At 44.2% G+C, this 57671-nt stretch carries 59 protein-coding genes (2 of these 59 cut by a window edge); 52 read left to right on the top strand and 7 right to left on the bottom strand.

Going from position 1 to position 57671, the window contains the following annotated elements; all coding sequences use genetic code 11:
* The 3 genes from DQM55_RS10880 to DQM55_RS11765 form a co-directional block, all read left to right on the top strand.
* On the top strand, nt 1–1210 hold the 3' portion of the coding sequence (locus tag DQM55_RS10880; protein WP_111676765.1) for a heavy metal translocating P-type ATPase. 1037 nt of this gene lie to the left of the window's left edge; the window shows 1210 of its 2247 coding nt (coding positions 1038–2247); its start codon lies off the left edge, out of view; it ends in the stop codon at nt 1208–1210.
* 20 nt (nt 1211–1230) lie between these two features.
* A complete protein-coding gene (locus DQM55_RS10875; protein ID WP_111676763.1) occupies nt 1231–1449 on the top strand; it encodes a heavy-metal-associated domain-containing protein in 219 nt (72 codons plus the stop codon).
* Nucleotides 1450–1534: 85 nt separating this feature from the next.
* On the top strand, nt 1535–2137 hold the full coding sequence (locus tag DQM55_RS11765) for a DUF6287 domain-containing protein (protein WP_172454773.1): 603 nt from the start codon (nt 1535–1537) through the stop codon (nt 2135–2137).
* Between the two features lie 142 nt (nt 2138–2279).
* Here the strand turns inward: DQM55_RS11765 and DQM55_RS10860 are convergent, their stop codons facing one another.
* Nucleotides 2280–2852 (bottom strand): TetR/AcrR family transcriptional regulator, encoded by a 573-nt coding sequence (locus DQM55_RS10860; RefSeq protein ID WP_023916683.1) that lies wholly within the window; start codon nt 2850–2852, stop codon nt 2280–2282.
* A 212-nt stretch (nt 2853–3064) separates the two neighbouring features.
* On the bottom strand, nt 3065–3667 hold the full coding sequence (locus tag DQM55_RS10855; RefSeq protein ID WP_002898690.1) for a TetR/AcrR family transcriptional regulator: 603 nt from the start codon (nt 3665–3667) through the stop codon (nt 3065–3067).
* 355 nt (nt 3668–4022) lie between these two features.
* Between DQM55_RS10855 and DQM55_RS10850 the strand changes: the two genes are divergently transcribed.
* Nucleotides 4023–6416, top strand: a complete 2394-nt coding sequence (locus tag DQM55_RS10850; protein WP_111676759.1) for an SIALI-17 repeat-containing surface protein — start codon at nt 4023–4025, stop codon at nt 6414–6416.
* A 177-nt stretch (nt 6417–6593) separates the two neighbouring features.
* The gene (locus DQM55_RS10845; protein ID WP_111676967.1) at nt 6594–7724 is read left to right on the top strand and encodes an ABC transporter ATP-binding protein; all 1131 of its coding nucleotides are present in this window, start codon (nt 6594–6596) and stop codon (nt 7722–7724) included.
* A gap of 83 nt (nt 7725–7807) precedes the next feature.
* Here DQM55_RS10845 and DQM55_RS10840 read toward each other — a convergent pair whose 3' ends face one another.
* Nucleotides 7808–8656 carry a methyltransferase domain-containing protein gene (locus DQM55_RS10840; protein WP_002903506.1) on the bottom strand — a complete coding sequence of 283 codons (849 nt, stop codon included), beginning with the start codon at nt 8654–8656 and terminating at the stop codon, nt 7808–7810.
* Nucleotides 8657–8749: 93 nt separating this feature from the next.
* Nucleotides 8750–10006, bottom strand: coding sequence for a tyrosine--tRNA ligase (gene tyrS, locus DQM55_RS10835; protein ID WP_111676757.1), 1257 nt, complete (start codon nt 10004–10006; stop codon nt 8750–8752).
* Between the two features lie 154 nt (nt 10007–10160).
* On the opposite strand from tyrS, the gene pbp1b reads away from it, so the two are divergent.
* The 32 genes from pbp1b to DQM55_RS10665 all read left to right on the top strand — a co-directional run bounded on the left by pbp1b (nt 10161) and on the right by DQM55_RS10665 (nt 43090).
* Entirely contained in the window at nt 10161–12575 is a 2415-nt protein-coding gene (gene pbp1b, locus DQM55_RS10830) for a penicillin-binding protein PBP1B (protein WP_111676755.1), read from the top strand.
* 393 nt (nt 12576–12968) lie between these two features.
* Nucleotides 12969–16535 carry a DNA-directed RNA polymerase subunit beta gene (gene rpoB, locus DQM55_RS10825; RefSeq protein ID WP_111676753.1) on the top strand — a complete coding sequence of 1189 codons (3567 nt, stop codon included), beginning with the start codon at nt 12969–12971 and terminating at the stop codon, nt 16533–16535.
* Nucleotides 16536–16575: 40 nt separating this feature from the next.
* A complete protein-coding gene (rpoC, locus tag DQM55_RS10820; RefSeq protein WP_111676751.1) occupies nt 16576–20223 on the top strand; it encodes a DNA-directed RNA polymerase subunit beta' in 3648 nt (1215 codons plus the stop codon).
* Between the two features lie 761 nt (nt 20224–20984).
* Entirely contained in the window at nt 20985–22142 is a 1158-nt protein-coding gene (wecB, locus tag DQM55_RS10815) for a non-hydrolyzing UDP-N-acetylglucosamine 2-epimerase (protein WP_002911057.1), read from the top strand.
* Nucleotides 22135–22923, top strand: coding sequence for a hypothetical protein (locus DQM55_RS10810; protein WP_002896779.1), 789 nt, complete (start codon nt 22135–22137; stop codon nt 22921–22923). Before wecB ends, DQM55_RS10810 begins: the two co-directional genes overlap by 8 nt.
* Nucleotides 22924–22934: 11 nt before the next feature.
* Nucleotides 22935–23078, top strand: a complete 144-nt coding sequence (locus tag DQM55_RS10805; RefSeq protein WP_002896778.1) for a hypothetical protein — start codon at nt 22935–22937, stop codon at nt 23076–23078.
* Complete coding sequence (locus DQM55_RS10800; RefSeq protein ID WP_002896777.1) at nt 23071–24381, top strand: glycosyltransferase family 2 protein; 1311 nt, start codon at nt 23071–23073, stop codon at nt 24379–24381. The genes DQM55_RS10805 and DQM55_RS10800 overlap by 8 nt, the downstream gene beginning before the upstream one ends.
* A gap of 8 nt (nt 24382–24389) precedes the next feature.
* A complete protein-coding gene (locus tag DQM55_RS10795; protein WP_172454772.1) occupies nt 24390–25496 on the top strand; it encodes a glycosyl hydrolase family 8 in 1107 nt (368 codons plus the stop codon).
* A gap of 376 nt (nt 25497–25872) precedes the next feature.
* Complete coding sequence (locus DQM55_RS10785) at nt 25873–26253, top strand: DUF1033 family protein (protein ID WP_002903497.1); 381 nt, start codon at nt 25873–25875, stop codon at nt 26251–26253.
* Between the two features lie 129 nt (nt 26254–26382).
* Entirely contained in the window at nt 26383–27324 is a 942-nt protein-coding gene (comGA, locus tag DQM55_RS10780) for a competence type IV pilus ATPase ComGA (protein WP_111676749.1), read from the top strand.
* On the top strand, nt 27254–28288 hold the full coding sequence (comGB, locus tag DQM55_RS10775; protein ID WP_269459928.1) for a competence type IV pilus assembly protein ComGB: 1035 nt from the start codon (nt 27254–27256) through the stop codon (nt 28286–28288). Before comGA ends, comGB begins: the two co-directional genes overlap by 71 nt.
* On the top strand, nt 28288–28605 hold the full coding sequence (gene comGC, locus DQM55_RS10770; protein ID WP_002896769.1) for a competence type IV pilus major pilin ComGC: 318 nt from the start codon (nt 28288–28290) through the stop codon (nt 28603–28605). Before comGB ends, comGC begins: the two co-directional genes overlap by 1 nt.
* Nucleotides 28565–28999, top strand: coding sequence for a competence type IV pilus minor pilin ComGD (gene comGD / locus DQM55_RS10765; protein WP_172454771.1), 435 nt, complete (start codon nt 28565–28567; stop codon nt 28997–28999). Before comGC ends, comGD begins: the two co-directional genes overlap by 41 nt.
* Nucleotides 28965–29258, top strand: coding sequence for a competence type IV pilus minor pilin ComGE (comGE, locus tag DQM55_RS10760; protein ID WP_111676743.1), 294 nt, complete (start codon nt 28965–28967; stop codon nt 29256–29258). The genes comGD and comGE overlap by 35 nt, the downstream gene beginning before the upstream one ends.
* Nucleotides 29242–29679, top strand: coding sequence for a competence type IV pilus minor pilin ComGF (gene comGF / locus DQM55_RS10755; protein ID WP_111676741.1), 438 nt, complete (start codon nt 29242–29244; stop codon nt 29677–29679). Before comGE ends, comGF begins: the two co-directional genes overlap by 17 nt.
* Nucleotides 29660–30052 (top strand): competence type IV pilus minor pilin ComGG, encoded by a 393-nt coding sequence (gene comGG, locus DQM55_RS10750; RefSeq protein ID WP_002907445.1) that lies wholly within the window; start codon nt 29660–29662, stop codon nt 30050–30052. The genes comGF and comGG overlap by 20 nt, the downstream gene beginning before the upstream one ends.
* A gap of 81 nt (nt 30053–30133) precedes the next feature.
* Entirely contained in the window at nt 30134–31099 is a 966-nt protein-coding gene (locus DQM55_RS10745; protein ID WP_111676739.1) for a class I SAM-dependent methyltransferase, read from the top strand.
* A 36-nt stretch (nt 31100–31135) separates the two neighbouring features.
* Nucleotides 31136–32329 carry an acetate kinase gene (locus tag DQM55_RS10740; RefSeq protein WP_111676737.1) on the top strand — a complete coding sequence of 398 codons (1194 nt, stop codon included), beginning with the start codon at nt 31136–31138 and terminating at the stop codon, nt 32327–32329.
* Between the two features lie 142 nt (nt 32330–32471).
* The gene (locus DQM55_RS10735) at nt 32472–33221 is read left to right on the top strand and encodes a CPBP family intramembrane glutamic endopeptidase (protein ID WP_172454770.1); all 750 of its coding nucleotides are present in this window, start codon (nt 32472–32474) and stop codon (nt 33219–33221) included.
* Nucleotides 33222–33338: 117 nt separating this feature from the next.
* Complete coding sequence (locus DQM55_RS10730; RefSeq protein ID WP_111676733.1) at nt 33339–33977, top strand: CPBP family glutamic-type intramembrane protease; 639 nt, start codon at nt 33339–33341, stop codon at nt 33975–33977.
* A 194-nt stretch (nt 33978–34171) separates the two neighbouring features.
* Nucleotides 34172–35125 carry a dihydropteroate synthase gene (gene folP / locus DQM55_RS10725; protein WP_111676731.1) on the top strand — a complete coding sequence of 318 codons (954 nt, stop codon included), beginning with the start codon at nt 34172–34174 and terminating at the stop codon, nt 35123–35125.
* A 1-nt stretch (nt 35126) separates the two neighbouring features.
* Complete coding sequence (locus tag DQM55_RS10720; protein ID WP_111676729.1) at nt 35127–36521, top strand: bifunctional folylpolyglutamate synthase/dihydrofolate synthase; 1395 nt, start codon at nt 35127–35129, stop codon at nt 36519–36521.
* Nucleotides 36502–37056, top strand: coding sequence for a GTP cyclohydrolase I FolE (gene folE / locus DQM55_RS10715; protein ID WP_002903492.1), 555 nt, complete (start codon nt 36502–36504; stop codon nt 37054–37056). The genes DQM55_RS10720 and folE overlap by 20 nt, the downstream gene beginning before the upstream one ends.
* An 87-nt stretch (nt 37057–37143) precedes the next feature.
* Nucleotides 37144–37956: a 2-amino-4-hydroxy-6-hydroxymethyldihydropteridine diphosphokinase gene (folK, locus tag DQM55_RS10710; RefSeq protein ID WP_111676727.1), complete on the top strand. Its 813-nt coding sequence runs from the start codon at nt 37144–37146 to the stop codon at nt 37954–37956.
* Between the two features lie 93 nt (nt 37957–38049).
* Nucleotides 38050–38757 carry an ABC transporter ATP-binding protein gene (locus DQM55_RS10705; protein ID WP_111676725.1) on the top strand — a complete coding sequence of 236 codons (708 nt, stop codon included), beginning with the start codon at nt 38050–38052 and terminating at the stop codon, nt 38755–38757.
* 1 nt (nt 38758) lies between these two features.
* Nucleotides 38759–39547, top strand: coding sequence for a lantibiotic ABC transporter permease (locus DQM55_RS10700; protein WP_111676723.1), 789 nt, complete (start codon nt 38759–38761; stop codon nt 39545–39547).
* Nucleotides 39547–40269, top strand: coding sequence for a hypothetical protein (locus tag DQM55_RS10695; RefSeq protein ID WP_004189042.1), 723 nt, complete (start codon nt 39547–39549; stop codon nt 40267–40269). The genes DQM55_RS10700 and DQM55_RS10695 overlap by 1 nt, the downstream gene beginning before the upstream one ends.
* Before the next feature lie 12 nt (nt 40270–40281).
* Entirely contained in the window at nt 40282–40980 is a 699-nt protein-coding gene (locus DQM55_RS10690; RefSeq protein WP_004189040.1) for a response regulator transcription factor, read from the top strand.
* On the top strand, nt 40947–41984 hold the full coding sequence (locus DQM55_RS10685; RefSeq protein WP_111676721.1) for a sensor histidine kinase: 1038 nt from the start codon (nt 40947–40949) through the stop codon (nt 41982–41984). Before DQM55_RS10690 ends, DQM55_RS10685 begins: the two co-directional genes overlap by 34 nt.
* A gap of 297 nt (nt 41985–42281) precedes the next feature.
* Complete coding sequence (locus DQM55_RS10675) at nt 42282–42485, top strand: helix-turn-helix transcriptional regulator (RefSeq protein WP_002896748.1); 204 nt, start codon at nt 42282–42284, stop codon at nt 42483–42485.
* The gene (locus tag DQM55_RS10670; RefSeq protein ID WP_111676719.1) at nt 42482–42646 is read left to right on the top strand and encodes a hypothetical protein; all 165 of its coding nucleotides are present in this window, start codon (nt 42482–42484) and stop codon (nt 42644–42646) included. The genes DQM55_RS10675 and DQM55_RS10670 overlap by 4 nt, the downstream gene beginning before the upstream one ends.
* A 9-nt stretch (nt 42647–42655) precedes the next feature.
* Nucleotides 42656–43090: a hypothetical protein gene (locus DQM55_RS10665; RefSeq protein ID WP_111676717.1), complete on the top strand. Its 435-nt coding sequence runs from the start codon at nt 42656–42658 to the stop codon at nt 43088–43090.
* Nucleotides 43091–43144: 54 nt separating this feature from the next.
* Here the strand turns inward: DQM55_RS10665 and DQM55_RS10660 are convergent, their stop codons facing one another.
* Together DQM55_RS10660 and pepA are read right to left on the bottom strand one after the other, a co-directional pair.
* Nucleotides 43145–44629, bottom strand: a complete 1485-nt coding sequence (locus DQM55_RS10660) for a DUF1846 domain-containing protein (protein WP_111676715.1) — start codon at nt 44627–44629, stop codon at nt 43145–43147.
* A 119-nt stretch (nt 44630–44748) separates the two neighbouring features.
* Nucleotides 44749–45813 (bottom strand): glutamyl aminopeptidase, encoded by a 1065-nt coding sequence (gene pepA, locus DQM55_RS10655; RefSeq protein WP_111676713.1) that lies wholly within the window; start codon nt 45811–45813, stop codon nt 44749–44751.
* Between the two features lie 170 nt (nt 45814–45983).
* Here pepA and DQM55_RS10650 point away from each other — a divergent pair, with 170 nt between their 5' ends.
* The 3 genes from DQM55_RS10650 to ytpR are packed head-to-tail and all read left to right on the top strand — an operon-like array spanning nt 45984 to nt 47226.
* The gene (locus tag DQM55_RS10650) at nt 45984–46271 is read left to right on the top strand and encodes a DUF4651 domain-containing protein (RefSeq protein WP_002903480.1); all 288 of its coding nucleotides are present in this window, start codon (nt 45984–45986) and stop codon (nt 46269–46271) included.
* Nucleotides 46268–46603 (top strand): thioredoxin family protein, encoded by a 336-nt coding sequence (locus tag DQM55_RS10645; protein ID WP_002903478.1) that lies wholly within the window; start codon nt 46268–46270, stop codon nt 46601–46603. The genes DQM55_RS10650 and DQM55_RS10645 overlap by 4 nt, the downstream gene beginning before the upstream one ends.
* The gene (gene ytpR, locus DQM55_RS10640) at nt 46600–47226 is read left to right on the top strand and encodes a YtpR family tRNA-binding protein (RefSeq protein WP_002903477.1); all 627 of its coding nucleotides are present in this window, start codon (nt 46600–46602) and stop codon (nt 47224–47226) included. Before DQM55_RS10645 ends, ytpR begins: the two co-directional genes overlap by 4 nt.
* 498 nt (nt 47227–47724) lie before the next feature.
* On the opposite strand, the gene DQM55_RS10630 is transcribed toward ytpR, so the two are convergent.
* Entirely contained in the window at nt 47725–48312 is a 588-nt protein-coding gene (locus DQM55_RS10630) for a hypothetical protein (RefSeq protein ID WP_002911087.1), read from the bottom strand.
* Nucleotides 48313–48441: 129 nt separating this feature from the next.
* Between DQM55_RS10630 and DQM55_RS10625 the strand changes: the two genes are divergently transcribed.
* The 12 genes from DQM55_RS10625 to groL form a co-directional block, all read left to right on the top strand.
* Nucleotides 48442–48837, top strand: coding sequence for a single-stranded DNA-binding protein (locus tag DQM55_RS10625; protein WP_002903597.1), 396 nt, complete (start codon nt 48442–48444; stop codon nt 48835–48837).
* A gap of 280 nt (nt 48838–49117) precedes the next feature.
* A complete protein-coding gene (locus DQM55_RS10620) occupies nt 49118–50104 on the top strand; it encodes a substrate-binding domain-containing protein (RefSeq protein ID WP_111676709.1) in 987 nt (328 codons plus the stop codon).
* Complete coding sequence (locus DQM55_RS10615) at nt 50104–51417, top strand: sensor histidine kinase (RefSeq protein WP_111676707.1); 1314 nt, start codon at nt 50104–50106, stop codon at nt 51415–51417. Before DQM55_RS10620 ends, DQM55_RS10615 begins: the two co-directional genes overlap by 1 nt.
* Nucleotides 51410–52093: a response regulator transcription factor gene (locus tag DQM55_RS10610; protein WP_002896732.1), complete on the top strand. Its 684-nt coding sequence runs from the start codon at nt 51410–51412 to the stop codon at nt 52091–52093. Before DQM55_RS10615 ends, DQM55_RS10610 begins: the two co-directional genes overlap by 8 nt.
* Complete coding sequence (locus DQM55_RS10605) at nt 52090–53373, top strand: ABC transporter substrate-binding protein (RefSeq protein WP_111676705.1); 1284 nt, start codon at nt 52090–52092, stop codon at nt 53371–53373. The genes DQM55_RS10610 and DQM55_RS10605 overlap by 4 nt, the downstream gene beginning before the upstream one ends.
* Before the next feature lie 220 nt (nt 53374–53593).
* Entirely contained in the window at nt 53594–54031 is a 438-nt protein-coding gene (locus tag DQM55_RS10600) for a PTS sugar transporter subunit IIA (RefSeq protein ID WP_002903468.1), read from the top strand.
* 43 nt (nt 54032–54074) lie between these two features.
* The gene (locus tag DQM55_RS10595) at nt 54075–54569 is read left to right on the top strand and encodes a PTS system mannose/fructose/N-acetylgalactosamine-transporter subunit IIB (RefSeq protein WP_002896729.1); all 495 of its coding nucleotides are present in this window, start codon (nt 54075–54077) and stop codon (nt 54567–54569) included.
* Between the two features lie 27 nt (nt 54570–54596).
* Nucleotides 54597–55454 (top strand): PTS mannose/fructose/sorbose/N-acetylgalactosamine transporter subunit IIC, encoded by an 858-nt coding sequence (locus DQM55_RS10590; protein WP_111676703.1) that lies wholly within the window; start codon nt 54597–54599, stop codon nt 55452–55454.
* Between the two features lies 1 nt (nt 55455).
* Nucleotides 55456–56286 (top strand): PTS system mannose/fructose/sorbose family transporter subunit IID, encoded by an 831-nt coding sequence (locus tag DQM55_RS10585; RefSeq protein WP_002923061.1) that lies wholly within the window; start codon nt 55456–55458, stop codon nt 56284–56286.
* Nucleotides 56287–56298: 12 nt separating this feature from the next.
* Nucleotides 56299–56589, top strand: coding sequence for a hypothetical protein (locus DQM55_RS10580; protein ID WP_002901670.1), 291 nt, complete (start codon nt 56299–56301; stop codon nt 56587–56589).
* A gap of 212 nt (nt 56590–56801) precedes the next feature.
* Nucleotides 56802–57083: a co-chaperone GroES gene (gene groES, locus DQM55_RS10575; protein WP_111676701.1), complete on the top strand. Its 282-nt coding sequence runs from the start codon at nt 56802–56804 to the stop codon at nt 57081–57083.
* A 23-nt stretch (nt 57084–57106) separates the two neighbouring features.
* Nucleotides 57107–57671: the 5' end (the start) of a chaperonin GroEL gene (gene groL, locus DQM55_RS10570; protein ID WP_002914472.1), read on the top strand. It continues 1058 nt past the right edge of the window; only the first 565 of its 1623 coding nucleotides appear in the window; the start codon lies at nt 57107–57109; the stop codon falls past the right edge of the window.

Below are 57671 nucleotides of genomic sequence, written 5' to 3'. Positions count from 1 at the left end.
GGCCGATAAGATTTCGCTCTATTTTGTCCCAATCGTGCTGAGCTTGGCTACTTTGTCCGCGCTTGGCTGGTATTTTCTGGCTGGTGAGAGTCTTAGCTTTTCTCTGTCAATCTTTATCGCAGTTCTGGTCATTGCCTGCCCTTGTGCGCTGGGGTTAGTTACTCCGACAGCCATCATGGTCGGGACTGGTAAAGGAGCTGAAAATGGGATTCTGATTAAGTCTGGGCAAGCTTTGGAAGCAGCTTATCAGCTGGATACTATTGTTCTTGATAAGACTGGGACGATTACGGTTGGTAAGCCCAGTCTGACGGATTTGTTACCTTTGAGTGATTTTAATCGCTCTGACTTATTGCAGCTAATAGCCAGTGCTGAGCAGCATTCTGAGCATCCTTTGGCTCAGGCTATCTTAGAAGCAGCTGAAGAGGAGGGGCTTGACTTACTGCCTGTCAGTCATTTTGAGGCTATGGTTGGACGAGGCTTATCCGCTCAGGTTGAGGGCAGACAGCTTCTGGTGGGAAATGAGTCATTGATGAAAGACAAGAACATTGACAGCAGTGTCTTTCAAGAACAGTTGTTGGAGCTTTCCCAAGAAGGGAAGACAGCCATGTTTGTCGCAGTAGATGGACAGCTAGCTGGTATTTTAGCGGTAGCAGATGAGATGAAGTCCAGCAGCCTGAAGGCGGTGCAGGAGCTCCAGTCTATGGGACTAGAAGTCATCATGCTGACAGGAGATCGTGAAGAAACAGCGACAGCTATTGCCCAGAAAGCTGGAATCCAAAAAGTCATTGCAGGTGTATTGCCAGATGGGAAGGCCGCTGCTATCAAGAACTTACAGGAAGCTGGGAAAAAACTGGCTATGGTAGGAGACGGTATCAATGATGCGCCGGCTCTGGTCCAGGCCGATGTTGGAATTGCCATCGGCTCTGGCGCCGATGTGGCTATTGAGTCAGCAGATGTAGTGCTCATGCATAGTGATTTGCAGGATGTAGTCAAGGCTATCAAGCTCAGCCAAGCGACCATCCGTAATATCAAGGAAAATCTCTTCTGGGCTTTTGCCTACAATACACTAGGTATTCCGATTGCTATGGGGCTATTGCATCTTTTCGGCGGTCCCTTGCTCAATCCTATGCTGGCTGGTCTAGCCATGAGCTTGAGCTCAGTGTCGGTTGTCGTCAATGCTCTGCGTCTAGGACGCTTTAAAATGAACTAAATATACGGAGGAATGAATCTATGAAACAAACAATTCGGTTAGAAAATTTATCTTGTCAAAATTGTGTCAAACACGTCACCCAGCACTTCCTATCTATGGAGGGAGTGTCAGATGTGGTTGTGGACTTAGAAAAGCAGACAGCCCAAGTCACGACTGATAAGCCTTATGGTGCATCTGATTATGAAGCGACTCTGGCAAAAACAATCTACAGGGTTCTGGATGTGGCAGAAGCTGAGTAAATAAGGTCAGTAGCTGTGCGCCTGACCAGCTGCTAGGATTCTTCTTGTAAAAAGCGATAAAATAATCTATAATGTTACTAATCACATGATTTATCTTACCGTGAGAAAGAGGAGAAAAATGAAGAAAAAAGCTTTACCTTTTTTACTAGCAGGAGCTGCTTTATTAGCTATGACAGCTTGCTCAAGGGGCAGTGCTACGAATCAATCAGAGACGCCTACTAGCAGTACGGGCTCGGTAACAAGTTCTGTGGAGCAGGCATCCAGTCAATCAACTGCAGCAGCATCTTCAGTGGCTAGCAGCGCTAGCTCAGAGAGTGCGAGCACAGAAAAAAACAAGGAAAAGAAGGAAGCGATGGACATTTCAGCACTTGCAAATGGTAATTATGCTAGCGTTAAAGGAACCTGGCAGGATGCTTCTGGCAACCAGCTTGTTTTTGATGACAAGGGCTTGGTTTCAAGTGTTTATGAATTGTACGGAGCTTCTCTGACAGACTATGGTACTGCTGCTGGCGGTGTCTACGGCGGAGAAAGCGGAGGTTTTCTGATTGAGTTTCTTCCCAAGGGAGTTAAGGTCGCAGACAAGGAAAACTTTACAGATAATTCAGATGTTGGTCAAGACAGAATCTGGACAGGAGTTGGCCTGAATAGCTTTGACGAACAAGGTAGCTTCTATTATCGAGTAGATTAAACGAAGCTTGGTGCTTAATTTTATAGCTTATATGTTGACGAGAGCAGAAGACTATCTGCTCTCTTTTCTTTGGGAGAGTAAGAAATTTTACAGACAAAAAAAGCCCACCTAATTTAGGCTGGCTTCATAATTTTGAGTTGAATTAGGATTCACTGTGAGGTGTTATAAACTGATCCATAGGGGTTGAAATCACATTCAGGAAGAGCTTGGCGAAATCCTCTGCAGGCATAGGTTCTTCTTTGATAATCCAAATTTCAATGAGGGAGTTAATCCATCTAACAACAATTTCCGTAGCCATTTCTTTTGGAATTCCCAATTTTTTAGAGTCAATTTCTAAATTTTGCACGACCCACTGAGTGAAGAAGGTAGATAGATAGTCACTCCAGAAAGGATCGATAGCTGTAGTATAGAGCACCCTCATCCATTTCCTATGTTCATAAAGGGTAGGAATCATATGTTGGGCAAAGAAGCAGAATGGGTTTTCTCCATTTCCTTCTTCGTAGCTTTCATACAGGGGCAAAAACGGAGTCATAATTGTCTGGCGGATGTATTGGATAATGTCTTCAACATTACTAAAATGCTTTTTATAGATAGCCTGGCGCGATAGACCAGCTTGTTTTGCAATCTCTGAAAAAGTAAAATAAGACTTTTCAGGATTTTGCTCTGCCAGCTCAATTAAGGCATTGACGACTTTGTCTCGAGTATCTTGGGGCATAAGTACCTTCTTTCTTTTTTATTAAGTTCTTGCTGGTTTGTCTAAAAATAGCGCAAATCCCAACAAAAAAGTTTACCGCTTGTCAACTAAAATGATAACACTTTATAGAGGAAATGTCCAATTATTTTTAAAATTTAATATAAAAATATTAAAAAACCAGTCTTCCCTTACAAGGACCGGTTCTGTCATTTCTCTGTTTTTCTTCTAGTTGGTTATGCGATAACAATTTTATTTGAAGGACCAGCTGGACTATCATAGGCAGCAAAGCTGGTTAGGGGTGAAGATACAAGGTTGAGAAATGTCTTAGAGAACTGCTTGCAAGGAACGGGGTCATCCTGAGTGATCCAATTCTCAATAAGAGAACTAATCCAGCCGGCCAGCAGTTGATTGGCCAGGTCTTCAGGAATACCTAATTTTTGGTGGTCAAGATTTAAATTCTGCTCGATCCAGTCCTTGTAACTGGCAGTAATAAAATCGCTCCACAAGGGATCGACAGAACTAGTATATAATATTTTAATGCGTTGGCGTTGCTCATAAATAGCGGGAAGAATCGTTTGAGCCAAAAAAGTGAAAGGATCTAAGTCCGCTTCAGCTTTGTTGCTATTCCAGTTGGGGGCAAAGGCTTGCTTTACCATATCTTGGCGAATGTATTCGATAATTTCAGTAGTGTTATTAAAGTGTCGTTTGTAAATAGCCTGTCTGGACAAGCCGGCTTCTTTAGCGATTTCTGTAAAGGTAAAACGCGACCTGTCTGGCTGTTTATCTGCTAATTCAAAAAATGCATCCAAAATCCTATCTCGTGTATTAAGAGCCATAATTTTATCCCTCCTATACCATTTTACTTTTTCTGTCTGAAATAAGCTAGAAAATAGCCCAGAATTTTTACTAAAAAAGTTTACACATTGTTAAATGGGAAAATTTTTAGTTTAATTTCTGGACATCATGTCTGTTTGAAAACTGGACGATTTCACAAAAATGTACATAAATCAAGCCGATAATCCTTTTGTTTTAACAAGTTAATATGATAAAATAATAAAAAATCTTATCAGAAGTCAAATAGAAAGTGTAGTTTAAAGATTACCTAATCTGAAAGATTTATGGGAGGTTTGACTGGACTTTTTATTAAGGGTTACTGATCGGGATCATAAAATATGTTCAGAGGAGAATAAAATGAAAAGAACAGAAAAAGTTTTGCGATATTCTATTCGGAAGTCAGTTTTAGGTGTTGGTTCAGTCCTTATTTGTGCTCTGTTTTTGGGTCACGGTATGGTGGCGGCAGATGAGGAGCAGCCTGTGGCAAATGCAGTAGAGATTCCGGTCGCTGCATCGCCAGTAAATCAGGATTTGACAACGGTCAGGGAGGCTGCTAATACGGAAGTAGGCACGTTTCTGGCTGAGAAAGTGACAGATCTTGGGAATAATCCAAATTTGTCAGATGAGGAGCTTGCAGCAGCTAAGGAGGAAGTCAATCAAACAGCTGCGAAGGCTCAGAATGAAATTGCTGCAGCTGAGGATAAAGAAAGGATTGATCAAGCTAAGGAAGATGGATTGGCAGACATCAACTCTATCAATCCAGTCGGCAAAGATTTACTTCTAGATGAAATCCAAAATGGAAAAGCAGAGTTTGATAAACTTGTAGATAGTAGCGATTTACTGCTTGAGGAGCAAAAGAAAAGCTTCCAAGAGTCTGTAAGGAAGAAGGCAGCAGAAGCAGAAGATGCAATTCAGAAATTAGATGTTAATGCAGCAACAGCAGAGCAGGCGGAAGTGATTCAAGAGCAGGCAGTAACCGAGGAAGATAAGTTTTTCAAATTTATAGCAAGTTCAACCGTAGATTTCACTCTGGCTTCCAAGTTAGCTGACTTGGAAGCAAATCCCAATCTTTCAGAAGCAGAAAAGAAAGCAGTTAGAGGTGAGATAGAGCAGGTGGTAGAAACAGCCAAGAAGGCTATTGAAGGAGCAGATTCTCAGGAAGTCTATGACCGGGCAAAAGAAACAGCCATAGCCCACTTAGCCAAGATTCACCCTATTGGCAAAGAGCAGTTCTTAAAAGAAATTCAGGAAGAAAAAACAGCTACTATCGAGGCTGTTGAGAAGAGTCAAAGTCTTTCTGCTGAGGAAAAAGCTGCAGCGAAAAAGAAAATTGAAGATGCAGCAGCCATAGCTCAAAAAGCAATTGCAGCTTATAATGCCTGGGTTGAAAGTCCTGATGATGCCGAAAAAATTCAAGAACAGGTAGCGGCAGAGAAGCAAGGTTTGCTAAAAGTTACGACTGGGCTGAAACTAGATCTTGCTCTGTCTGATAAGCTAGCAGACTTACGGAGCAACCCGAATCTGTCAGATGCAGAACGGGCTACGGCTAAAGCTGAAGCGGAAGCAACTCTAGCAGATGCGAAAACGGCGCTTGAAAAGGCTGATACCGAAGAGGAACTAGAGAGAATTGAGGAAGCTGGCATTGCTAGCTTGAACACGATTCATCCAGTTGGCAAAGACTTGGTTTTAGATGAGCTTGAAGAAGAAGTCGACAAACAGATTGAAGCAATTGAACATCATCAAACACTTTCAGAACTCGATAAAAAGCAAGCTAAAGAAAAGATTCGAGCAGTATTAAAGACGGTGACAGATGCGATTGCGCAGCTAGATGATAGTGTAGACAGTGCTGAAAAAGCAGAGAAGCTGCAGGAACAGATTGCTGCTGAGCAGACAAAAGCTCTTGAAAATCTAGAAGCGATTGTCAAGAATGCTGCTAAAGCTAAGACAGCTTCTTCTATTCCAAGTGATTCACCACAGGAAGCTAGGCCTGAATTTAGTGGAGGCGTCAGCGATTCTGAGCCGACAACAGTAACAGAGTCAGAGTATGATTTCTCTAACCATGGGGTTGGAACTCATCCTGATACAGCTCCACAGGCGTCTGCACAAGCAGAATTCAGTGGCAATGTTAGTGATTCAGAAGCGGCAACAGTAACACGGCCTGAATTTAGTGGAGGCGTCAATGATTCAGAGACGATAACAGCGACAGAGTCAGAGTATGATTTCTCTAGCCATGGGGTTGGAACTCATCCTGATACAGCTCCGCAGGCGTCTGCACAAGCAGAATTCAGTGGCAATGTTAGTGATTCAGAAGCGGCAACAGTAACACGGCCTGAATTTACAGGAGGCGTCAATGATTCTGATCCAACTATAACAGAAAACAACGCCTATGATGCTGGCGTTCAGCCATCAGTCAGGAGTGCACATCCAGACAGCGCTCCTCAGATGGCGGCTCTTCCGGAATTTACCGGCGGTGTCAATGCTGCTGACGCGGCTGTAGCTGATGCTTTACCTGCTTACCAAGTAACTAGCGGTATTTTGCCAGCAGTTGATGGGGCCAAATCAGTACAAGAGCAGTCTTCATCAGCTAAGGTCACCCAGCTAGCTCAGCTTAAAAACAAGGAAGGTAAGAGTGGTGCGTCAGTCTTGCCGCATACGGGTCAAGCTTCTAATGCTCTTCTCACAGTTGCAGGAGTTATCAGCGCTTTAGGCGCAGCTGGATTGTCATTCCGTAGTAGAAAAAAAGAAGAATAAGTTTTAAAGAGACCACTTGGTCTCTTTTCTGATGGAGAAAATTTTCAAAAATTATGCAAACGTTTTACTAAAAGTGCTTGAAAAAGTCAAAAAAAAACGATATAATGGACAATGTGAAAGCGCTTTGCAAACGAGAGCTTGAAAGAAAATATTTTTATTCAAAAGAAGGGGCTTATTATGGTCGAATTAAATCTGAAAAATATCTATAAAAAATATCCCAACAGCGACCACTATTCAGTGGAAGACTTCAATCTAGATATCAAGGACAAAGAATTTATCGTCTTTGTCGGTCCTTCTGGTTGCGGAAAATCAACTACGCTGCGTATGATTGCGGGGCTTGAAGACATCACAGAAGGAACTGCCTCTATTGACGGTACAGTGGTTAATGATGTAGCTCCAAAAGACCGTGACATCGCCATGGTCTTCCAGAACTATGCCCTTTATCCGCACATGACTGTCTACGACAACATGGCTTTTGGTCTCAAGCTGCGCAAGTACAGCAAGGAAGATATTGAAAAACGGGTCAATGAAGCAGCAGAAATTCTGGGCTTGAAGGAATTCTTGCAACGTAAGCCAGCCGACTTGTCTGGTGGTCAGCGTCAGCGGGTAGCAATGGGACGCGCTATCGTTCGTGATGCAAAGGTTTTCCTTATGGATGAGCCTTTGTCTAACTTGGATGCTAAGCTGCGTGTTTCTATGCGGGCAGAGATTGCCAAGATTCACCGCCGTATCGGGGCAACAACTATCTATGTCACCCATGACCAGACTGAAGCTATGACTCTGGCTGACCGGATTGTTATCATGTCAGCGACCAAGAATCCTGCTGGAACTGGAACGATTGGACGGGTGGAGCAGATTGGTACACCGCAGGAAGTCTATAACAACCCAGTTAATAAGTTCGTTGCCGGCTTCATCGGTAGCCCAGCTATGAACTTTATCCCAGTTAAACTTGAAGGGAATGAGATTGTCGCAGAAGGTCTGCGCTTGACTGTTCCAGAAGGAGCCCTCAAGGTTCTGCGGGAGAAAGGTTACGAGGGCAAGGAGCTGATCTTCGGTATTCGTCCAGAGGATGTTAATGCAGAAGCTGCTTTCTTGGAAACTTTCCCGAATTCAGTTGTGCATGCCAAAATTTCTGTCTCAGAATTGCTGGGAGCAGAGTCTCATCTCTATTGCCAAGTGGGTTCTAGTGAGTTTGTAGCGCGTGTGGATTCACGGGATTACCTAGAAACTGGTGCAGGTATTGACCTAGGTTTTGACCTCAATAAAGCGCACTTCTTTGATCCAGAGACAGAGAAGACAGTCTATTAATCAGTTGATAAACAAAGAACGCAGACAGGACAGTCTGCGTTTTTAAAATGGCTGTTATAACATCATTTTTTACCGAAAGGTAATCAGATTTTTTCTTGTTTTAGTTTTCCGATAAGAATCTCAGCTGAAATAGTAGCGTGTGTAAGCCGCTCCCAATTGATTAGATTTTTTTCAACATGAAAGAGTAAAGGAGTCATCTGGAGCAGGGCAGTTTTCTCCTCAGAATGTAGAGCATGGGTTGATTCTACGGTCTTTCTAGATAGGATCTGAAAGTGTTTCTGGAAGTGCTGGGCGATATCTTGATTAGAATAATCTTTTTGACGGAGCTGGTCAGCTACTTTAGCTCTAATTTCCTTCAGATGATTTTCTGTTGGGATGACTTTAATGATAAGTCCCTCTTTTTTCAATACTCGCTGAAATTCATGGTAGTTAGCTGGTGAGAAGATGTCCAGCAAGACATCTATGCTTTGATCCTGAACAGGCAAGTGTGCCAAATCACCTACGAACCATTTTACAGCCAGGCTCTGATCACTTTTGGCAGCTAACTGGATAGAATCTTTGGATAAATCAAAGGCGTAAATTTCTTTGTTGGGGAATTTTTCCTGAATTTTTCGAGCATAGTAGCCCTCTCCGCAAGCGACGTCTAGAATGGTCTGTTCTTCAGGCAGGGTCTGCAGCAGATCCTGCAACTCATCTAGGATATGCTGATAAAAGCCGGCTTCCAAGATGACTTTTCTATTTTGAAAGCTCGTTTTGTCATAGTCTCTAGTTTGTTTGACCTGGGGAGCTAGATTGACATAACCGAATTTGGCGATGTCGTAGGAATGGCGATTAAGACACTTGAGGCTGCTTTCTTCCATAGCCAAGCTTTGCTGGCAAAGTGGGCAGGCCAGAGCCGAAGCTTGGGCAAAGCGGGCGAGTTTTGGTTTCATGAGAACTCTCTTTCTATCTGTTTTTATAAAGTTGAATGTCCTTTCATTCGTAAGACATAGAAAAATCCGATTCAGGTAATCGGATTTTTATCTTTAGTAGGTAAGGACAAAGTATTTCTTTTTACCACGGCGGATAACTGTCAGCTCGTCTTCCAGTTTATCTGAGTCGTTGAGAACATAGTCTAAATCTTGGATGCGCTCGCCATTGAGGTAGATAGCACCGTTTTGGACGTCCTCGCGAGCTTGACGTTTGGAGTTTACCACACCGGCTGTCACAAGCAGTTCTACAATATTGAGGTTGTCTTCTGCTTGGACCTGATAGTTAGGCACACCGCGCAAACCTTGTTTGAGTTCCTTGACAGATAGGTTCTTGATATTTCCGGCAAAGAGCTGCTCAGTGATATTGAGAGCTTCCTGGTATGCTTCTTGACCGTGAACCAGACTGACCACTTCGCGAGCCAGGACTTTCTGAGCCAAGCGTTCGTGTGGTGCTGATTCAAACTGCTGACGAATCTCTTCGATTTCATCCAAGGACAGGAAGGTGAAGATTTTCAGGAAGCGGATAGCGTCTGCGTCCATGACATTCATCCAGAATTGATACATTTCGTAAGGAGAAGTCTTATCAGGATTGAGCCAGACAGCATTACCTTCTGACTTACCAAATTTTTTGCCAGTAGCGTCGGTAATGAGCGGAACAGTTATCACATGGCCAGTCTTGTCAGCCTTGCGGCGCAGGAGTTCTGTACCTGCTGTCATATTGCCCCACTGGTCAGAACCACCGATTTGCAGGGTTACGCCGTGGTTTTGATTGAGGATATAAAAGTCATATCCTTGCATGATCTGGTAGGCGAATTCTGTATAGGAAATCCCTGTCTCAATCCGGCTCTTGACAGAATCTTTGCTCATCATGTAGTTGACAGTGAAGTATTTGCCGACATCACGCAGGAAGTCGATAAAGCTGATGCTGCTGAACCAGTCATAGTTATTGACCATCTCGGCCTTATTATCGCCCTTTTCAAAGTCCAGAAAACGAGAAAGCTGATCTTGGATAGATTTTACCCAGCCTTCTACGGTTTCCTTGGTTTGGAGGCTGCGTTCTGCATCCCTAAAGGATGGATCGCCAATCAATCCAGTTGCTCCTCCGACCAGAGCGTAGGGTTTGTGTCCGGCTAGTTGCAAGCGACGGCTGGTCAGAATGGCTACCAAGTGGCCAAGGTGCAGGCTGTCAGCGGTCGGATCGTATCCACTATAATAAGAGACTTGTCCTTCTTCTAAGGCCTTGCGTAAAGCTGCTTCATCAGTGGTTTGGAATACCAAGCCACGTTCTTTTAGCTCATCAAAAATGTGCATCATGTCTCTCCTATTCTAAAAGCCAAGAAATTGGCTTATCTATATTTTAAATTTATGTTACTCTATTGTATCATAAAGCTTTTAAATAGCAATGTTTCCTTGAAATAAATCATAGATATTTGGTATAATGGGAAGATAACAAGGAGAATCAAACTTGGAACAATTAATAGAGAAATTAAAAGAGTTCTGGGGAAAAGCCCAGCAGTTTATCAAAAAAATACATCTTCCAGAATGGAGCAAGAAGATCGTTAGTGGCAACAATGGCTGGTCTATCGGTGATGTTTTTGCTGTTTTCTTGCGGACTTTTAAACTTCTGATGAATATGGCTTTTGTGTTTATCTTCTTCGGTGGCGTAATCGGTGCTGGGATTGGGATAGGCTATGCAGCTAGTCTTTTCAGTAAGGTTGAAGTGCCCAAGCAAGAAGAGCTGGTCAAGCAGGTGAATAATATCTCTGGTATTTCTAAGCTTACCTATGCCGATGGCAGTTTGATTGCAGAAGTGGACAATGATTTGCTCCGCATCCCAGTTAAGAGTGACGCCATCTCTGAAAATGTTAAAAAAGCCGTTATCGCTACAGAGGATGAGAACTTTGAAACGCATAACGGAGTGGTGCCCAAGGCTGTGCTTCGGGCTACGCTCGGTTCAGTTGTTGGAGTTGGCTCGTCTAGCGGGGGGTCAACCATTACCCAGCAGTTGATCAAGCAGCAGGTGGTGGGCGATGCGCCGACCTTCAAGCGGAAAGCGGCGGAGATTGTTGATGCGCTGGCTTTGGAGCGCTACATGTCCAAGGATGATATTTTGACGACCTACTTGAACGTTTCGCCTTTCGGGCGCAACAATAAGGGGCAGAATATCGCTGGTGTGGAAGAAGCTGCTCAAGGGATTTTTGGTGTTTCTGCTAAGGATTTGACTGTGCCCCAGTCTGCTTTTATTGCCGGCTTGCCACAGAGTCCGATTGTTTATTCGCCTTATGCAGCGGATGGCAGTCTCAAGAGTGAAGGGGATATGGCTCTGGGCTTGGAACGTGCCAAGGATGTGCTCTATAATATGTATCGGACGGGCCATCTAAGCGAAAAAGAGTACAAGGAGTACAAGGACTACGACCTGACCAAGGATTTCAAGCCATCTGAAAGCTCGGAAAAATCTTCGCATGGCTACCTTTATTACACAGCGGTCGAAGAAGCCCAGCAGACCATGTACGAGTACTTGATTCAGCGGGACAATGTTTCTCAGCAAGAGCTGAAAAACAACGACACTGTCAAAGCCTACAAGGAATTGGCCGCTAAAGAACTGAGCGATGGCGGCTATACTGTCACCACCACGATTAACAAGAATATCCACACCGCTATGCAAAATGCAGTAGCCAACTATGGCGGTGTCTTGGATGACGGAACTGGTGCAGTTGAAGTGGGAAATGTCCTCTTGGATAATAAAACCGGTGCTGTGATTGGCTTTGTAGGCGGCAGAGACTACGCTTCCAATCAGAACAATCATGCCTTTGATACGGAACGGTCACCGGGTTCGACCATTAAGCCGATTCTGGCTTATGGGATTGCTATTGACCAAGGTCTGATGGGCAGCGCCAGCGTTCTTTCTAACTATCCGACTAACTTTTCAAGCGGTGACCCAATCATGCACGTGGACAGCCGTGGTACAGCCATGATGGATCTGCAAGAAGCTCTCAATACTTCTTGGAATATTCCGGCTTATTGGACTTACCGCGGATTACGCGAAAAAGGTGTCAATGTCCGTGGTTATATGGAAAAAATGGGTTATTACATTGATGACTACAGCATTGAGAGTCTCCCAATGGGCGGGGGAATTGAAGTATCTGTAGCTCAGCATACCAATGGTTTCCAAACCTTGGCTAATAATGGAACCTACCAGAAAAAATATATGGTTGAAAAAATCACAGACCGAGATGGGAAGGTGATTTACCAGCATAAGGCCAATCCTGTTCAGATTTACAGTCCAGCAGCAGCTACGATTATGCAGGAGCTCATGCGGGGCGTTATCAATTCTGGGGCTACTACGACCTACAAATCCAGAATCAGTCAGGTCAATGGAACCTTGGCTGGAGCCGACTGGATTGGTAAGACTGGAATGACCAACACCAACGGTGATATGTGGCTGATGCTTTCTACTCCTAAGATGACTTTGGGAGGCTGGATTGGTCATGATGATAATAGCTCTATGGCGGCGTTGACTGGTTATAATAATAATGCCTCCTACATGGCCTATATGGCAGATGCTATCTATCAGGCAGATCCAAATGCCTGGGGTGTTGGTGATAAGTTCACTCTTGATCCGAGTGTGATTAAGTCTGATGTACTCAAGTCCACAGGAGAAAAGCCAGGTACAGTAACGGTAAACGGCCGCTCTGTTAATCTCAGCGGTCCGACAGTGCCTAGCTATTGGGCTAAAAATGGTGCTCCGACCACGACCTATCGCTTTGGTATTGGGGCATCAGATGCGGATTATCAGAAGGCTTGGTCAGCTATACTGGGCGGTTCTACCTCTAATTCTAATTCTAGCTCCAATTCTAACAATAACCGGCAGGGGAACTAGCGCATCAAGAACAGTTTTAACTTTTCAGAAAGCGGATGAAATCCTTGCAATTTCTAGCTAAATAAGGTATAATAATAACAATAATTTGTCGTGTGCTTTATTTGAAATATTGTCCAAATAGAAGCTTACAGCAGTTAAATCAAACTTGAATAAGTCAGATTTAGCTGCTCTTTTTGTGCCTATTTTTAGGAAAAACGGGTTATGTAATCATAATTTAATTTTTCTGAAAATTAAACAAAAGGGACTGATTGTGGCTGTTTTGCAGCATTGTAAATGACAGAGGATTTTCCTCTGAAAACATTTCACAGAACTCGCCCTCAAAGCGTTGAGAAAAAGATACGTCTTTTCTCGCTTTATCAAGGGCTTAGTATCTTATCATAAAGGAGTAAAAACTTGGCAGGACATGAAGTTCGATACGGTAAACACCGTACCCGTCGTAGTTTTTCAAGAATTAAGGAAGTTCTTGATTTACCAAATTTGATTGAAATCCAAACGGATTCGTTCCAAGATTTCTTGGATCATGGTCTGAAGGAAGTCTTTGAAGATGTACTTCCTATTTCAAACTTTACCGACACCATGGAATTGGAATTTGTCGGCTATGAAATCCGTGAGCCTAAATATACGCTGGAAGAAGCACGTATCCACGATGCCAGCTACTCAGCGCCAATCTTTGTAACCTTCCGTCTGATTAACAAGGAAACTGGTGAAATCAAGACTCAGGAAGTCTTCTTTGGCGATTTCCCAATCATGACTGAAATGGGAACCTTCATCATCAATGGTGGTGAGCGGATTATCGTATCCCAGTTGGTGCGTTCTCCAGGGGTTTACTTTAACGATAAAGTTGACAAAAATGGAAAAGTTGGCTACGGTTCAACGGTTATTCCTAACCGCGGAGCTTGGTTAGAGTTGGAAACAGACTCAAAAGACATTGCCTACACTCGTATTGACCGGACGCGGAAGATTCCATTTACCACTCTGGTGCGTGCGCTTGGTTTCTCAGGAGATGATGAGATCTTGGACATCTTTGGTGACAGCGACTTGGTGCGCAATACCATTGAAAAAGATATCCACAAGAATCCAATGGACTCCCGTACAGATGAAGCTCTGAAAGAAATCTATGAGCGTCTTCGTCCAGGCGAGCCTAAGACGGCTGAAAGTTCTCGTTCCCTTCTTGAAGCGCGTTTCTTTGATCCGCATCGTTATGACTTGGCAGCAGTTGGTCGCTACAAGATTAATAAGAAACTCAGCGTCAAGACACGCTTGCTGAACCAAACCATTGCAGAGCCATTGGTAGATGCTGAAACTGGAGAAATCTTGGTTGAAGCTGGTACAGTTATGACCCGCAGTGTGATTGACAGCATTGCAGAGCAGTTGGACAATGGTTTGAATAAAATCACTTATATTCCAAACGATTCAGCTGTTTTGACAGCTCCTGTAGATTTGCAGAAATTCAAGGTAGTGGCTCCGACTGACCCAGACCGCGTTGTGACCATCATTGGTAATGCAAATCCGTCTGACAAGGTTCGGATTGTGACACCAGCTGACATTTTGGCTGAGATGAGCTACTTCCTCAACTTGGCTGAAGGCATCGGTCGTGTGGATGATATTGACCACTTAGGGAACCGTCGTATTCGTGCAGTTGGTGAGCTTTTGGCTAACCAAGTTCGACTTGGACTTTCTCGGATGGAGCGTAATGTTCGCGAACGGATGTCTGTTCAAGATAATGAAGTTCTCACACCGCAACAAATCATCAATATTCGTCCAGTAACTGCAGCCATTAAAGAATTCTTTGGTTCTTCACAGTTGTCTCAGTTCATGGACCAACACAATCCGCTGTCTGAGCTTTCTCACAAACGTCGTTTGTCTGCCTTGGGACCTGGTGGTTTGACACGTGACCGCGCTGGCTATGAAGTGCGGGACGTACACTATACTCACTATGGCCGTATGTGTCCGATTGAAACGCCTGAAGGACCAAACATTGGTTTGATCAATAACTTATCTTCTTATGGACACCTTAACAAATACGGATTTATTCAAACACCTTACCGTAAGGTAGACCGTGAAGCTGGCGTAGTAACCAACGAAATCGTTTGGCTGACAGCTGATGAGGAAGATGAATTTATCGTAGCGCAGGCCAACTCTAAGCTGAATGAAAAAGGCGGCTTTGCTGAGCCTATCGTTATGGGACGCCACCAAGGTAATAACCAAGAATTTCCATCAGACCAAGTAGACTACATGGATGTGTCACCTAAGCAGGTAGTTGCTGTAGCGACAGCATGTATTCCTTTCTTGGAAAATGACGACTCCAACCGTGCCCTCATGGGTGCCAACATGCAGCGTCAGGCTGTGCCTTTGATTGATCCAAAAGCGCCTTATGTCGGTACTGGGATGGAATACCAAGCTGCCCACGACTCTGGTGCAGCGGTTATTGCCCAGCATGATGGTAAGGTCACCTATGCGGATGCAGATAAGGTTGAAGTCCGCCGCGAAGATGGTTCTCTTGATGTATACCAAATTCAAAAATTCCGCCGTTCGAACTCAGGTACTGCTTATAACCAACGTACCTTGGTGAAAGTTGGCGATGTTGTCGAAAAAGGCGACTTTATTGCTGACGGACCTTCTATGGAAAATGGAGAAATGGCTCTGGGACAAAACCCAATCGTTGCCTACATGACATGGGAAGGTTACAACTTCGAGGATGCGGTTATCATGAGTGAGCGTCTGGTGAAAGACGATGTCTACACCTCAGTTCACTTGGAAGAATACGAATCAGAAACGCGCGACACCAAGCTTGGCCCAGAAGAAATTACCCGCGAAATTCCAAACGTAGGGGAAGATGCCCTACGCAATCTGGACGAAATGGGTATTATCCGCATCGGGGCGGAAGTTAAAGAAGGCGACATTCTTGTAGGTAAAGTGACCCCTAAGGGTGAAAAAGACCTTTCTGCTGAAGAGCGCCTGCTTCATGCCATCTTTGGTGACAAGTCTCGTGAAGTTCGTGATACCTCTCTGCGTGTGCCACACGGTGCCGACGGAGTGGTTCGTGACGTGAAGATCTTTACCCGTGCTAATGGTGATGAACTGCAATCTGGCGTTAATATGTTGGTTCGTGTCTACATCGCTCAAAAACGTAAGATCAAGGTCGGAGATAAGATGGCTGGTCGTCACGGAAACAAGGGGGTTGTATCCCGTATCGTTCCTGTGGAAGACATGCCTTACTTGCCAGATGGAACACCAGTTGATATCATGTTGAACCCACTCGGAGTACCATCTCGTATGAATATTGGTCAGGTTATGGAGCTTCACCTTGGTATGGCAGCGCGTAACTTGGGTATCCATATTGCGACACCAGTCTTTGATGGAGCAAGCTCAGAAGATCTCTGGGATACTGTCCGCGAAGCTGGTATGGACAGTGATGCCAAGACTATTCTCTATGACGGACGTACCGGTGAGCCATTTGATAACCGTGTATCTGTTGGTGTCATGTACATGATCAAGCTCCACCACATGGTAGATGATAAACTTCATGCCCGCTCAGTAGGTCCTTACTCAATGGTTACCCAACAGCCGCTCGGAGGTAAAGCTCAGTTTGGTGGACAACGTTTTGGTGAGATGGAAGTTTGGGCCTTAGAAGCTTACGGTGCTTCTAACGTTCTGCAAGAAATCCTGACTTACAAGTCAGATGATGTCAACGGACGTTTGAAGGCTTATGAAGCTATTACTAAAGGGAAGCCAATTCCAAAACCAGGTGTGCCAGAATCCTTCCGCGTTCTTGTCAAAGAATTGCAATCTCTTGGTCTGGATATGCGCGTTCTTGATGAAGATGACAATGAAGTAGAACTGCGTGACCTAGACGAAGGTGAAGATGATGATGTGATTCACGTTGATGATCTTGAAAAAGCGCGTGAAAAAGCAGCTCAAGAAGCGAAAGCAGCTTTTGAGGCTGAAGGAAAAGAATAAGAATAGACACTGATTAGAAAATGAAGAAAGGTAAGAAATAGTGGTTGATGTAAATCGTTTTAAAAGTATGCAAATCACCCTAGCTTCTCCTAACAAGGTCCGTTCATGGTCTTATGGGGAAGTGAAGAAACCTGAAACAATCAATTACCGAACCCTGAAACCAGAACGCGAAGGCCTTTTTGACGAAGTGATCTTCGGTCCAACAAAGGACTGGGAATGTGCCTGTGGTAAGTACAAACGGATTCGTTACAAAGGAATCGTCTGTGACCGCTGTGGTGTTGAAGTAACTCGCGCCAAGGTTCGCCGTGAGCGCATGGGCCACATCGAATTGAAGGCTCCTGTTTCACATATTTGGTACTTTAAAGGAATTCCAAGCCGCATGGGACTCACTTTGGATATGAGTCCACGTGCTCTGGAAGAAGTCATTTATTTTGCGGCTTATGTGGTGATTGATCCTAAGGATACACCGCTAGAGCACAAGTCAATTATGACGGAGCGTGAGTACCGTGAGCGTTTACGCGAGTACGGTGCAGGCTCATTTGTAGCCAAAATGGGAGCCGAAGCTATTCAAGACCTCTTGAAACAAGTGGACTTGGAAGCTGAGATTGCTGTCCTCAAAGAAGAATTGAAAACTGCTTCAGGTCAAAAACGGATCAAGGCTGTCCGTCGCTTGGATGTTTTGGACGCCTTCTACAAGTCTGGCAATAAGCCAGAATGGATGGTTCTTAATATTCTTCCGGTTATTCCGCCAGATTTGCGCCCGATGGTTCAGCTGGATGGTGGTCGTTTTGCAGCTTCTGACCTCAATGATCTCTATCGCCGGGTTATCAACCGGAACAACCGTTTGGCTCGTTTATTGGAACTCAATGCCCCTGGTATCATCGTTCAAAATGAGAAGCGGATGCTTCAGGAAGCGGTTGATGCTTTGATTGATAACGGTCGCCGCGGCCGTCCAATTACTGGACCAGGCAGCCGTCCACTTAAGTCTCTGAGCCACATGCTCAAAGGGAAGCAAGGGCGTTTCCGTCAAAACTTGCTGGGTAAACGGGTTGACTTCTCAGGTCGTTCCGTTATCGCCGTTGGACCAACTCTAAAGATGTACCAATGTGGTGTGCCACGTGAAATGGCGATTGAGCTCTTTAAACCATTTGTGATGCGTGAAATCGTTGCTCGTGATATCGTGCAAAACGTAAAAGCTGCAAAACGCTTGGTGGAACGTGGAGATGAGCGTATCTGGGATATTCTGGAAGAAGTGATCAAGGAACACCCAGTGCTTCTTAACCGCGCACCGACCCTTCACCGTTTGGGAATTCAGGCCTTTGAGCCAGTTCTGATTGACGGTAAAGCTCTTCGTTTGCATCCATTGGTCTGTGAAGCCTACAATGCCGACTTTGACGGTGACCAGATGGCTATCCACGTACCATTGTCTGAGGAAGCACAAGCTGAAGCTCGTATCCTCATGCTGGCTGCTGAGCACATCTTGAATCCGAAAGACGGTAAACCAGTTGTAACACCTTCTCAGGATATGGTCTTGGGGAACTACTACCTGACCATGGAAGAGGCTGGCCGCGAAGGCGAAGGCATGATTTTCAAGGATATGGATGAAGCGGTGATGGCTCTCCGCAACGGCTATGTTCACTTGCATACTCGTGTTGGTATCGCAACAGACAGTCTTAATAAGCCTTGGACAGAAGACCAGAAGCATAAGATTTTGATTACAACTGTTGGTAAAATCCTCTTTAACGCAATCATGCCAGAGGAATTGCCTTATCTGCAAGAGCCGACTAATGCTAACTTGACAGAAGGTGTGCCAGCTAAGTACTTCTTGGAGTCAGGACAAGACATCAAGGAAGTCATTGAACAGCTTGAGATCAATGTTCCGTTTAAGAAGAAAAATCTGGGGAATATCATCGCAGAAATCTTCAAACGATTCCGTACGACAGAAACATCTGCTCTTCTTGACCGCTTGAAGAATCTGGGGTATCACCATTCTACCTTGGCTGGTCTGACAGTGGGTATCGCTGATATTCCAGTTGTTGAAGACAAGGCTGAGATTATTGAAGAATCACACAAACGTGTAGAACAAATCACTAAACAATTCCGTCGCGGTATGATTACTGATGACGAACGCTACAATGCAGTGACTGCTGAGTGGCGGGCAGCTCGTGAGAAATTGGAAAAACGTTTGGTTGCCAACCAAGATCCGAAGAACCCTATCGTTATGATGATGGATTCTGGAGCTCGGGGTAACATCTCTAACTTCTCCCAGTTGGCCGGTATGCGTGGTCTGATGGCTGCGCCAAATGGACGTATCATGGAATTGCCAATCTTGTCTAACTTCCGCGAAGGGCTGTCCGTTCTGGAAATGTTCTTCTCTACCCACGGTGCTCGTAAGGGTATGACAGATACGGCCCTTAAGACTGCCGACTCAGGTTACCTGACTCGTCGTCTAGTTGACGTTGCCCAAGATGTGATTATCCGTGAAGATGACTGTGGTACAGATCGTGGCTTGCTCATCACTTCTATCACAGAAGGCAAGGAAATGATCGAGTCTCTGGAAGAGCGCCTAAATGGTCGTTACACTAAGAAAACAGTTAAACATCCAGAAACTGGTGCTGTCATTATTGGTCCAAATGAATTGATCACCGAAGACAAGGCACGTGAAATCGTTAATGCTGGTGTTGAAGAAGTGACAATCCGCTCCGTCTTTACATGTAACACCCGCCACGGTGTCTGTCGTCACTGTTACGGTATCAACTTGGCAACGGGTGATGCGGTTGAAGTCGGTGAAGCAGTCGGAACCATCGCTGCTCAATCTATCGGGGAGCCTGGTACACAGCTGACCATGCGTACCTTCCATACGGGTGGTGTTGCCTCTAATACCGATATCACGCAAGGTCTCCCTCGTGTCCAAGAAATCTTTGAAGCCCGCAATCCGAAAGGGGAAGCGGTCATCACTGAAGTCAAGGGTGAAGTTACTGCTATCGAAGAAGATGCATCTACTCGTACCAAGAAAGTCTTTGTTAAAGGCCAAACTGGCGAAGGTGAATATGTGGTACCATTTACAGCCCGCATGAAGGTAGAAGTTGGCGACCAAGTTTCTCGCGGTGCTGCCTTGACCGAAGGTTCTATCCAGCCGAAGCACTTGCTGGCTGTCCGCGATGTCTTGTCTGTTGAAACTTACCTGCTTGCTGAAGTACAAAAAGTTTACCGCAGCCAAGGGGTAGAAATCGGTGACAAGCACATCGAAGTAATGGTTCGTCAAATGATTCGCAAGGTGCGCGTTATGGATCCAGGAGATACAGATCTTCTCATGGGAACTCTTATGGATATCACTGACTTTACAGATGCTAACCGTGATGTGGTTATCTCTGGCGGTGTGCCTGCGACAGCTCGTCCAGTCCTCATGGGAATCACCAAAGCTTCCCTTGAGACAAATAGCTTCCTGTCTGCAGCTTCCTTCCAGGAAACAACTCGTGTCCTGACAGATGCTGCTATCCGTGGTAAGAAAGACCATCTGCTCGGACTCAAGGAAAATGTTATCATCGGTAAGATTATCCCAGCTGGTACTGGTATGGCCCGCTACCGCAATCTGGAACCTCAGGCTGTCAATGAAGTTGAAATTATCAACGAAGTGACAGAACTGCCAGATGGATTTGAAACTGAAGAAAATATTGTTCTTAAATAAAGAACTTTCCCTCCCGAAAATCGGGAGGGATTTTTTCTTGCAGCCGATAATTTCTTGCCCGCCACTAAATATTATCCCATAATATACTTAGAAAGTTGTTTTTAAGTTCTCCTTTATGGATCAACGACTATAGAAGAAATATTCAAGATTTCCTGTTTCAGTTTTTCTATGATGCGAGATGCCATATTTATTTTTAATCAGGGAGGTAGCTGGTTTTTGTAGTATGATAGCGCTAGGTTATACTATTTTAAAAATCCTAAAATAGTAGGAGGGGCAGGTTTGAAATTTTAAAAAAGAGGAGGTTGGTTTTAATGGTAGTAGTCGAAGATTGTGGAGAACAGTAGCTGGCGTTTATCTAGCTAGCTCATTCATGAAGGGAGGATTTTGAAATATAAAGAGTAGAAAACAATTAGATTACAAATAGAATAATATTTTATTACAATGAATAAAGATTAAAAAATATAGGTAAAAAACACAAAATTCTGCATAAATCAGGGCTTTAAGCCTATAAGTTCTTTCCTTTTTATTTATTTTTTTGAGAAAACCAAAAAATTTCAGTAATTTTAAGTTACAGTTAAGTTAAGAAAATTAAAATAATCTTAAATAAGTTACCAACATGTAAATTACTATTAAGAAAGTATAAAATAATAGTTCATGCTTTGATTATTGAAACGCTTGATGGTAAAATAACTAAGGTTACTTAAAACAAACATTTTTTAGTAAAAAGTTAATATAAGAATGTTGATTTTTGGTGAGGAAAAATGAAGAAAATTAAGGTAATGGTTGTTTTTGGAACTCGTCCAGAAGCAATTAAGATGGCTCCACTGGTTATTGAACTGAAGAAGCAGGCAGACTTGTTTGAAACGACAACAGTTGTGACTGCTCAGCATCGTCAGATGCTGGATCAGGTACTTGAGACTTTTAAGATTAAGCCTGATTATGATTTGGATATTATGGGGAAGAATCAAACCCTGACAGATATTACTGTCAAGATCCTGCATAAGCTGGATGATATCTTAAAGGAAAACAAGCCAGATATTATGCTGGTGCACGGTGATACGACAACGACTTTTGCGGCTAGTCTTGCAGCGTTTTATAATCAAGTTCGTATCGGCCACGTAGAAGCTGGCTTGCGGACTTGGAATAAATACTCTCCTTTCCCAGAAGAGATGAATCGTCAGATGACTGACTCTTTGACGGACTTGTATTTTGCGCCAACAGATCAGAGTAAGGCTAACTTGCTCAAGGAAAACCATCCGGCAGAAACAGTTTTTGTGACAGGAAATACAGCTATTGACGCTCTCAAGCTGACCGTCCAGGCTGATTATCAGCATGAGGTGCTTGATCGTATTGATCCAGCTCGCAAGATGATTTTGGTGACCATGCATCGCCGGGAAAATCAAGGCGAGCCGATGAGAAGGGTCTTTCGAACTCTACGGCAGATTGTAGATGCCCATGATGATGTGGAAATTGTCTATCCTGTTCACCTGAGCCCAGCGGTTCAGGAGGCGGCCAGAGAAATTCTGAGTGATAATGAAAAGATTCATCTGATTGAGCCTTTGGATGTGTTGGATTTCCATAATATCGCAGCTAAAAGCTACTTTATCATGTCAGACTCAGGCGGAGTACAAGAGGAAGCACCTTCCTTAGGTAAACCTGTACTGGTACTTCGTGATACAACAGAGAGACCAGAAGGAGTTGAAGCCGGCACCTTGAAGCTGGTCGGTACAGAAACTCAAGCAGTAGCAGAGGCAATGGAAGCCCTGCTGACAGATGAGTCACTCTATCAGGAAATGGCCCAAGCCAGCAATCCGTATGGTGACGGTAAGGCTTCTGAGCGGATTGCTCAAGCAATAGCTCACTATTTTAAGCAGACGGCTAGGCCGGAAGAATTTAAGACAGGAGTAAAAAATGTTTAGGAAAAAAGGACTAGAAAAATCATTAGCCGTCTTTGTACTGGCAATTGGACTAATTCTTTTCTACAGTTGGAATTTTGCAGCTAACATATTTTATATCGGAATCGCGCTGATTTTATTAGGTATTTTTAGTGTCTTTGTCCTATCTGATCTTTTGGTGACATGGGCAATGATTCTGGGTGTGGTTATAGCAACTCTGATCTTGCTCTTTGATGTAACCTACCTACCGGACAATCAAGTTCTCTTCTTGCTTTATGTCTTCCCTGTCAGTGCTTGGCTGACCAGCCGAGTGAATTTCTATCTCCATCAGCGCTTGGGGTTGGTGCAGGATGACAGTGAAGATGCTGCTGAGGCCTATGAAGAAATGGTTCAGAAAGTAAATCAGAAACAAGCTCCAGCTTTTCAGGCTTTGCTGGTCCATTGGGCACACAATCATCATTTTTATCAAATTCACTCTCGGGAGTACAAGCGGATGCTCAAGAGAATTTTACGACTGCTTAACTGGGACTTCCAGAATGTAGAAACGGTTTACTATGTATCCAATGGTAACTTTCTCGTTCTGGTAGAAGATCTGGATCAGGAAGTCAAGGAATATTTCCAAGAGAAAGTGCGTGACGATTTAACGATGATGCACTTTGAGAATAAGAAAACTGACCAAAAAATTCAGTTTCAGTCCGGCAGTTTAAAATTGAACGCTCAAAACATTGACAAATTCCATAATTTCGATGACGCTTTGAGCAATCTGGAGCGTCAGCTTGAAACCGACATTATCGTAGAATACTAGGAGGTAAACACATGTCTTTAACAGAAGTATTTTTTATCATCTCTATGGTGCTAAGTATCTTTTTTGCTATTAGCTTTTTGGTCCTCTTCATTTATTATCTGGTTATTTACAATCGGGTCAATAAAAATTTTAGGGCGGTGACTCGTCATGATTAGTCAACTTATTATGATTGTCACTCTGTTCTCCATCTGGATGTCTCTGGCTTGGGCTTTGGTTATTCTATGCTCTTCCGTGCATTTCTGGATGAAACGCAGTGACTTCAACGTGGATACCAGCCCATTGGAACATTATCCTATGGTTACAGTCGTTGTCCCAGCCCACAATGAAGATGTGGTTATCGCTCAGACAACTAAGGCCATTCTGGATTTGGATTATCCTCATGACCGAGTGGAAGTTCTGCTATTTGCGGACAACTGCTCGGATGATACTTATCAGGAAATGCTGAAAGTACAGGCTATGCCTGAGTATGCTGGACGCAATATTACAATTACAGACCGTACTGGTACGGGAGGTAAGGCAGGGGTGCTGAATGACGCCCTGAAGATGGCCAAGGGTGAATATATCTGTGTCTATGATGCGGATGCCATGCCAGAAAAGAATGCTCTTTACTTCCTAGTCAAGAAAGTTTTGGAAGATCCAGAACGCCACGTTGCTTCTTTCGGACGCAACAAGACCCGCAATGCCAACCAGAACTTCCTGACACGTTGTATCAACCAAGAAATCGTTGTAACTCAGCGTGTTTACCACGTAGGTATGTGGCATCTCTTTAAGATTGGACGGATTCCAGGTACGAACTTCTTGATTAACACTGAGTTTGTTAAGAGTATTGGTGGTTGGAAAAATGGTGCCTTGACAGAGGACACGGAAATTTCCTTTAAGATTATGCAGAGCGGCAAGCTGATTGCCTTGGCTTATAACTCAGAGGCCTTCCAACAAGAGCCAGAAACCCTCAAGTCCTACTACATGCAGCGTAAGCGCTGGGCTAAGGGGAATTATGAGGTAGTTCTTGCCAACTTCAAACATCTTTTTAGTGGCGGTAACTGGCGCGTGAAACTGGAAGTGTTCAATTATTCTTGTATCTTCTTCTGGTTTAATTTGGCGATTGTCTTATCTGACTTGGTTTTCTTTGCCAATGTAGCGGCGATGATTACCCAGCTCTTTGTACCGGATGTGCGGATTCCTTTCGCTTTTGATGCTCAGAATATCTATATCGTCCAGCTGATGCTCTTTAACTGGCTTCTGATGATTTTGCTTTATCTTTTGCAGATCAATATCGCCCTGGCTTCTCAGTTTGGACAGGCGACCACCAAACAGATTTGGCTGGCTCTTGTGTCCTATTTGACTTACTCTCAGCTCTTTATCGTTGTTTCTTTAGATGCAGTAGGATCTGTTATCTTGGACAAGATTTTGAAGAGGAAAGAAACCAAGTGGGTTAAAACAAAACGATTTGCAGGTTAGGAGAAAGTGTGAAAAGAACAAGATTAAGATTTATTTGGTTTGTGACAATTCTGGCTGTTTTGGCTGGTATCCTGTTGTACACCCGCATGGGCAGTACTCCTAATATCAAAAAGAAGATATACAGCCAATGGTCTAAAGAATATGTCGTAACCAAGGACAAATTGTCTTATATCAGGACGACAAACAGTAAGACTGAAGATGTTGTGCTGTCTGAGGCACAAGGTTATGGCATGGTGATTGCTGTGGATGCAGCTAAGCAAGGCGATGCCAGTCCTGCTGATTTTGAGAAGCTCTACCAATATTATCTAGCTCATCGTCTGAAAGATACCCAGCTCATGTCTTGGAAACAGACGATTAAGGATGGAAAGAGCAATCATGAAGACGAAAACAATGCTACAGACGGCGATCTCTACATTGCCTATGCTTTGATTCAGGCTGCTAAGCAGTGGCCGGACAAGGCTAAAGAATACCAAGATCAGGCTCAGGCCATTCTGAAAGATGTCTTGGCATATAACTATAATGAAAGTAACGGCGTTTTGACGGTTGGGAACTGGGCAAATGCAGAATCGAAATTTTATAATCTCATGCGGACTTCTGATACATTGCCGCAGCAGTTCCAAGCTTTCTATGAGTTGACAAAGGATAAGCAGTGGCTGACAATTCGGGATAACATGCTCAGCAAACTTGAAGCAATCAGCGCTGATAATAAGACTGGTTTGATACCAGACTTTATCTGGGTTGAAGGCGACAAAGTTTGGGCAGCTGATGCTGATACGGTTGAATCTGCAAATGATGGCTATTATTCTTATAATGCCTGCCGACTTCCTTACAATCTGGCTCAAAGCAAGGATGAAAAAAGTCAAAAAATGCTGAAGAAGATGTTAAACTTCTTCCTCAGTCAAGAAAAGATCTATGCGGGCTACACTCTGAAAGGGAAAGCTCTCAATAGTAATCAGGCTGGCAGCTTTACCGCTCCGGTATTCTACGCGGCTAACAACAATATGGAATTCCGCAAATTGGTGCAGCAGAATAAATATCTCTTCATGCAAGGTTTGCCGTCAGATAATTACTATGACGCAGCTGTGACAACGATGATTGCTTTAGAAACTTTATAATGCAGAAACAAGCAAGATGAAAATTTTGCTTAAGATCATGCAGACAATAGGGTGGGACAAAATGATATTTGTCTCACCTTTTTTGAAGAAAAAGATTGAGATTTATTTCAGAAATTGTCAAAATAGAAAGCTTGTATTTATGCTAAATCAGGACTTATCCAGTTTCTAGATGTTGAGAAACCTGTCGTATGTGTAAATGGACCAACACTATTTGTTCGCATGGTTAAGAATACTATCCGTGATGTTAATCTTCATGTTATGAAGAGTGATGTGCTTGTCTCTGTTCCAATAAAGTTCTTGTTTTCTGATTTTGAGCAAAATAGTTTTGTTCGTCAAAGAATTCATATATAATATACGGTACAAAGAGAGGACGAGTATGTATTGTGTAATTGAGATGTACGGGGACTATGAACCGTGGTGGTTCCTGGATGGCTGGGAAGAGGATATCGTTGCAAAGAAGCAGTTCGATGATTATTATGAAGCCCTTAAGTATTATAAAAGCCGTTGGCTGCAGATGGAAGAGCAGTCACCTTTGTATAAGAGCCGTAGTGATTTAATGACAATTTTTTGGGATCCGGAGGATCAGCGCTGGTGCGAGGAGTGCGATGAGAATGTTCAGCAGTACCACTCTCTGTTTTTGCTGGAGAATGACTGCCAGATCCCTAAGAGCAAGTACCGGCCAGGCTATACTAAGCAGAACGGCCTTGAAAAGCACCGAGCTTGCTCAGTCAAACTAAAAAACGCTAAGCCTCTTTAAATCGACAGAATATATTTTGCAAATCTGATAATAGAGCAGCAGAAGAGACCTAACTTGTTAGAAGTTAAGTTTCTTCCGCTGTTTTTTCTTTTTCTGGATTTTTTGCGAATAGTAAGGTGAGGAGGATTTATGGTTCAAGAAATTGCAAAAGAAATGATTAGGCAGGCTCGGCAAGAAGGGGCGCAGGATATTTACCTCATTCCTAAGACTACTTGCTATGAGCTTTATATGAGAATCGGTGATGAACGTCGCTTTATTAAGACTTATGATTTTGAACTTCTGTCAGCTGTTATCAGCCACTTTAAGTTTGTCGCAGGTATGAATGTTGGAGAGAAGCGCCGCAGTCAGCTGGGGTCTTGCGATTATGACTGTGGGGAAGCCAAGGTTTCAATTCGGCTGTCGTCAGTTGGGGATTACCGTGGTTTTGAAAGTCTGGTTATCCGGCTCCTTCATGACGAAGACAGGGAGCTGCGCTTTTGGTTTGAGCAATTGCCGGAGCTGCGAAAGAAAATTCAGGCTCGCGGTCTCTATCTTTTCTCAGGACCAGTCGGCAGTGGCAAGACGACCTTGATGTACCATTTGGCTCAGCTTAAATTTTCTGATCAGCAGGTTATGTCGATTGAAGATCCGGTTGAGATTAAGCAAGAGGCTATGCTGCAGCTGCAACTGAACGAAACCATTGGCATGACTTATGACAGTCTGATTAAGCTGTCTCTGCGACATCGTCCGGATCTCTTGATTATCGGGGAAATCCGTGATCGAGAGACAGCTAGGGCAGTGGTTCGGGCAAGTTTGACCGGAGCTACGGTCTTTTCAACGATTCATGCCAAGAGTGTTCGCGGTGTCTATGAGCGACTTTTGGAATTGGGCGTTAGCGAGGATGAGCTAAGAATGGTGCTTCAAGGTGTTTGTTACCAGCGTTTAATTGGGGGAGGAGGTGTCGTTGATTTTGTCAGTCAAAACTATCAAGAGCACGAAGCCGCAGTCTGGAATCAGCAGATTGATCAGCTTTTTGCAGAAGGACATATCAGTGCTGAGCAAAGGCAGACCGAAAAAATTGTCTACGCCTAAGCAGAAAAAGATTATTGAGCTCTTTCATAATCTCTTTAGCAGCGGTTTTCACTTAGCAGAGATTGTAGACTTTCTGAGGCGAAGTGCCTTGCTGGAGGAGGCTTATGTGGCAGAAATGCGGGCAGGTTTGTCAGCTGGTCAGTCCTTTTCAGAGATTGTCAGTCGACTGGGATTTTCCGACAGCGTTGTAACCCAGCTGTCCTTATCTGAGCTGCATGGCAATCTGACACTTAGTCTGGGCAAAATTGAGGCCTATCTGGAAAATCTGTCCAAGGTTAAGAAAAAATTGATAGAGGTAGGAACCTATCCTCTCATGCTGCTGGGCTTTTTGGTCCTTATCATGCTGGGATTGCGCAACTATCTTCTGCCTCAATTAGACAGCCAGAATCTAGCTACTCAGCTGATTAATCACCTGCCTCAGATTTTTTTGTGGAGCAGCCTTGCTTGGGCCGCCTTGGTTTCAGTGGCTCTCTTTTATTATCGAAAGTCATCCAAGATTCGTTTTTTCAGCAAACTAGCAGCTCTGCCTTTTATTGGGCGTTTGGTGCAGGCTTACTTGACCGCTTATTATGCTCGTGAATGGGGAAATATGATTGGTCAGGGCCTGGAATTGAGTCAGATTTTTGCGATTATGCAGGAGCAGCCTTCCCAGCTCTTTCAGGAAATCGGAGAAGATATGGCTGCTGCTTTGCAAGGCGGTCAAGGCTATGCGGACAAGGTGGCGAGCTATCCTTTCTTTAAGAAAGAATTGTCCCTGATGATCGAGTATGGTGAGGTCAAATCCAAGCTAGATAGTGAGCTGGAAGTCTATGCTGAAAAGACTTGGGAGGAATTTTTCCTACGTATCAACCGAGCCATGAATTTCATTCAGCCCCTAGTATTTATTTTTGTTGCCTTAGTGATTGTTTTACTTTATGCGGCAATGCTCTTGCCCATTTATCAGAATATGGAGGTTCATTTGTAATGAAAAAACTTAATACCTTAAAAGTTCAAGCATTCACCCTTGTGGAAATGCTGATTGTCTTGCTGGTTATCAGCGTACTCTTGCTGCTCTTTGTGCCTAATCTGACCAAGCAAAAAGATGCTGTTTCAGATACAGGAACGGCAGCGGTGGTCAAGGTAGTAGAAAGCCAGGCGGAGCTGTATGAGCTTAAGAACACCAATGAAAAGGCTAGCCTGAGCAAGCTAGTCAGCGCAGGAAATATCAGCCAGAAGCAGGCAGATTCATATAAGGCTTACTATGGAAAACACAGTGGCGAAACTCAAGCGGTTGCCAATTAAGGCTTTTACATTGCTGGAAAGTCTCTTAGTTCTTTTTGTTGTTAGTTTTCTACTACTAGTATTATCTGGCTCGGTCAGGGCTGGCTTCAATCAGGTTCAAGAGCAACTCTTCTTTTTAGAGTTTGAGAGGCTCTATCAGGAGACGCAGAGGCTGAGCTTAGTTGGGCATGATAAGCTTTCTCTCAAGATTTCAGGACGGCAGATTTCCAACGGTTATCAAGAGCTGGATTTTCCACAAACTTTGCAGGAGCATGAGCAGCAGGTCATTAAGTTTGACCGGGCTGGGGGAAATTCATCACTCAGCAAGATTATTTTTCAGACGGAGGACAGGACAGTTGTTTACCAGCTTTATATGGGCAATGGCAAGTTTAAAAAGACGACAGCTTCAGGCTAGCATTCTGCTGGAAGCTCTGATGGCCATGGCAGTTTTTGCGGCTATTGCCAGTCTGCTTCTGGGACAGATTAGCCGGTCTCGTAAAGAGCAGCAGCTCCTTCTGCAGCAGGAAGAGGTGCTTCGGGTAGCCCGTATGGCTCTGCAAACAGGACAAGAAGAGCTTCATATCAATGGAATTGCTATAAGTCAGCTTAAGACAGATAAGCAGCTGCTGGTCTATCACGAAGGGGAGGTAGTCATCCGTGTCCAAAAACCTTAAAGTCAAGGCCTTTACTCTCTTGGAGGCTTTAGTAGCCTTGCTGGTTCTCAGTGGTGGAATACTGGTCTTTCAGGCTATGACCCAGCTCTTATCTTCAGAACTGCATCAGCAGGAGAATAATCAGCAGCAAGAGTGGCTTTTGTTTGCCGACCAACTGGAGACGGAGCTTTCGCGAAGTCAATTTGACAAGGTTGAAGACAATAAAATCTACATCAGACAGGATGGCAGGGACTTGGCCTTGGGTAAATCCAAGGGAGATGATTTCCGTAAAACAGATAAGAGCGGTCGCGGCTACCAGCCGATGATTTATGGTTTGGAAGCAGCTGATGTGCGTCAGGAAGGTAAGCTTGTCCATCTTCATTTTCGCTTTGAAAAAGGCTTAGAGAGGGAGTTCGTCTATCGTGTGGAAGAAGAAAGTTGAGGCAGGTATTTTACTGTATGCGCTGCTGATGGCCGCAGTCTTTAGCCTGCTCCTGCAGTTTTATCTCAACCGTCAAGTCAGCAGTCAGCGTTTGCAGCTTTTCAACAGGGAAAGGACAGAAGCCTATGCAATGGCAGTTCTGACAAAAGCTACAGCCAAGGATGATAGCGGTGAGATGGAGTTTGAGCAGGGCAAGGCGGTCTACCGTAAGAAAGGGAAGGAACTGGAAATCGGCAGTCAGCTCAGCAGCGGGCATTCCTATTCCTTTACTTTTACCATTTCTAAGAAGGAGGAGGAGAAAGCTAAGGAAGACAAGAAACCAACTGACAAAAAAGAGAAAGCAATTTCGGACGAAGCTGGTAAGTCGGGCTAATATAACTGTAAAATCTTTGTAATTTTATATATCTTGGAATGGGGCCTTATTTTTGGTATGATAGGATGAACGGAGGATTCCATGAATTTTGAAAAGATAGAACAAGCTTATACTCTGATTCTCGAAAACGTCCAGAATATCCAAAACACTCTGGCGACCAATTTTTACGATGCTCTGATTGAGCAGAATGGCATTTACCTAGATGGAGATACTGATTTACAAGAGGTTCTGACCAACGATGAAAAAATCCGCGCTCTGCATTTGACCAAGGAAGAGTGGCGGAGAGTCTATCAGTTTATCCTGATGAAGGCTGCCCAGACGGAGCCCATGCAGGTCAATCATCAATTCACACCTGACACAATTGGTTTTCTGATTACTTTCTTATTGGACCAGCTAGCTCACGGAGAGGAAGCTGATGTATTAGAAATCGGCAGCGGAACAGGAAATTTGGCTGAGACTGTTCTCAATCATACCCAAAAGAAGATTGACTACTTAGGTCTGGAGCTAGATGATTTATTAATTGACCTTTCTGCCAGCATTGCAGAGGTTATGAATTCTAAGGCTCACTTTGCTCAGGGGGATGCAGTTCGCCCTCAGGTTCTGAAAGAGAGTGATATCATTATCAGTGATTTACCGGTTGGTTATTATCCAGACGACAGTATCGCCTCCCGCTATGAAGTGGCTAGTCCGGATGAGCACACTTATGCCCATCATCTCCTGATGGAGCAATCGCTCAAATATCTGAAGCCAGGTGGTTATGCTATATTTCTGGCGCCAAATGATCTCTTGACCAGCGCTCAAGCTCCTCTGCTGAAAAAATGGCTCCTAGCCAAGGCTCAGTTTATCGCGATGATAACCTTGCCAGAGTCTATTTTCTCAAGCAGCAAGCATGCCAAAACTCTTTTTGTCTTGAGGAAACAGGAAGCGAATAACATTCAGCCTTTTATCTATCCTCTGCGGGATTTGCAGGATCATGATGAAATGTTTAAATTCCGTCAAAGTTTTCAAAACTGGTACAAAGATAGTGAAATTCAAACAAAATTTTGATATAATAATTTTGAAAACGCTTAAAGAGGTGAAGAAATGTCGAAAACAATTTCTATTAATGCAGGAAGCTCAAGCTTAAAATGGCAACTCTACTTGATGCCGGAAGAAAAGGTCTTGGCTAAGGGCTTGCTGGAACGGATTGGTCTCAAGGATTCTATTTCAACAGTGAAATTTGACGGTCGTTCAGAAAAGCAGGTTCTTGATATTGCAGATCACACGCAGGCCGTAAAAATTTTGCTGGATGATTTGAAACGCTTTAATATCATTGAATCTTATGATGAGATTACCGGTGTGGGTCACCGTGTTGTGGCTGGTGGTGAATACTTTAAGGATTCAGCCCTCGTTGATGAAGAAGTGATTCAAAAGGTAGAGGAGTTGTCTCTTCTGGCTCCATTGCATAATCCAGCCAACGCTGCAGGCATCCGTGCTTTTAGAGAAATTCTGCCAGACATTACCAGCGTGGTGGTCTTTGACACCTCTTTCCATACAACTATGCCGGAAAAAGCATATCGCTATCCGATTCCGACTAAATATTACACTGAAAACAAGGTCCGCAAGTACGGAGCTCACGGGACCAGCCATGAGTATGTAGCCAAGGAAGCTGCTAAAATTTTGGGACGTCCGATTGAAGAACTCAAACTTATCACTTGCCACATTGGTAACGGAGCTTCTATCACAGCAGTAGACAAGGGCGTTTCTGTAGATACCTCTATGGGATTCACACCACTTGGCGGTGTCATGATGGGAACGCGGACTGGGGATATCGACCCAGCCATCATTCCTTACCTGATGCAATACACAGATGACTTTAATACTCCGGAAGATATTAGCCGCGTTTTGAATCGTGAATCTGGCTTGCTTGGAGTTTCTGAGAAGTCAAGTGATATGCGTGATATTCATGAAGCAATGCGGGCAGGTGATGCCAAGGCTCAATTAGCTAATGACATTTTTGTGGACCGGATTCAAAAATACATTGGTCAGTATCTTGCTGTCTTGAATGGAGCTGATGCTATTATCTTTACCGCAGGAATTGGTGAAAATTCTGTGACCATTCGTGAACTGGTTATTAATGGTATTTCTTGGTTTGGCTGTAATGTGGATCCAGAAAAGAATGTGCATGGTGCAGAAGGCGTGATTTCCAGTCCTGATGCCAAGGTCAAAGTCTTGGTTATCCCAACTGACGAAGAATTGGTCATTGCCCGTGATGTTGAACGTTTCAAAAATCAATAAAACAAAAAATCCAAAAGCTCAGTTTGACTGGGCTTTTTGTATGTTTTAAGAAAGGATTTTCTTGGTTGCTGACCTTGGAAAAACTGAGCGATTCGTTCTCATAATCACTATCAGTATTAGTTCCCAACCCGTGATATACAAGATGCTTGCAGTTAAGAATTGTCTATACAAAATAAGAAAATTGAGCTATACTAGGAAGGAAAAGGAGGAAGATATGAAAGCAATTCTAAAAAAATTAGAGTACATTCTACTGACTTTGTTTGTCTTATTTCTCAGCCAGATACCATTTATATTTATCCGACAGATGACTGCTTCTGAAAAGAATTTTTCAGCTGGACAGACTATCTTTGTGCTGGTGGTATATCTTTTGATTATCTTTTTTGTTCTGAGAATGGCTAAGCAAGAAGAACTGCTGAGCCTTGACTTTAGCTTCTTCAAATGGTCTTCGTTTGGCTGGTTAGCCGTTTCTAATGTTGTCATGATTGGTGTCAACATGTTAGGAGCAATTATTATGCTGCTAGAAGGTCAGGCCATTTCTACTGCTAATCAGGATGCCTTGAATGCATTATTTCAGCATGTACCCAAGATTTTATTAGTGGTAGGTGCTGTGATTCAGGCTCCTATCTTGGAGGAAGTAGTCTTTCGCGGCCTGATTCCTCAGAAAATTTTTACCAAGCATTATGTTTGGGGCTTGGTTGTAGGAGTCATTCTTTTCGGTCTTTTTCATGGTCCGACCAACATCGGCAGTTTTGTTATATATGCAGGTATGGGTGCTGTTTTAGCCGCGGTTGCTTACATATTTAAGCGTTTGGAAATGTCTATTTTGGCGCACATGCTGAGAAATGGAGTTGCAGTACTCATTATGATACTGACAGGTTTGGTGAACAAGTAAGAAAGCAGAGAATATCTGCTTTTTTTGTCATTTGAGGCACAAATTAGGACATTTGAGGGGATTTCTACCAGCTTGCTCTTACTTCTTCTATAATGATAAGAGAAGAATGGAGAGAATATGCTGAAATTAGAAAAAATCATTCAATTGTTACTACTGGCTATGTTGACTCAGACGGGACTGCTGCTCATGCTTCATCCAATGCCTCATCGCTTGGTCTTTAGTCAGGCCAATCTGCTTTTTATGGTGGGCTTGCTGGGATTGCTTTTTTGTTGCGCCTTTTATTTTTCCAGAGAACTTCAGGAAATCAAAGGTTCTCTGCGTCAGTCAAGCAACTATCGACACTTGCTTTTCTTGTATTTTTTGATGATTTTGGTCAATGCTGCGGGGGTTCTTCTGCTGTGTGGCAAGGAGGTGCAGTCAGGACAGGCGGTGGAGCAGATGCTGACGGAGAGTTTTCTGTCATCTTCTCTTTTGCTTCTGGGGATTGACATCGCCGTTTTATCCCCTGCGGCACCGAAATTTGTTGACAGTGATGCCTCTCTTCGCTATCGGAAGAGCTGGGGGATTGCACTAGGTTTGCTCTGCTTTTCCCTTGCGAAAAATCCTCAGGAAACTATGTGTTTTCTGTCCTATCTGGTTTTGGGACTGGTCTTTGCTCATCTACTCAGGCCTTATTTTCAGCGTTTGGAGCTGTCTATGCTGGCCCATATTCTCAGAAATATGATTATTCTCAGCCTTTTACCCTTTTGCTTTTAGAAAGTGTTTTGTCAAATAGAAGAATTATGGTAAAATGGTAAATGAAACAAGGGACTAGATAAGGTTTTCTTGTGAAGTCGAGTGCAGTTCATAGGACTGGATGCTGCATCTGCTGAGAGCTTTGCGGTACACTAGATGAGTGTGCCTTTTTTGTTGAAGAGCAGGGCAGCCGATAGAAATGAGATGAAAGTCAAATGGTGAATCTAAAAGCAATTGCTCCAGATGGTCGAACGGGTCTCTGTGGTATTATCAATGCGACGCCGGATTCCTTTTCAGATGGTGGGCGCTACAATACGGTTGAGACGGCATTGGCTCAGGCTAGAAAGCTGATTTCTGAGGGAGCTCACATGCTGGATATTGGTGGTGAGTCTACTCGGCCAGGCAGTCATTTTGTGGCTATACAAGAAGAGATAGAGCGAGTCGTGCCAGTCATTGAAGCTATTCGTCGGGAAAGTGATATTCTGATTTCTGTGGACACTTGGAAGTCGGAAGTGGCTGCAGCGGCATTGGCTGCGGGTGCAGATATTATCAACGATATTACCGGTCTTTTGGGTGATGAAAAGATGGCAGAGACTGCTGCGAAATATGGCGCGCCAGTCATTGTCATGTTTAATCCAGTGATGGCTCGTCCTCAACATGCCAGCTCACGGATTTTCCCAGAATTTGGCTTTGGTCCTGCTTTTACTAAGGAAGAGTTATCTCTTTTTGCAGAGCTACCGATTGCAGAACTAATGTGGAAGTGTTTTGAGAAATCTTTGAAGGTGGCGGAACATGCTGGCCTTTCGCGTGATAATATCATGCTGGATCCAGGGATTGGTTTCGGTTTGACCAAGCGGGAGAATCTGCTCCTTTTGCAGGAGCTGGGAAGTCTCCATCAAGCTGGTTTTCCTATTTTTCTTGGGGTTTCCCGTAAGCGGTTTCTCGTTAGTATCTTAGAAGAAAACGGCTTTGAGGTCAATTCTGAGACACAGGAAGGCTTTGAAAACCGTGATACAGCTTCAGCCCATCTGACTAGCCTTGCGGCCAGCAGAGGTATTGAAGTTGTCAGAGTGCACGAAGTGGCTAAGCACCGGATGGCTGCTGCCGTTGGCGATGCGATTCGTTTAGCGCAGCAGACAGAAGATCTCAATCTAGGTCAGTATAAGTAAGATGAAAAAACAAGAATTACCTGATTTAAGTTGGCTGGAAGCCTATCGGACAGCCAGTCCCAATTTTGGCTTGGAGCGGATGGAGCGTTTGCTGGAGCTGCGGGGGAATCCGCATTTGCGGCTGCCAGTCATCCATATTGCAGGGACTAATGGCAAGGGCTCGACCATTGCCCATCTGCGCCAACTTTTGGAGGTGCGAGCCCTGCGCGTTGGCACTTTCACCTCTCCCTACCTAGTCAGCTACAATGAGCAGATTGCCATTAATGGCAATGCGATTTCCGACCAAGATCTTCAGCGATTACTGTCTCTTTACCAAGAGCTTTTGGCCCAGTATGCGGCAGACTCTAGCTTGCAGGGGGTGACTGAGTTTGAGATTGTGACTGCTCTAGCTTATGATTATTTTGTCCAGCAGCAGGTGGATGTGGCTATTATCGAGGTCGGCATGGGTGGGCTTTTGGATAGTACCAATGTCTGCCAGCCCTTACTGACTGCAATCACAACAGTCGGTCTGGATCATGTGGCCTTGCTAGGTGACAGTCTAGAGGCTATTGCCCAGCAGAAAGCTGGCATTATCAAGCATGGAGTTCCCATTGTGACCGGTAGGTTGGAGTCAGAGGCTCTGGCAGTAGTCGAGCAAAAGGCTGCTGAAAAAGATGCTCCGCTCTTTTCTTGGTCTCAAGCTTATCAAGTGGAACATCAAGAGTCAGAGGAGGGGGAGTGCTTTTCCTTTTCGAATGCCTATCGGGCCAAAGAATCGTATCAAACAGCTCTGATGGGACTGCATCAGGCGGACAATGCTGGATTAGCTCTGCACTTGTGTGACCTATACTGTCAGTTGCAGTCGCTGCCCTTATTGACAAAAGCAGAGGTTGAGAGGGCTTTGCTTGCTGCTGTATGGCCAGGGCGTTTGGAAAGGATATCGGATCAGCCGCTTATTCTTCTGGATGGAGCCCATAATCCCCATGCCCTGCGGTCGTTAGCAGCGACACTGGACCAGCATTATCCGACTTATAAGAAGCACATTTTATTTGCTTGTATCCAAACCAAGGCCTTGGATGATATGGTGGAGCTGCTGCAAAAGATTCCCAAAGCAGCTATAAGCTTGACAGCCTTTGCTGATCCGCGGAGTTTTTCTAAAGAGAGCATGCAATCCTTGGCTGAGCAGCAAGGCCTGTCTTACAAAGAATGGCCGGATTATGTAGCAGATTATTTAGCAGTAGAGCATGAGCCGGATGAGCTTTTGCTGATTACGGGTTCTCTTTATTTTCTGGCTCAGGTTAGAAAATCAATCCTTGAGAATCGCAAGTTAGACTTTACTGAGCGTCCTTCTCAGTCAAGTCAGTTATTAAAAAATAAAAATGAACATAGGAGCGTATATGGACACGAAGAAAATTGAAGCAGCTGTAGCCCAGATTATTGAGGCGGTTGGAGAAGACGGAAGCCGCGAAGGCTTGCAGGAGACGCCACAGCGCATTGCTAAAATGTACCAGGAAATCTTTGCTGGGCTGGGCGAGACTGCTGAGGAGCATCTGGCCAAGTCTTTTGAAATCATTGACAATAATATGGTAGTGGAGAAGGATATTTTTTTTCATTCCATGTGTGAGCATCACTTCCTGCCATTTTACGGGAAGGTTCATATCGCCTATGTGCCTAATGGTCGGGTAGCAGGCCTGTCCAAGCTGGCCCGAACAGTAGAGGTCTATGCCAAGAAACCGCAGATTCAAGAGCGATTGACCGTAGAGATTGCTGAGGCCTTGATGGACTATCTGGGTGCTCAAGGGGCCCTGGTCTGGGTGGAAGCTGAGCATATGTGTATGAATATGCGCGGAGTCAGAAAGCCTGGCACTGCAACGGTTACTACAGCGGCGCGTGGCATTTTAGCGACGGACAAGGACCTAAAAAATGAAGCTTACAAACTGATGGGACATTGATATTATCAGTGGTGGAGCATGTTAGGAAAGGCCAAATAGTTTTATTAAGGATGAAATGCAGAAACTTGAATCAGAAAGGATAAGAGAATGGATCAGCTACGCATTAAGGATTTGGAAGTGTATGCCTATCACGGTCTGTTTGGAGCGGAGAAGGAATTGGGCCAGCGTTTTGTGCTGGATCTGATTTTAGACTATGATATGACTTGGGCTGCCAAAACAGGCGACTTGACAGCTTCTATCCACTATGGAGAATTGGCTCAAGATTTAACCCGCTGGTGTCAGGAAAGCAAGGAAGACTTGATTGAGACGCTGGTTTACAAGCTGATTGATCGGATTTTTCTGACTCATCCTTTGGTGCAAAAGGTCAGCTTGGAGGTCAAGAAGCCTTGGGCACCGGTGCCGCTGCCTTTAGAGACCTGCTCAGTCAAGCTAGTGCGTCAAAAGCGGAAAGCCTTTATCGCTCTGGGAAGCAATCAAGGCAGCCCAGCTGCCAATCTGGATGCGGCTTTGGAAAAAATGGCCGAGCAAAATATAAGAATGTTGCAGGCATCAAGTCGTATCGAGACGGAGCCTTGGGGTGGGGTTGAGCAGGATCCGTTTCTCAATCAAGTTGTTGAAGTTGAAACTTGGCTCAATCCTGAGGAGTTAATGCAGACGCTCTTGGCTATCGAAGCGGATCTAGGGCGCGTGCGGGAGATCAAATGGGGACCTCGTGTGATTGATCTGGATATCCTTTACATAGGGCAGGAGGAGATATATAGTCCAGGCTTGATTGTTCCTCATCCTTATGTGGCTGAGCGGGCTTTTGTCTTGCAATCTCTGGTGGAAATCGCCCCACACTTTGTCGATCCCGTGCAGAAAAAAAGCATCCGCCAGCTCTGGGATGCGGTTGAAAAATGAGAAAAGAAACTTGTCGCAAGGCAAGTTTTTTATTGTCTGAACTTTCTCTGAACTTGCCCCTATATACTGAAGAAAAATCAAAAGGAGTTCAGTATGGAACATATAGTGAAAATAGAAGGAGTCTGCAAAAAGCATGGCAGCAAGCAGATTTTAGAAGATATTTCTTTTACAGCTAGAAGCGGTCGGATTACAGCTTTTCTAGGCCCGAATGGTGCTGGTAAAAGCTCGACCTTGAGGATTCTCTTGGGGTTAGATCGGGCGACAGCAGGGACGGCGACTTTTAATGGGCAAGCCTATCAGTCAATGACCTATCCGCTCAGAACGGTAGGTGCAGCCTTTGACGGCATTGGCGGTCTGCCAAATCGAAAGGTCTATGACCACTTGAGGATTATTGCAGCGAGTAATGCTATTCCCAAGTCTCGGATCGATGAGGTTTTGGAGATGACTGGAATCGCTCATAAGAGGAAGGACCTCTTGTCAAGCCTGTCTCTAGGGGAAAGTCAGCGGCTGGGTTTGGCAGCAGCTTTGCTGGGTGATCCTCAGTTTCTTATATTAGATGAGCCGACTAATGGACTAGATCCAAGTGGGATTAAGTGGTTTAGAAAGTTCATCCGTCAGCAGGCTGATTTAGGGAAAACGGTACTTCTATCTTCTCATATCCTATCAGAGGTGCAAATGGTGACAGATGATGTAGTCTTGATTCATCATGGGCGAATTATTGAGCAGGGACAATTGGAAGAGGTGTTGCAAGATTCAGACAGCCTAGAAGATCTCTTCTTTGATTTGACAGAGGAGGTTTAAAATGAAAGAAACGATGTCTTTATTGCATTCAGAATGGTTGAAAATTTGCTCAACCAAGGCTTTCAAAGTGAGTATGGCCTTCATGCTGCTATTGGTGCCTGCCGTATCTTGGCTGGAGGGTCGACAGTATTTATCTGTCGGCTTGGATGCCACGCCTGAGACGGTTCCCGGCCTGGCAGAAGCCATTGACCCGCTGGAATATCTAGGCCTCAATGGGGCTTCTATGGCAGGCATGGTTTTAGTCATCTTAGCTGGAATTTTGGGAGCTATGGAATTTCAGTCTCATAGCTTGAGAACCAGTCTTTTGACCTGTAATAACCGCCTGAAGTTGCTTGTGGGGAAACTCATGACCTTTGCTTGCTTTTCTCTTGCCAGTAGCTTTTTATCAATCTACTTTAGTTATATGGTCATGCACCTGGCTTTAGGAAAGGAAGGGCTTGATCCGATTCTGCTCAATCAGGCAGCTTGGAGTCTGATTTTGTGGAAAACCTTATCTCTAACCCTCTTGGGAATCCTTTCATTTTTGTTAGGTTTATTGGCTCGGACCATGCTAGTTCCTCTGCTATTTCTCGTACCCCAGATCTATAATCTGGGAAACTACCTGGCAGATCACACGAGTTGGGGGGCTTATTTGCCACAGCCAGCAGGAGAGTTGTTTGCTGCAACGCCAACTTCCCAATATGCCAACAATCCCTTGCAAGGACTGTTGATACTTGGTGCATGGTTACTAGTCATCGGCGTCATGACTTCTCTGCGCTTTTTGAAGACGGATTTAGGAGGGCGATACTGATGATAATAGCTTTGCTTAAAAGTGAATGGATTAAGTTCCGTTCTTACTATCTCGCTCTTGGTGCAGCCTTGGTGGCTCTGGTAGCTGTTCCATTTTTTCTAATGAATCTTGACTACAGTCAGACAGCAGTTGGCCAGACGAAGGCTCTGAGCGAGGTTTTGCATGCCCTTTATCTGGCGCAGCCTGTCATCGTCATCTTTACTTCCCTCTATTTTGCCCAGGAGTTTGTCAAGTCTGGGATGCGAACGAATTTTCTAACCGTATCAAATAGAAGGGCTTGGTTGGCTGGGAAAATCCTTTTTCTGTTCTTGCTACTCTTGGTTCTCTATAGTGTCATTATAAGTAGCTGTTTCTTTGTTATGTTGGCTCGATTTGACCTAGACTTTAGCTGGTCCTTACTGGGGAAATTCCTTTATTACAGCTTTTTTGGTCTTCTCAGCAATCTTTTTCTGGCTTTTTTAACTGCCGGCCTCGCTTTGCTATTTCAATCTTGGGTTGTGTCGGTGTCAGTGCTCTTTCCTCTCTTGATTGGTCTCAGTCGTTTGTTGGCAACTTTCATCAAGGAAGCAAAATACCTGCCCGATCTGGCTACCCTAAATCTTTTTGAGTATGAAGGGCTTCAGCATTCAATAGATTTATCAGGTCTGGGAATACAGCTGTTCTGGCTAGCTTTGGTTTGGAGCTCTGCTATATTCTTAAGCTTGAAACGAGATGTTCGCTAGAGGTATGCTATAATGGAAATTATGAGACAGTATCGTATTTTGGTGGTTGATGACGACCGGAGCATTTTGAAGCTAGTGAAAAATGTCCTAGAGCTCGATGTTTATGATGTGACGACGCTTGATCGGATAGAAGAGCTAGAGCTGACGCATTTTGTCGGATATGACTTGATTCTGCTGGATGTGATGATGGAGCCTGTTAATGGTTTTGAGCTGTGTTCCTACATTCGTCCTCATCTTTCGTGTCCAATCATCTTTCTGACGGCCAAGGAGTTGGAGGCGGACAAAGTGGAAGGGCTCTTTCGTGGAGCAGATGACTATATTGTCAAGCCTTTTGGGACCAAAGAATTGCTGGCGCGTGTCAGGGCTCATTTTCGGCGAGAGGAAAGACGCGAGGAGCGCTATTCTGAGATTGCTTCTTGTCAATTTTATCCAGAGCGCTATGAAGTTGCCTGTTTTGGTAAAGTCTTGAAATTTTCAGAGCGAGAGTTTAAGTTGCTGCATTTACTAGCTAGTAATCCCAAGCAGACCTTTTCAGCTGAACGCCTGCATACCTTGCTTTACCCAGAAAGCTCAGAAACACAGCTTCGCTCCATCTCAGAATACGTGTATCAGATTCGTCAAAAATGCAAACAAGAAGGGCTGCAAGCAATCGCAACAGTGAGAGGAGTAGGCTATAGATGGCAATTAGAACCCGAAATTTCAAAAGCCTAGTCTGGACAACCAGTTTAAAAATCGTCTTTTTCCATGTTTTGATTTTTGTGCTTATAGGCTATGAATTTACGCAAGGAAGTAATCACGTTCTTTTCACCTTGTTCTTTTGGGCAGGGAGCTTGCTGCTGATTACTTTTTATCATATTTTGAAATTGCTCCGAAAAATCGACAGGGAAATAAAAATGCTAACGAGCGAGAAGCTTTTAGAAGAAAATCAAAGTCAGCTTTTTCGGATCGAGGAAATGCTCGAAGTTTATAGCGATTTACGGAGTAGCCATCAAGAAAATGCTCGTCTTCTAGAAAAAGAGCAGCAGCATAATCAGGAGTTGATTTTACAGCTATCAGCGACATCGCACGATTTGAAGACGCCCCTAACTGTGATTAAGGGGAATGCTGAGCTCTTGGAGTTGGCGCAGTTGGGCCAGCCACAGGCAGACTATGCTGCTGAGATTTTGCAGGCTAGTCACAAGATGGAAGAGTATTGTGGATCTTTGATTGATTACGCTAAGACTTTTCAGATTGATTCTAATCAGTTCAGTCAGCTTTCCTTGGAGGACTTTTTGGCTGATTTACAGGACGACTGGGCACTGTTCAGCAAACAGGAAAGCTATCATTTTTATCTCCAAGAAGATTGTGATCTTAGCTTGAGATTGTCCATTCATTTGGACTATCTCAAGCGGGCTTTGCTCAATATCTTACTGAATGCGCTTGAACATGCTGACCAGGGCCAAAAGGAAGTGAAGTTGACGGTATCAATACAACAGGACCAGTTAGTTTTTGATATCTGGAACAATGGCCCTGCATTTTCAGAGGAGATGCTGCTGGGAGCGGAACAGCTCTTTTACCAGAGTGACCAAAGCCGCAATTCAGCTAATCCCCATCATGGTATCGGCTTAGCCTTTTCTAAGCAGGTAGCTCTCTTGCATGGTGGTCGTCTGACCCTGCTCAATCCAGACCAAGGAGGAGCCTGTGTCGAGTTGACTGTAGCTTTGGAAAGCAAATAACAAAGGAAATCAATAAAGATGATAAAAGAGAGTGGGACAGAAATCGGTAATTCGTTAGAATTCGATTTCGTCGTCCCACCTCCGCACAGTTGAGTAGGGCTGTAAAAGCTGATGAAATCAGCGTAGTAGAGCCCACTCAACCACTGCGTCTTGCTCGACAATCCAAAGACAATTGAGAGGCTAGGACTTTTGTCCCAGCCTCTTTTTTTGCCGCTTTCTTCTTGACAAAATATGTAAAGTGAGCTATACTATATTTGAAAAGTAAAGTTTGTTTTACATTGTGAAAAGGAGGCAGCCTTGGAAAATCGAATTCAAGAATTACGGAAAAGAAAAAAGCTCAGCCAAGAAGAACTGGCTGAGAAGCTAGAGGTCACGAGACAAACGATTATTTCTTTGGAAAAAGGCCGCTACAATGCCTCGTTGCTTTTGGCTCATAAAATTGCATCCTTTTTCAATTTAAGGATTGAAGAAGTGTTTCTCTTTGAGGAGGATGAATCATGAAATGGATTTATTTGTGTAAATGGATATTGGCTATTTTGGTGGTGGTTGGCTTAGCTTATCTCCATTTGCAATCCAATTTTATCCCTAAGGAAATCCTGCCTTTTGTGGGAATGTTCCTGATTGTGGTGATGTTGAAAATTTTTCAAGCGTATGAAAAATAGGAGGCTGACATGGAAACATTAACTAAACAAGAATTTCGAAAAAAACTTCAAAGAAAAGTTATCGTGGGGCGTATCTTAATCTTAATCATCTTGGTAGGACTGGCCTGGAGCCACTTTCATTCTCTGAATGATCAGCAGGAAGGAGTCATGGTCGGCATCCTGCTGGGGCTTTCTTTGATGACCATTCGGTATAATCTGGTCCTAAGACGGGAGGAAAATTTTGAGAAGCTCTACATTCAGGTGACTGATGAGCGCAATCGCATGATTGACGAAAAGACTCGCACACTGCTTTTTAATATTCTTTTGCTTCTGGCAGCATGCTTGAGTGTCCTGTCTATGGTTTTCCCAATCATCCTAAGTCTCAATCAGTTTCTGACCTTGACCATTATCCTGGTTTTGGGACTTTACTATCTCTTGCGTTTTCTCCTGTCCAAGCGTTATTAATAAAAAAAGCTGGCAGAGCCAGCTTCCTCAACAAGCTTTTAACAGAGCTTGTTTTTATTTTCTATAAAGTCGATCATACTGGTAAACAGGGTCCATGGTAACGTGGATGCCCAGCTTACGCAGGACGTTTTTGTCTTCATCTGTCAGAGTGACAGTGGAGTGGGCCTCGCTGCCCTTGAGATTGCCGAGTTGTTGCATGGCATTTGCCGCATCTTGATTTTCCATGGCTGTGATTGCCAAGGCCATCAAGATTTCGTTTGAGTGGAGGCGCGGATTGCGGCTGCCCAGATGATTGATTTTCAGACCTTGGATTGGCTTGACATACTCAGGCTCGATCAGCTTGGTCTCTTTGGCAATATTGGCTAATTTCTTAATGGCATTAATCAAGACAGCAGCCGTAGGGCCAAAGAGTTCAGAGGTTTTACCAGTTACGATTTCACCGTTTGGCAATTCCAAGGCCAGAGCTGGCTCGCCAGTGCTTTCAGCTTTATCGCGCGCAACAACTGTTACTTTACGGTCCAGCGGTGTGATGCCCAAGTCGTTCATCAAAAGTTCGATTTTCTTGACAGCAGATTCAGGAACGCGCTCTGCCTTGAAGTCCAGAATCGTCTGGTAGTAGCGACGGATGATTTCCTGTTGGGATGCCTCGATAGCTGCATCATTGTCTACAATGGCAAAGCCGACCATGTTGACGCCCATATCCGTTGGAGAAGCATAAGGTGATTTTCCAAGGATACGCTCTAGCATGCGCTTGAGGACTGGGAAAATTTCAATATCACGGTTGTAGTTGACTGTGGTTTTTCCGTAGGTTTGCAAGTGGAAAGGGTCAATCATGTTGACATCGTCCAGGTCTGCTGTCGCTGCCTCATAAGCTAAATTGACAGGATGGTGCAGGGGCAGATTCCAAACTGGGAAGGTTTCAAACTTGGCGTAGCCTGATTTGATGCCATTGATTTGGTCGTGGTACATATTGGATAGGCAAGTAGCTAATTTACCAGAACCAGGACCAGGTGCGGTAACAACGACTAGATTACGGCTGGTTTTGATGTAGTCGTTTTTCCCCATACCTTCAGGCGAGATGATATGGTCCATATCGGTCGGGTAGCCCTTGATCGGGTAGTGGATGTAGGAGGCGATGCCATTCTTTTCCAGCTGGCTGCGGAAGAAATCAGCTGCCGGCTGACCGGAATACTGGGTGATGACCACTGAGCCTACATAAATATCCAGCTCGTTAAAGGTATCGATTAGTCGCAGCACTTCCTGATCATAGGAAATGCCCAAATCCCCACGCGCCTTAGAGTGCTCAATGTTGTTGGCATTGATGGCAATGACAATCTCTACTTGTTCCTTGAGCTCTTTAAGCAGTCTGATTTTATTGTCCGGCTCATAGCCTGGCAGGACACGGGCAGCATGGAAGTCTTCCAGCATTTTACCGCCGAATTCCATGTACAATTTGCCCTCAAATTGATTAATGCGCTCCAAGATATGGTCGCGCTGCAGGTTTAAGTATTTCTCAGAATCAAAAGCAATTTTTTTCATGTATATTTTCACCTCTGCTAAGCATTATAACAAAATTTTCTTCAAATTGGAAAGTTGAAAGAGGAAGTATCAGACAAAAGAGATAGCAGCCCGAATGAAGAACGGGCTGCCTTTTGAAATTAATAGTTGGTAATCGTGTCCACCGTTGAGCGATCTAGCTTTTTGACCAGAGCTTGCAGGAAAGCTTGGGCTTGCAGGAAATCGTCCATGGCATAGAGGGTTTGGTGGGAATGGATGTAGCGGGCGCAGACACCAATGGTAGTAGATGGTACGCCGCCGCTTTGGAGATGGGCAGCACCAGCATCCGTTCCGCCCTTACCGCAGTAGTATTGATACTTGATACCTGCTTCCTCAGCAGTTGTCAAGAGGAAGTCCTTCATAGCTGGCAGCATGAGATGACCAGGGTCAAAGAAGCGAATTAGCGTTCCGTCGCCGATGGCCCCTTGACCACCGTAGATGTCACCCGCTGGGGAGCAATCCACAGCCAGAAAGACTTCAGGGGCAAATTTTGTCGTTGAAGCATGGGCTCCACGCAGGCCAACCTCTTCTTGAACATTGGCGCCGACATAGAGTTGGCTGCCTAGTGGTTGACCAGACAAGGCTTGAGCCAATTCGCTGACCATTAGGACGCCGTAGCGATTGTCCCAGGCTTTGGAGATGATATTTTTACCGTTAGCTGTTAGAATAGCAGAGCTGTCTGGCACGATCGTGTCTCCTGGACGGATGCCGTAGCTTTCAGCTTCCGCCTTATCCACAAAGCCACCGTCAAAGACAATATCTGCAATCTGTGGCATAACTGGTCCGCCAGATCCGCGCGTCAGATGAGGAGGGACAGAGCCTGAGATAAGAGGGATTTCCCGACCTTCACGGGTAAAGAGTTTGAAGCGTTGGCTGCTAACGACCAGTGGGTTCCAGCCGCCGATTTCCACTACGCGGAAGGTTCCGTCAGCTTTGATCTCGCTGACCATGAAGCCAACCTCGTCCATGTGGGCCGCTACCAATACACGGGGAGCATTTTCAGCTTCTGCATGGCGAACCCCAAAGATACCGCCCAGACCGTCGGTGACGACCTCATCGACATGCGGAGTGATTTTTTCCCGCAGGTAGCTGCGAACAGGTGCCTCGTGACCTGAAATAGCAGAAAGCTCTGTTACTTCCTTGATTTTTGAAAATAATGTTGTCATAAACTTACCTTCTTTCTGCTCCCTATTTTATCACTTTTTGCGGTAAATGAGTAGGAAAATCTTATAGCTTGCCTGAATCAAGAGGACTGCCCGCTTAGGAATCCAGCTTCTCCCAGGAAAATCTGGAATATTGTTTGTCGCCTCTGCTCTTTTGTGTTAAAATATTCTACATGAAAGCTAAAAAAATCATTTTAACCACAACCGCCCTTTTGGGGGCTGGAGCGCTGGCTTTTGGGGCAGCCAAAGTCGTACAGGAGCAGAAACGACTGCGTAATCGTGAGGAAATCGTCGAGCTTGTGCGAGATTTCTTTTCCAGTCAGGGTACTATTTCCTGCCTTTATGTCAAGCTATACGAGTCCACAGATGACCGCTTGGTTGGTGGTCTGGTCCTAGAGGATGACCGTCATTTTGCCTTTGTCTATGAAAATGGTCAGCTAAGCTACGAGGAAGAAGCATGATTATCCCTACAAATTTAGAGGGATTGGCTTCTTATGTCAATGATGGGGAGAAGACTGTCTTCTTTTTCACGGCTGAATGGTGCGGAGATTGCCGATTTATCCAACCTTTTTTGCCAGAGATAGAAGGGGAAAATCCTGACTATCGCTTTATCCAAGTGGACCGTGATGCCTATTTGGATCTGGCCAAAGAGTGGGACATTTACGGGATTCCCAGCTTAGTAGTGTTGGAAAAGGGACAGGAGATTGGCCGTCTGGTCAATCGTGACCGCAAGACCAAGAGCCAAATCAATGAATTTTTAGCTAGTATAAGAGAAAAAGGGAGCGTAAAATGATTTTTACCTATAATAAAGAATATGTCGGCGACGTGTTGATGATTATTGCTGCGGACAATCAAGGAGCTAAACTGGCAGCTGAGCGCAAGGGACGGGTAGCGCGTGTTTACCGTGAAGACAATGGCCAGACTGTTGCTTGGAATATTTTTGAGCAGTCAGACCTTTTTGAAATTGCAGAGCGCGGACAGGTCTTTTTGACAGATGAGCAAGTGGTCATTCTCAATCAGGAGCTAAGCAAGGAAGGATTCCCAGCGGACTTGGTCAATGACAGCCAGCCGAAGTTTGTGGTTGGAGAAATCGTTGATATGGTAGCTCATCCAGATAGTGATCACCTGAATATTTGCCAAGTGCAGGTAGCTGCTGATAAGACCGTTCAAATCGTGGCCGGTGCTCCTAATGCCAAAGTCGGCCTCAAAACGATTGTGGCTCTGCCGGGTGCTATGATGCCGAAAGGGAATTTGATTTTCCCGGGAGAACTTCGAGGCGAAAAGAGTTTTGGGATGATGTGCAGCCCACGGGAACTTCAGTTACCTAATGCGCCTCAAAAACGCGGCATCATTGAATTAGCCGATAGTGAACTAGTTGGAACCGCCTTTGATCCAGCCAAACATTGGCAGGGATAAGGGAGAGGATTCAACATCATAAAAAGCTCAGAAATGGGCGGGGTATCCTAATAACATCCGAAATATAAAATAGGGCGAAACGATTTGTGTAGTCGTTTCGCTCTTTTTTTATAGTAATAAATTTAGCGTTATAAATCTATCTCATGCTAATGCTAGAGAAAATAAATGATTAACAGATGAAAAATCAATCTAACACAATGATGAGTATAATGAATTTGCTTCTTACTCATTTTTCTGTCATAGAAAAAACTTACTGAGATCAAAATTAAAAGTATGGATATTAAAGTTTTCAGTAAAAAATTGAAAAAAATAAATTCAGAAGGGTTAGGGAAAAATAAAAATAAACTTACGATTAATGAGATTTTGGAGCTGCCAATCTTCTTTTTATAAGCAAAATAGGTTGAAAATAATAAGAGAATGGAGTAAACAAAAGCTATATAGTTCATTAGATATCCTCCGTAATCTAAAGTGATTTGTCTTAACAATCACAACACTGTCTCAAAAGAAGACGCAGTCGCTATTACTTTGCGAGTCGGTTGATGATTGAGGAGTGGCTGTGGGAATCTGGCTCGGAGTGCTGTATTTGTATTGGTAGATAAGGCTGTTTAGGCTGTGGTCTTCCAATGCTTTGAGGCGCTTTCTCTTGAAAACAATGCCGATGAGCTGGCTGTCAGGATAGGCATAAATTTTGTGGTGGGGATGGTTAAAGGCTGCAAAGTCATGGAAACCGTCCTCCATCCAAAGACTAATCTCGGATTCTTCACTGTCTCGGCTGTAGCGAGCATGACTAATCTGCTGCATAGGAATGCAGTAGGTGGCAGCTGATAAGAGTCCGCTATAATAGTAGGTTACATTTTCGTGGTCAAAGGAGAGGATAGTCGCATGAATGGTTAGCCTGCGAATAGCAAAGATAAGGAGCAGTAAGAAGAAAGCAGCAACCAGCAGACTAAGGACAAAGAAACTAGTGTCTTTGTAGGGGTTGGAGCTAGTTAGGTAGTCTACGGCAGCCCAGGCAGAAAAACCTCCGAACCACAGAGAAATCAGGATAAAAATAAGATTTTTCACAGGGGAATGTTTAATGGCCATCGGAGCCTCCATTATACAAATCTAATAGGAAGGGGACAAAAAGCTGCAACTTTCCTTTTTATCTATACTATACCACATTTTTTTCACTTTTTGCCTCCTTTTACGAATGATAAGTTAGGAGGATATAAAATGTATAATAAAGTAATTGTAATCGGCCGGCTGACGGCTATGCCTGAACTGCACAAGACTGCGAATGAAAAATCTGTGGCTCGTGCAACGGTCGCAGTTAATCGTCGTTATAAATCTCAGAGCGGTGAGCGTGAGGCGGATTTTGTAAATGTGGTTGTCTGGGGGCGTCTAGCTGAGACTTTAGCCAGTTATGCAAGTAAGGGCAGCTTGATTTCTCTGGATGGTGAGCTACGGACTCGTCGCTATGAGAAGGAGGGGGCGACTCATTATGTGACAGAAGTGCTCTGTCATAGCTTCCAGCTCCTGGAAAGTCGGGCCCAGCGCGCTCTGCGTGAAAATAATAGCGGAGCTGATTTAGCAGATTTGGTGTTGGAAGAAGAGGAACTTCCCTTTTAAGCAAGGAGCAAAGACTGGGAAATGACCTTGCTCTAAAAAATCATCATTCAGTTTTGCAGGATGCAAGATCTGTTTGACTGAAAGTCTATTTCTATCCAGCTTTTAAAAGTTTAATGATGATTGTCGAGGTGGGACCAAGAATCAAAAATCATGGATTTTTTAGATTCTGTCTCACCTCTTTTATTATAGCCGTTTCTGGAAAGATTTTGCTTTTTGGAGGCTTTGTAATATAATAATCCTATATGTTTCATAAAGGCGCTTACGGCATAGGGGGTGAAAAATGGTATCAGCTAAGGTCAAAAAACGGATACAGCATTATCAGAAGAAGGCTCTCTGGCCGCTTTTTATTCTGCTTATCTTGGGTTTGCTTTTTGTTTATTTCAAGGGTGTTCTGCCAGATGAGAAGCAGGTCAAGATTGGGGTGACCTACATGACCATGAATAATGACTTTTACAAGACCTTAAATGCGGAGCTGGAGAAGAAAACCAACCAGCAGGGCAGCAGGCTCTACGTTCGGGATCCTGAGCTGGATGAGGGCAAGCAGAGCCAGCAGATTGACTTTTTTGTCCGTGAAAAGGTTGATGTCATTGTTATCAATCCGGTGAAAAGCAATAGTCCAAGCATTATTTCCTCTCTTCAAAAGGCCAAGAAAGCTGGTATTAAAATCATCGTAGTGGATGCGCCTATCAGTCAGGATGTAAAAGTGGATACGACCATTGTGTCTGATAACTACCAAGCAGGCGTCCTGATTGCCCAGGACATGATGAAGCGCTTGCCTTCTGCCAACATTCTCCTTTTAGAGCACCGCAATGCCGTCTCTGCCATGGACCGGATTCAGGGATTTATTGATACGATTGAAAAACAGCCTAGCTACAGGATTATTTCCCAGAAAGAAACACTGGGCCAGACTGAGGAAACCATGCCGCAGGTCAAAGTGGCTCTAGACGAAGGTTTAGACTTTAATGTAGTTATGGCGCTCAATGATCGAGCAGCTATCGGGGCCTTGGCTGCTATTAAAAATCAAGGTCTTGATAAGAAAATCTCAATCTATGGCGTGGATGGTTCACCAGATATCAAAAACTTTCTGGCTACGACTAGCGATATAGAGGGAACCGTGGCCCAATCGCCCATTCAGATGGGGCGCAAGGTGGCGCAGGTAATTGAGCTGATGCAGGAGGGGAAATCCTACGACAGCCAATACCTGATTCCCGTTCATCTGGTTAATAGAGATAATATCAGTCAATACACAGTTACAGGGTGGCAATAATGAGACCTCAAAAAAGTATATTTTATAGCAAAATAGCCCTGATGGTCATCAATCTAGTTGCCATTGTCTATAATGCGTCCATCTATCTCTTTGCGACCAACTATGTAGCAGCTAAGGGCTTCAGTCACTCGCTTTTGGAGCGTTTGGATGCTATTCCGGGCTCTCCCAGCTTGATTTTCTGGGTATCAATTAGCCTCTATGGCAGTCTGCTTTTGGTCATGTACTATCGCGAGCGCCACCCCAATCAGCTGTCCGTCTATGACAAAGCGACCATTATTGAAATCTTGCTCATGCTGGTCATCTTTTCCGTCTTGCACTCGTCCTACAATGGCTTGATTCTCTTGGTGTTTGCGGATATTTTCTATGGCTCTAAGGAGTTCAATTCTTCTAAGGACAAGAAGTATTGGTTTTCTTTCATTATTTTGAGCTTTGGCATGCTGCTCTTGTCCAACTATGACCTCATGTCGCTCTTTATCAAGCTGCCTTCTCTAGATACCTATATTCGTTTTTACCCAGAGTCCGTCCGGCTGTTGCTGCTTTTTGGCAAGAACTTTCTCTACTCCCTCAATATCGTCGTCTTTATGATTTCTTTGCTCTTCTATATCTTGTCGGCTATTACAGAGCGTCATCGGATTGAGGAAGAGCTGCGCATGGCTTCTCAGGCCAATCGCGAGTTGAACTCTTATCTGGCCTTGTCCGAAAAAATAGCAGAAGATCGAGAGCGGAAGCGGATTGCCAGAGAGATTCACGATACATTGGGCCATGCCCTGACGGGAATTTCAGCGGGTATTGATGCGGTCAAGGTCTTGGTTGATATTGATACCAATCGGGCTAAGGAGCAGCTCAATAATGTCTCAGTCGTCGTTCGAGATGGTATCCGTGATGTCCGCGGCTCGCTCAATAAGATGCGACCGGGAGCTCTGGAAAATAATACTTTGAAGGAAGCTCTGATTAAGATTATCCGTGAGTATGAAGCCATCTCCAACTTAGAGATTCATCTTCGTTACGAATGGGATAATATTGACTTGGATATTGCCAAGGAAGACATTGTCTTCCGGGTGATTCAGGAGTCTATTACCAACTCTGTCCGCCATGGGCATGCCAAGACTATCTGGATTGATCTGCTAGAGGAAGAGTCCTATGTAATGACCATTCAGGATGATGGTGTTGGCTTTGATGAACTCCACTATGGCTATGGCCTCAAGCAGATGCAGGAGCGTCTAATGATTATTGGCGGAAGCGTCCGATTTGAAAATCGGGACGGTTTCTACACGCATATCGAAATCCCAAAAATAGGAGGAAGACATGATTAAGGTTTTAATAGCAGACGATCAGGCCTTGATTCGCGAGTCTCTGCAAATCATCCTGTCAGCCCACGCAGATATTGAGGTGGTCGGGACGGTCGGAGACGGCAAGGAAGTGCTGGAAAAGCTTCATCGGGTACGCCCAGATGTGATTCTGATGGATATTCGCATGCCAGTCATGGACGGTGTTCTCTGTACTAAGGCTGTCAAAGAGCAGTATCCGGATGTTAAGATTATCATTCTGACGACCTTTGATGACGATGAATTTATCTTCTCCGCTCTCAAATACGGTGCGTCTGGTTACATTCTCAAAGGGGTTTCGACAGAAGAACTTCACGAAGCCATTCAGACAGTCTATCGGGGCGGAGCTATGATCAATCCTAATATTGCCACCAAGGTCTTCAAAATCTTTTCACAGATGGCCCAGTCCAATTTTGCTATCACAGTGACGGAGGAAAATATAGAGGACATGAGCCGGACGGAGTGGAAGATTATTCAGCAGATTGGCTTTGGAATTTCGAATAAAGAAATTGCTGCCAAGCTCTTTCTATCAGAAGGGACAGTCCGAAATTACCTGTCAGGCATCCTAGCCAAGCTCAACTTGCGCGACCGAACCCAGCTGGCTATATGGGCTGTGCAGACCGGAGTCACTCAGAGAGATTTTAGTAAGGAAAGCGACAAATGAAGTGGAGACTGAGACATTTGGCCCTACTGGTTGTCCTGATCATATCTGTTGCCCTAGCTTTTGTCTTTTGGGCTTCAGCTCAGGAAAAAGTCCTGCGTATCGGGGTCTATGCTGGCTCTAGCTGGGATGTGCCTAACAGCCGGGAAAACAAGGTCTTGGACAGCCTGATTAAAAAATTTGAAAAGACGCATCCTCATGTCAAGGTCGTCTATGAAAGCGGTATTCCCAAGGATGATTACGCTGACTGGCTGGCAGAGCAAGTCTTGAAAGGCGAGCAGCCGGATCTCTTTATGGTACCGGAAAACGACTTTAGCATGTTGGCTTCGACTGGCGCGCTTAAATCCTTGGATACCCTCCTAACGGATGATGAACGAAAGGCTTTTTATCCGGTGGCTTATGAAGCCGGGCAATATCAGGGAGTCAGCTATGCTCTTCCAGTTGAGAGCAATCCCATCATGATGTGTGTCAATAAAGACCTGCTTGAAAAAGAAGGAATTAGCATTCCTGAGTCAGGTTGGACCCTGGCGGATTTCTATGAGATTTGCAAGAAAGTAACCAAGGATACCAATGACGATGGTGTGGTGGATCAGTACGGTATTACGGATTACACTTGGCAGCAGGCTCTGGTAGCTTACGGCGGTCATCTTACCGATAAATCCGGTATCAATGTAGACAGCTCAGAGATGCACCAAGCCTTGGCCTTTATGAGCAAGCTAGACATGCTCAGCCAGCATTATAAGGTGACTTCTAATGATTTTGATGAGGGGCGGGTGGCCTTCTACCCCATGAGTCTGGCCCAGTATCGGACCTACAAGCCCTACCCTTACCATGTTGCCAAGTATTCTAGCTTTTCTTGGACCTGTATCCCGATGCCAACAGCTAATAGCCAGGTGATGGGAACACAAGTTAAGACCTCGCTCTTTGCCATGTCTTCCAATACCAAGCAAGAAAAGTTGGCTTGGGAATTTATGCTCTTGCTGTCACAGGATAAAGAAAGTCAGCAGGCCTTGTTTGAAAAATCGCAGGGGACCTCAGTTTTACCATCTGTAGTGAAAAGTCAACAGGGTAGAGAAATCTTACAGGCCGATGATTTTGGCTTGGATTCCTTGACTTCTGAGAGGCTAGACCACATGATGAATCGCTCTATCATTGACATCAGTCTAGAAGTAGACCGTCATACGATGGACCGGATGGACTATCTGATTCAAAATGCTATGCAGAATCAAGAGATTGACAGCGCCCTACCGAGCATTCAAAGAGAAATAGAAAGCGGAAAATAATCTGCTTTCTTTTTTATTTCTAATTAAGCCAGAAAAAAGCACAGCTGACTAGACCAATATGACAAATGTCATATTTTTCCTAACAAATGTCATCTGGGCAAAATGACATTTGACAATATGAAACCGATTACAAATCTTGTACAATAAAATCATCAATAAATCCTTCGTCATCTAAAGCCTGACTTGGCTAAGAAGTTGAAGGATAAAGGAGGCAGTAAAGATGAAATACCTTGTACTGGTCAGCCATGGGGGACTGGCTGCAGGCGTGCAGAGTTCCTTGAAGATGTTTGCCGGAGATAAGACGGATCAGGTGATTGCGGTCGGTCTTCAGGAAGGCGAGTCAGTTGATGATTTTGCAGTTGATTTTACTCAGGCCTTGGCTGGCTTAAGCGCTGATGACAGTGTCTTAGTGCTGGCCGATATTGTAGGAGGCAGTCCTCTGACGACAGCAGCTAGCGTCTTAGCTGACATGGGTAAGCTCGACTCAGCAGTTATCTTGGGAGGTTTGAACCTGACTATGGGACTGACTGGCTTGGTTATGAAAGACATCTTAGACGGAAAAGAGCTGGCTCAGGCTATCCTTTCCGAGGCCACAGCTGCTTTGCAGGAATTTGAAGTCGTAAGCGATGTAGCTGACGAAGATGAAGACGACATTTAGTGCTTCCGCTATACATTATAAAAGATAAAAGGAGATTTTAAAGATGACAGTATCATTTGTACGGATTGACGACCGCATGATCCACGGTCAAACAGTCACTCGCTGGGCTAAGGAATACCCTTGTGATGGCTTGATTGCAGTTAATAATGCTGCGGCAGGAAACAAGGTTTTGATTCAGGCCTACAAGGGAGCTTCTGACAAGAAGACTTTTGTTTGGACCAAGGAAGCCTTCAAGGAAAAATCAGGCAAGGTCACCGAGTCAGACAGCCGCTATTTCCTCATTACGAAAAATCCCGTGGATATGAAGGAAATCCTAGTGGACCAAGGTTTTGTACCTGGGGATGTTAAGGAAATCATCGTTGGTCCGGCTAATGACCGTCCGGGAGCTGTTAAGCTGGGCAACAACCAGTCTATCACTCAGGAAGAGGCAGAAGCGATTGAAGCGATTGAAAAAGCTGGTTACAAAGTCAAATTCCAGCTCTTGCCTGATGTTTCCATCGGTTACTGGAGCGATTTCAAGTCTAAATTTGGTTTTTAATTACAATAATGAAAAGGAGAGTCTATTATGACAATTTCTTGGCTGCAAGCCGCTTTACTGGGATTATTTGCATGTCTGTCATCTATGCCTGGTTTGGGTGGTACATCTATTGGTAACTATACATTAGGACGTCCCTTAGTAGGAGGTTTAATATCTGGTCTTATCTTAGGAGATATTAAGCTCGGTATTGTTTGTGGAGTTGCTATGCAATTGGTTTACATCGCTTTGGTCACTCCTGGTGGTACTGTCTCTGCTGATGTGCGAGCTGTTTCTTACATCGGGATTCCACTTGCTATGGTTGCCATTAAGACACAAGGTTTAACTTTAGATTCTGCTGATGCGGCAAACCTTGCAAAATCAATGGGAACTCTAGTAGGAACAGTTGGTACAGTACTCTTCTATGGTACAGCAACTATGAATCTGCTTTGGCAGCATATTGGTTGGAAAGCAGTAGAAAAAAAGGATTTTAAAAAGCTATATGTAGTCGATTGGGGTTTCCCTTGGATTTCACACTTGGTTTTTTCATTCCTGCCTACACTCATCATGTGTAAACTAGGTGCTGAGGCTGTAACAACTTTGAAATCAGCTCTACCGTTGGATGGAATTCCTATGAAAACTCTCTTTACAGTTGGTTCACTGCTTCCATGTGTCGGAATCGCTATCCTTTTAAAACAAATTGTTGAAAAAGCTGTTGATTTCATTCCTTTCTTTGTCGGTTTTACATTGGCAGCTTCTCTGGGTCTAAATCTTGTTTCTTGTGCTGTTGTTTCTCTGATTTTCGCTGTTCTGTTTTATGAAATTCAAATGGCTAAAAATATAAGAGCGCAAGCTACTGCGGGAACAAATGCAGATTTTATTGAAGACGATGATGAGGAGGATATTTAAGATGGTGAAATTAACGAGAAAAACTTTAGGCAAATCTTTCCATCATTGGTACTATGGGAATCTAACCTGTTTTTCACAAGAACACATGCAGACCTTTGGTTATTTAGCTTCTATGTTGCCAGTGGTGGAGGAGCTTTATAAGGATAAAGAAGAGCAGGCAAAGGCTATGCAAACATATACTGCTTTCTTTAATACAGAACCTCAGCTGGGAGCTTTGATTGTTGGGATTACAGCTGGTCTTGAAGAAGCACGTGCCAATGGTGCTGATGGAGTTGATGATGAAACTATAAATGGACTGCGGGCTGGTCTTATGGGACCGGTTGCAGGTATTGGGGATTCCCTTATTGTTGGTACCTTGATTCCGATTATTCTAGGGATTGCCCTAGGACTCTCTAATGGCGGTTCACCTCTAGGTGCAATCTTCTACATTGTAGTATGGAATTTACTTGCCTATGCAGGTATGAAATTTGCCTATTTCAAAGGTTATGAATTAGGTGATAAGGCTGTTGAATTTTTGGTAGGACCTCAAGGACAGGCTATCCGTAAATCAGTATCTATCGTTGGTGGTATGGTTATCGGAGCAGTTGCTGCTACTTGGGTTCCAGTAAAAACGGCTTTCCAATTGAAAGATTCATCTGGTAAAGCATTTTTGGTCATGCAAGATCAGTTAGATGGTGTATACCCTGGTCTCTTGACAGCACTCTTTATCGTCTTCTGTTGGTGGCTGATGGCGAAGAAAAACTTTTCTCCAATCAAAGTTATGCTCATCCTCGTTGTAGTTGCTTTTGTTGGTGTATTAGTTGGTTTCTTCAACCCAGGATTGAAATATTAAAAGGAGAAGATCATGACAGAACAAGAATTGATTCAAGGCTATGAAACAGAAATTCACTACCAGAAGCATATGATTGAAAATCTAGGACGCTGGTTCAGTCTCTTCTTTGCCATTGCCAGCATCGGTCTTGTTCTGATTTATCTCTTTCATGAGACCAATCTCCTAGCGCTGATTGCGGGAATCGTCCTAGCTCTACTTGGTATCTTAGCCATGCTTTTGTTTGGCTATGGTATCTATAGAGGACGCCTAAATCTGCAAAAAGTGATTGATGATTTTGAAGCAAAACTAAAACTTGCAAGATAGACATTCCCCCCTAAAGACAAGTCTGAGAGGATTTTAGCTCGGACTTGTTTTTAATTTTTTTTGACTTTAGGAGCAAGTGAAGAAAAAATAAAATTTTTCTTTCATCTGGCCGGTTTTTTTCTTGACTATTTCTGACCAAGTGATAAAATAATAACTATAGATTAGCACTCGATAGTTTAGAGTGCTAAAAATTCAATCTTTGGAGGAAAACTATGTTAAAACCATTAGGAGACCGTGTGGTCTTGAAAGTAGAAGAAAAAGAGCAGAAAGTTGGCGGATTTGTCATTGCAGGCAACGGCCAAGCAGCGACTAAGACAGCAGAAGTTGTCTCAGTCGGTCAAGGTATTCGTACTTTGAACGGTGAGATGGTAGCCCTGAGCGTTAAGGAAGGGGACAAGGTTCTCGTAGAAAATCACGCAGGCGTGGAAGTCAAGGACGGAGATGAAACTTATCTCTTAGTCAGTGAAGCCAATATTCTAGCAGTTGTCGAGTAAGATTAGAAGAGAGGAATAATAAAATGGCAAAAGATATTAAATTTTCAGCAGATGCAAGAAGCAGCATGGTTCGTGGAGTTGACATCTTGGCAAATACTGTCAAGGTGACTTTGGGTCCTAAAGGCCGCAATGTCGTTTTGGAAAAATCCTTTGGCTCACCCCTTATCACCAATGACGGTGTAACCATTGCCAAGGAAATCGAACTGGAAGACCATTTTGAAAATATGGGCGCTAAGTTGGTGTCAGAAGTTGCTTCAAAGACTAACGATATCGCTGGTGACGGAACAACAACAGCAACTGTTTTGACACAGGCTATCGTCCGCGAAGGGATTAAAAATGTTACAGCTGGTGCTAATCCAATCGGTATCCGCCGTGGGATTGAAGCAGCCGTTGCGACAGCTGTTGAAGCTCTGAAATCTAACTCAGTACCAGTTTCCAACAAGGAAGCTATTGCTCAGGTTGCTGCCGTTTCTTCTCGCAGCGAGAAAGTCGGCGAGTACATCTCTGAAGCTATGGAAAAAGTTGGCAATGATGGCGTTATTACCATTGAAGAGTCCAAAGGAATGGAAACTGAGCTGGATGTAGTTG

This window comes from Streptococcus sanguinis, assembly GCF_900475275.1.
Taxonomy (GTDB): Bacteria; Bacillota; Bacilli; order Lactobacillales; family Streptococcaceae; genus Streptococcus; species Streptococcus sanguinis_N.
Note: the sequence above shows the minus strand (reverse complement) of the source record. Positions and strands in the feature narration are given on the sequence as shown.

Excerpts from the sequence above, each read along its gene's own strand:
- DQM55_RS10805 (WP_002896778.1), top strand. The coding sequence starts at position 22,935 with ATGTCTTTAACAGAAGTATTTTTTATCATCTCTATGGTGCTAAGTATC.
- DQM55_RS10735 (WP_172454770.1), top strand. The coding sequence starts at position 32,472 with ATGCTTGCAGTTAAGAATTGTCTATACAAAATAAGAAAATTGAGCTAT.
- folK (WP_111676727.1), top strand. The coding sequence starts at position 37,144 with ATGGATCAGCTACGCATTAAGGATTTGGAAGTGTATGCCTATCACGGT.
- comGA (WP_111676749.1), top strand. The coding sequence starts at position 26,383 with ATGGTTCAAGAAATTGCAAAAGAAATGATTAGGCAGGCTCGGCAAGAA.
- comGE (WP_111676743.1), top strand. The coding sequence starts at position 28,965 with ATGGCAAGTTTAAAAAGACGACAGCTTCAGGCTAGCATTCTGCTGGAA.
- DQM55_RS10645 (WP_002903478.1), top strand. The coding sequence starts at position 46,268 with ATGATTATCCCTACAAATTTAGAGGGATTGGCTTCTTATGTCAATGAT.
- DQM55_RS10600 (WP_002903468.1), top strand. The coding sequence starts at position 53,594 with ATGAAATACCTTGTACTGGTCAGCCATGGGGGACTGGCTGCAGGCGTG.
- folP (WP_111676731.1), top strand. The coding sequence starts at position 34,172 with ATGGTGAATCTAAAAGCAATTGCTCCAGATGGTCGAACGGGTCTCTGT.
- DQM55_RS10700 (WP_111676723.1), top strand. The coding sequence starts at position 38,759 with ATGAAAGAAACGATGTCTTTATTGCATTCAGAATGGTTGAAAATTTGC.
- DQM55_RS10855 (WP_002898690.1), bottom strand. The coding sequence starts at position 3,667 with ATGGCTCTTAATACACGAGATAGGATTTTGGATGCATTTTTTGAATTA.
- DQM55_RS10615 (WP_111676707.1), top strand. The coding sequence starts at position 50,104 with ATGAGACCTCAAAAAAGTATATTTTATAGCAAAATAGCCCTGATGGTC.
- DQM55_RS10850 (WP_111676759.1), top strand. The coding sequence starts at position 4,023 with ATGAAAAGAACAGAAAAAGTTTTGCGATATTCTATTCGGAAGTCAGTT.
- DQM55_RS11765 (WP_172454773.1), top strand. The coding sequence starts at position 1,535 with ATGATTTATCTTACCGTGAGAAAGAGGAGAAAAATGAAGAAAAAAGCT.
- DQM55_RS10630 (WP_002911087.1), bottom strand. The coding sequence starts at position 48,312 with ATGGCCATTAAACATTCCCCTGTGAAAAATCTTATTTTTATCCTGATT.
- DQM55_RS10625 (WP_002903597.1), top strand. The coding sequence starts at position 48,442 with ATGTATAATAAAGTAATTGTAATCGGCCGGCTGACGGCTATGCCTGAA.
- DQM55_RS10660 (WP_111676715.1), bottom strand. The coding sequence starts at position 44,629 with ATGAAAAAAATTGCTTTTGATTCTGAGAAATACTTAAACCTGCAGCGC.
- tyrS (WP_111676757.1), bottom strand. The coding sequence starts at position 10,006 with ATGCACATTTTTGATGAGCTAAAAGAACGTGGCTTGGTATTCCAAACC.
- DQM55_RS10620 (WP_111676709.1), top strand. The coding sequence starts at position 49,118 with ATGGTATCAGCTAAGGTCAAAAAACGGATACAGCATTATCAGAAGAAG.
- DQM55_RS10745 (WP_111676739.1), top strand. The coding sequence starts at position 30,134 with ATGAATTTTGAAAAGATAGAACAAGCTTATACTCTGATTCTCGAAAAC.
- DQM55_RS10585 (WP_002923061.1), top strand. The coding sequence starts at position 55,456 with ATGGTGAAATTAACGAGAAAAACTTTAGGCAAATCTTTCCATCATTGG.
- DQM55_RS10840 (WP_002903506.1), bottom strand. The coding sequence starts at position 8,656 with ATGAAACCAAAACTCGCCCGCTTTGCCCAAGCTTCGGCTCTGGCCTGC.
- DQM55_RS10590 (WP_111676703.1), top strand. The coding sequence starts at position 54,597 with ATGACAATTTCTTGGCTGCAAGCCGCTTTACTGGGATTATTTGCATGT.
- DQM55_RS10740 (WP_111676737.1), top strand. The coding sequence starts at position 31,136 with ATGTCGAAAACAATTTCTATTAATGCAGGAAGCTCAAGCTTAAAATGG.
- DQM55_RS10695 (WP_004189042.1), top strand. The coding sequence starts at position 39,547 with ATGATAATAGCTTTGCTTAAAAGTGAATGGATTAAGTTCCGTTCTTAC.
- DQM55_RS10685 (WP_111676721.1), top strand. The coding sequence starts at position 40,947 with ATGGCAATTAGAACCCGAAATTTCAAAAGCCTAGTCTGGACAACCAGT.
- comGC (WP_002896769.1), top strand. The coding sequence starts at position 28,288 with ATGAAAAAACTTAATACCTTAAAAGTTCAAGCATTCACCCTTGTGGAA.
- DQM55_RS10610 (WP_002896732.1), top strand. The coding sequence starts at position 51,410 with ATGATTAAGGTTTTAATAGCAGACGATCAGGCCTTGATTCGCGAGTCT.
- groES (WP_111676701.1), top strand. The coding sequence starts at position 56,802 with ATGTTAAAACCATTAGGAGACCGTGTGGTCTTGAAAGTAGAAGAAAAA.
- DQM55_RS10580 (WP_002901670.1), top strand. The coding sequence starts at position 56,299 with ATGACAGAACAAGAATTGATTCAAGGCTATGAAACAGAAATTCACTAC.
- DQM55_RS10785 (WP_002903497.1), top strand. The coding sequence starts at position 25,873 with ATGTATTGTGTAATTGAGATGTACGGGGACTATGAACCGTGGTGGTTC.
- comGD (WP_172454771.1), top strand. The coding sequence starts at position 28,565 with ATGGAAAACACAGTGGCGAAACTCAAGCGGTTGCCAATTAAGGCTTTT.
- DQM55_RS10845 (WP_111676967.1), top strand. The coding sequence starts at position 6,594 with ATGGTCGAATTAAATCTGAAAAATATCTATAAAAAATATCCCAACAGC.
- DQM55_RS10800 (WP_002896777.1), top strand. The coding sequence starts at position 23,071 with ATGATTAGTCAACTTATTATGATTGTCACTCTGTTCTCCATCTGGATG.
- DQM55_RS10730 (WP_111676733.1), top strand. The coding sequence starts at position 33,339 with ATGCTGAAATTAGAAAAAATCATTCAATTGTTACTACTGGCTATGTTG.
- DQM55_RS10705 (WP_111676725.1), top strand. The coding sequence starts at position 38,050 with ATGGAACATATAGTGAAAATAGAAGGAGTCTGCAAAAAGCATGGCAGC.
- DQM55_RS10665 (WP_111676717.1), top strand. The coding sequence starts at position 42,656 with ATGGAAACATTAACTAAACAAGAATTTCGAAAAAAACTTCAAAGAAAA.
- folE (WP_002903492.1), top strand. The coding sequence starts at position 36,502 with ATGGACACGAAGAAAATTGAAGCAGCTGTAGCCCAGATTATTGAGGCG.
- DQM55_RS10650 (WP_002903480.1), top strand. The coding sequence starts at position 45,984 with ATGAAAGCTAAAAAAATCATTTTAACCACAACCGCCCTTTTGGGGGCT.
- DQM55_RS10690 (WP_004189040.1), top strand. The coding sequence starts at position 40,282 with ATGGAAATTATGAGACAGTATCGTATTTTGGTGGTTGATGACGACCGG.
- wecB (WP_002911057.1), top strand. The coding sequence starts at position 20,985 with ATGAAGAAAATTAAGGTAATGGTTGTTTTTGGAACTCGTCCAGAAGCA.
- DQM55_RS10720 (WP_111676729.1), top strand. The coding sequence starts at position 35,127 with ATGAAAAAACAAGAATTACCTGATTTAAGTTGGCTGGAAGCCTATCGG.
- DQM55_RS10605 (WP_111676705.1), top strand. The coding sequence starts at position 52,090 with ATGAAGTGGAGACTGAGACATTTGGCCCTACTGGTTGTCCTGATCATA.
- DQM55_RS10860 (WP_023916683.1), bottom strand. The coding sequence starts at position 2,852 with ATGCCCCAAGATACTCGAGACAAAGTCGTCAATGCCTTAATTGAGCTG.
- DQM55_RS10875 (WP_111676763.1), top strand. The coding sequence starts at position 1,231 with ATGAAACAAACAATTCGGTTAGAAAATTTATCTTGTCAAAATTGTGTC.
- DQM55_RS10670 (WP_111676719.1), top strand. The coding sequence starts at position 42,482 with ATGAAATGGATTTATTTGTGTAAATGGATATTGGCTATTTTGGTGGTG.
- pepA (WP_111676713.1), bottom strand. The coding sequence starts at position 45,813 with ATGACAACATTATTTTCAAAAATCAAGGAAGTAACAGAGCTTTCTGCT.
- ytpR (WP_002903477.1), top strand. The coding sequence starts at position 46,600 with ATGATTTTTACCTATAATAAAGAATATGTCGGCGACGTGTTGATGATT.
- DQM55_RS10595 (WP_002896729.1), top strand. The coding sequence starts at position 54,075 with ATGACAGTATCATTTGTACGGATTGACGACCGCATGATCCACGGTCAA.
- DQM55_RS10810 (WP_002896779.1), top strand. The coding sequence starts at position 22,135 with ATGTTTAGGAAAAAAGGACTAGAAAAATCATTAGCCGTCTTTGTACTG.